Origin of the sequence: Cellulosimicrobium sp. SL-1, from assembly GCF_011033075.1 — a bacterium.
Lineage (GTDB): Bacteria > Actinomycetota > Actinomycetes > Actinomycetales > Cellulomonadaceae > Cellulosimicrobium > Cellulosimicrobium funkei.
The window spans coordinates 57,152-114,822 of the sequence record NZ_JAACJC010000007.1 but is presented as its reverse complement, the minus strand read 5'-3'; the positions used below and the strand labels follow the sequence as shown (position 1 = coordinate 114,822).

Sequence of the window (57,671 nt, the reverse complement as noted above, 5' to 3'; positions counted from 1 at the left end):
CGTGGGCGACGACGGCCACGCCCGCAGCGCGCAACGGCTCGGCCGCGTGGATCGTCGACGAGACCACGACGGGCACCCCCGCGGCGAGCATCTCGAGCACCGTGATGCTGCACGACTCCCAGCGCGACGGATGCAGGTACGCACGGCAGCCCGTGACGAGGAGCCACTTCTCCTCGCCCCGCGCGTTCCCGCGCAGCTCCACGCAGTCACCGAGCCCGAGGTCGCGGACCAGTCGAGCGGTCCGCTCACGACCGCCCCGGAAGTCGGGGCCCGCGAGCACGAGGCGCGGGCGCGGCGCGGGCAGCTCGGCCCAGCGGCGCAGGAGGTTGTCGATCCCCTTGTGGTCGGGGTCGTACCGTCCCATCCAGAAGAAGTAGTCGCCCCCGCCCACCCACCGGGGCACCTCGGCCGGGGACGGTGCGCCGTTGGGCAGCACGAGCGTGTTCCCGGACCGGCCGCCCGCCACGCCGTCCGCGAGCGGGCCCTCGGACGCGTAGAAGACGTGCAGCCAGTCGGCCCGACGCACGACGGAGGCCTCCGCGGCCCGTCGCGCGCCGGCGAGGTCGCGCAGGCGCGTCGTGACGCCCGGCTCGTAGACGCCGTGCGGCATGAGCACGACGACGGCACCGCGCGCCCGGGCGCTGCGCGCCGCCGCGACGTTGCTCAGGACCCAGCCCTCGTGGAGGTAGAGGACGTCCCCCTCGCCGACCTCGCCGGCGAGGCCGGTCGGCACCCAGCTCGTGCGTCCGCGCCCCACGTGGGAGACGGTCCGGACGCACCCCCGCAGGTCGGTGGGCAGCTCGCGCGGGTCGGGGACGCTCGCGCACAGGACCACGGCCTCCCGGCCCGCCCGGTGGGCCTGCCGTACCCAGTTCTCGATCGACTCGGTCACGCCCGACGGGTGGGCCAGGAACCTGGCGTAGTAGTGCACGACCCTCATGCCGCCTCCATCACGACCGCGTGCACCGCGCGGACGATCCGCTCGGCCGCCGCCTCCGTCGACGGCACCTCGCCGTCGGTGCGCGGGCGACGGTCCTGTGCCGTGAGACGCAGCCAGGCGTCCGCGAGGTCGGTGGGCGTCGCGGGGACCGTGAAGAGGTCGGAGCCCTCGGTGAGGTACTCGATCTCCGGTGCGTGCCGCCCGGCGTCGCTCGTGAGCACCGGCAGGCCCAGCACCAGGGCGTCGACCGCGACGAGCCCGACCCGTCCCGGGTTGAGCAGCACCCGCGACACGGCCGCCGCGCGCGCCGTCCCCCGCGCGTCGACCTGCCCCAGCAGGACGACGCGTCCGGTCTCGGCGGCCAGGCCCTCGAACAGGCCCCGGGCGGGCCCGTCGCCGGCCACGAGCAGCCAGGCTGCCGGGTCGCGCCGGAGCACGGTCCGGGCGGTCTGGACGACCAGCTCCGGCAGCTTGTGCTCGTTCAGCGCACCGAGCAGGAGCGCGGCGCGCGCGTCCGCCGGCAGACCCACGGCCGCCCGGTACGCGTCGACCGCTCCCGCGTCGAGCGCGTCCCGCTCGCGGCGGAGGGTCCGGGTGTCCGTGCTGTTCCCGAACGAGGTCACCCGGTCGGCCGGCACGCGGGCCGTCTCGACGACGTGCCGCCTGCCCGCGTCGGTGTAGGTGAGCACGTGCCGCGCCCGGCGGTTCAGCCACGCCTCCCAGCGCTCCGCGAGGCCCACCTCGTCCGCCGTGTAGGACGCGCCGTGGCCCCACGTCACATACGGCCTCCCGCGGAGCGCCGCCGAGAGCGCGTCCAGGTTGCCCGCCTGCATCTCGGTGACGAGCACGGCGTCGCGCCACTCCGGCGGGACGACACGGCGGAGCAGATGCCGGCCGCCTCTCCCGACCCGCACGGTGCGCACCGGCACCTCCGTCGCCCAGGGTGGCTCGACCAGGTCGCCGCGCTCTCGACGGCGCCGCATCTGCTCGACGTCGCCGCCGTAGAAGACGTGCGTGTCCACCCGGACCTCGGCGAGGCCCTCGACCACGAGGCCGAGCAGCCTCTCGCGGTAGGCGGGGACGTACGGCTGCGTGATGACGACCCGCCGGCTAGTAGGCGCCGTCACGACCCACCACCGCCCGCAGCGTCCGCAGCAGGATGAGCAGGTCTCCCGTCACCGTCCAGTTCTCCACGTAGTAGAGATCGAGCCGGACGCTCTCCTCCAGCGTGAGGTTGTTGCGCCCCGACACCTGCCACAGACCCGTGAGCCCCGGCTTGACCAGCAGCCGACGGCCGATCTCGTCGTCGTACTGGTCGACCTCGAGCGCGATCTGCGGGCGCGGTCCGACGAGGCTCATGGACCCGCCCAGCACGTTGAACAGCTGCGGGAGCTCGTCGATTGAGTAGCGGCGGATGAACGCGCCGACCCGGGTCACGCGCGGGTCCTGCCTGGGCTTGTAGAACACCCCGACCGTGTCGGCCCCGAGGACGTCCCCGAGGTGCTCCTCGGCGTCGACGACCATCGAGCGGAACTTGAGCACCGTGAAGGGCTCGCCGCGCAGCCCGACCCGCTCCTGGGTGAACAGCACCGGTCCGCGGCTCGTGAGCCGGACCGCGACCGCCGTGAGGAGCAGCGGCACGGAGAACAGCACGATGAGGCAGAGCGCCCCGACCACGTCGAAAGCACGCTTCAGCACGTGCTGCGGACCGGAGTATCCGGGCGCCTCGACGTGGAGCAGCGGAAGCCCCGCCACGGGGCGCGTCCGGATACGCGGGCCTGCGACGTCCGTGAGCGCGGGGGCGAGCACGAGGTCGGCACCCCAGGGCTCGAGGTCCCACGCGAGGCGCTTGACGGTCCGGGGCGTGACGAGGTCGGACCCGGTGACCATGACCGTGTCGGCACGGAGCGGCTCGACGAGACGGGCGGTGTCGGACACCTCTCCGACGACGGGCACGCCCGCCACCCTCTCGTGCGGCTCGACGGGTCCGCCGGGCACGCAGGCGCCGACGACCTCGTACCCGCTGTCCGCGGCCTCGCGCAGCCGCTCGACGAGGTGCGCGGCGCCGTCGCGGCCACCGACCACGAGGCTCCGGGAGCGGCAGCGGCCACGCCGGCGCAGGCTCACGAGCCGGCGCCGTACCGCCCAGCGGCCCAGCACGAGGAGCACCAGGCCGACGGGGAGCGCGATCGCGACGTAGCCGCGGGCGAGGTCGTAGCGCAACAAGTAGGCCGCGATCGCGACGACTCCGAACACGGCGACGGTCGTGTTGACGACGCGCGCGTACTCCGGCGCCCCCGAGCCCAGGCTGCGGCTGTCCCGGGAGAACGCCGCCCGCAGCGCGCACCACCAGCCGACCAGCAGGCCGACCGAGATGGCGAGGTACCGGAGGTCCAGCACCGTCCCGTCGATCCCGTCGAACCGGACGAGATAGGCGGTCGCGATCGCCGCCGAGATGGCGAGCGCGTCGACCGCCGCCACGCGGCGAGACAGCCGCGCCTTCCAGCCCGGGCGTCGGTACGCGCCCAGGGCGATCCGGACGAGCTGCCCGGTGTCGAACGCCGGCACGTCTGCGGGCGTGCCCGCACCCTCCCGGTCGACCGTGCCGATCTCGTGGTCCTTCTCCAACGTCATGGTGCCCCCTGCGACGTCCTGGCGGCGCACGCGAGGTCCGACGGCGCGGCTGCCCGGGGGCGCGCTCGCGCCACCGTCCAAGCGGTGGCCTGGCGAGTGTCTCCGTCGCGGACCGGGACGTCTTCGTCACGGCGACGGCCGGTCGTCGGACGACCGGGGTGGTCCGAGGGAGTGCCCGCCGGAGCGGGCACCCCCGTCAGGCCTGGGTGCCGGTGGACCGGCGGCGGTTCCGCGCGACGACGACCGCGGTCGCGCCGCCGGCGACGAGGAGCGCTGCTCCGCCGAGGAGCAGCACGTCGTCGGAACCGGTCTGCGCGAGCCCGCCGCCCCCCGAGGTGGAGCCGCTGCCCGCGGAGCCACCGGCCGCGCCGGAGCCCGAGCCGCTCCCGCTGCCCGCGCCGTCCGCCGGGACGGCGACGATCTGCTGGCTGGAGAGCACCGTGCCGTCCGCGTCGGTCGCCACGAGGGAGTAGGTGCCCGGCTGCGACAGAGTGACCTCGAAGGAGGCGAACCCGTCGGTGGTGCTCTTCGTGAGCGCCTTCGTGCCCGCGATGGTGATCGCGCCGTCCGGGACGTCGGGCGACGAGATCGTCAGCGTGATCGTCGGGTTCCCGGCCGGGCCGCCCACCGTGACGGTGAACGACTCCCCGACGGCGGGTGTGGTGGTGGAGACGCCCACCTCGTACTCGTCGGCCTCGTAGGCGTTCGCGACGGCCGGAGCCGCGGCGAGCGCGGCGGCGAGGACGAGCGTGGTCGCGGCGTATCGGATCTTCATGTCAGAGGCCCCCTGCCCTGTCGACTGGTGCGGGAGCCTGACGTGGACGTCGTCACCGCGCCGTCCGTGCGCACGGGCCCCCGCCGTGTGCCTCTCCAGAAGAACACACCTCACGGGCACCCGGTAGCGGAGACGGCCGTTGTCTCATGCCTGGCACCAGGAGTTTTCCTCAAGGAAACATCACCGCGCTGGTTCCGACCGCTCACGACCTCGTACGCGTAGGTCGCCGACCCCCCGGGGGCGAGCGCGACGGTCCGGCCTCCGACCACGAGGCCGTCGTGCACCTGGGCGAAGAGCCCGGGGTCGCCGTCGGCGCCGGACGACCCGCGGATCCCTCCGCCGGCCGGCGCGTAGACGAGGAGGTTGGTGCGGATCGTCCCGTCGCCGCCCGCGCCCAGGACGTACTCCGGGAGCTCGGCCGCCGCGTCCGCGGAGAGGGTCGACGTGAGCGTGACGCGGAGCGTGAACGCCTGGGAGCCGTCGGGCCGGCAGGTCACGTCGTCGAGCGCGACGCTCGAGTCTAGGTAGTACCCGGTCTTCGACGCCGTCGTCGCGTTGAGGTAGACGCCCACCACCGGGGAGGTCGGCTCACCGCCGGCCGCGGGGCGCCGGCCCAGCAGCTCGCCGGAGAGCACCGTCCCCGAGAGACGCTCCTGCTCCGGGCTGCGCGCGGACCAGACGAGCAGCCGACCCTCCCGGGCCGACTGCGCGAGCGTCTCGACGACCCGCGCGGGGTCTGCGGTGCCCGCGGTGAGCGCGGCGAACACCTGTCGCGCCACGAGCCCCAGCACCTGGTCCTGTTCTGCCGGGTCCTCGTAGTCCCGGTAGACGCCGTTGAGGAGGTAGCCCGCGGCGTCGTCCCCCGTGAGGCGCAGCTCCTCTCCCCCCGGCGTCGTGACGACGACGGGCCCGACCGCGCCCAGCACACCGGCGAGCGCGACGGGGTCGACGGCCAGCACGCCGTCGACGTCCTCACCGGTGTGGCGGGCCCACGCCTCGCGCGCGACGCGCGCCGCGCGGGGGTAGTCGGGCGTCGAGGTGACGTTGAGCATGTACCGGCCGAGGTCGTCGCCGAACAGGGCCGCCTCCGCGCCGCTCAGCTCGACGACGCTCTGGTCCGTACCGAGGTCGCTCCCCGCACGGACGTCCACGAGCTCGACGCCGCCCGACTCCGCACGGAGGTGGAGCACCGAGCCCGCGATCCCGCCGGTCGCGCGCGGTTCCGCGTTGTTCTGCACGAGCACGAGATAGTCGCGGGCGCCGTCGGCCCCGAGCATCGGCGGGACGAGCTCGACCGCGCGCGCGGCGGTCGCCGTCTGCGAGGCGACGTCCCCGAGCTCGTCGCGGAGGTCGTCCACGGCCGACGCGAGCGGGCCCACGAGCGTCGACGTGTCGATGCTCGCGACGCTCGCGAACGACGCCGCGACCGCCCGGTCGGCCGCCACGACGCCGTCGCGCGCCTCGACGAGCGGGGCGAGGTCGACGGCACCGCCCGACGGCGCGACGACCGCAGGCGACGCGATCGCCACGGCGTCGGCGAGCCGCGGCAGCGCGTCCTGCGCGACCCGGTCGACGGCGCTCGTCACGTCCCCCAGGGCGCGCGCGTCGTCGCCGACGAACGGCAGGGCGCGCGCCACCACCCAGGGTGGGCCGTGCGTCGCGGCGGCCGCGACGGCCGCGGACCGACGCACCTCGTCGACGGACCGGCCGGCGTCCTCCCCGGCGCGCACCTGCTCCTGGAGACCCGGGAGCCGGGCCGCGACGTCCTCGAGCGCGGCACGGGCGCGCAGCACGTCCGCGACGAGCCAGGCGAGCCAGACGAGGGCCAGCACCACCACGAGCGCCACGACCGCGGCCACCCGTCGTCGGGTCCGCCGGGACGGCCGTCGCCCGGTCGACGCCCGTCGCGCGGGTCGTCCGCGCTCGGCCACCGGGGCCTCGTCGGACGCGACCACCGTCGCCGCCCCGGACCAGCCCGGGCCCCACCCGTCGTGCACCATGCCGCCCCCCGCGACTCGCCCCCGATGACGACCCCGTCACGGGGCCGTCGCCCGCGCTACATTACCCAGACCCTCGACCGCAGGAAGGATGAACGGTGCTCTCGGTCCTCGTCGTCTGCACCGGCAACATCTGCCGGTCTCCCGCGGCCCAGCTCCTGCTTACCGCTGCGCTCGACGGCTCCGTCGACGTCGCCAGCGCCGGCACCGCCGCGGTCGTCGGTGCCCCGGTCGCCCCTCCCGTGGCGCGCCTGTTGGAGGACCGTGGCCTGGACCCCTCGGGGTTCGTGGCCCGCCCCCTCGACACCGCACTGGTGGCGTCCGCGGACCTGGTGCTCGCGATGACCCGCCGTCACCGGGCCGCCGTGCTCGAAATGGCGCCGTCGGCGTTGCGCAGGTCGCTGCTGTTCACGGAGCTCTCGGCGCTCGCGGAGCGCGTGGGCCCGTGGCCCGGCCGGGCGGACGACGCCGAGCGGCTCACCGAGGTGCTCGGCGTCGCGCCGCGCGCACGAGCGGGAGTCGACCTCACGCGAGAGGCGCCCGACGTGGAGGACCCGTACGGGCGCCCCGAGGAGGTCCACCGACGGGTCGTGGACCGCATCGGCGCGGACATCGCCCGGCTCGTCGCCGCGCTGCGGCGGTGACCGGTCCTCCTCCTTGCCCCCTGCGCACGGAGGAGGACCGTCCGTCCTCACGGTCTCCGGAGCACCGTGAGGACGACCGCCACGACCGTTCCTCGCCGACCGCGGCCGAGGCGGTCCGGGCGCTGCCGGCGAGGACACCGTCGCTGCTGCGGGGACGCCTGCGGGCCGCTGCCCGCACCGGGTCCCGCGAGCACTGTGCACCGCTGCGGGGATCGGTGCAGGCTGGACGCTCGACCAGGATCCGGCGGCTTGCGCGGTTCGGACCGGGATGCGTGCTTTTCGAGCACCCTTCGTCCGGTTTCATCCGGTGCGCGTGTGCCATGGGAACGCTCACATAGTGAGATCGGGCAGGGCTTCACCCGCCCCTCGTGTCGTCCCGCACGGGCTCGGCGGTCTCCGCGAGGTCCCGCGCCGCGGGCCCTATCCGGTACCGGCGGTCCTCACCCTGCACGAGCCACCGGTGGGCGACCAAGGTCTGGGCGATGCGGAACGCGCCCGGACGGCTCACCCCGAGAGACGCGGCCAGCTCGGCGAGGCGCAGCGCGCCCGCCGCGGCGACCAGCTCGACGGTGCGCACCGCACGCGACACGGAGGCCAGGACGTACGTTCCCCTGCTCGACATGCCTCGAACCCTAGGAGGCATCGTCCCGGCTCGCACCGGGCGAGGGACCTCGACGTCGGCGCTACCGTGCTGGCCCGCGAACGCGAACCGGTCGAGGATGGGCCCGGACCCGCACCGTGCACGCCGGAGGACGAACACCGTGGACCTCTCACCCGCGAACCGAGGACGACGCCCCACCGCGCGACGGCGCCCCGCGCCGACGCTCGCGGCCCTCGGCCTGGCGACGACGTGGCTCCTCGCCGGGTGCTCCTCCGGCCAGGACGTCTGGGCGGAGGCGATGGAGGACGTCGACGGCGTCGTGTCGGTGGAGTACCTGTCCCGGGACAACCAGCTCGTCGGACCCGACGACCACGAGATGACCGTCCGGCTCGAGGACGACCTCGACGTGGAGCAGGTGCGCCGGATCGCCGAGGCGAGCTGCGCGCGCGACGCACCTCTCACGCGCCTCACGCTCACCACCGCGGCGCCGGACACCGACGGGGCCGGGTCGGTGACCCTCCAGAACGCGGCGCCGTACGACAGCGCGTGCCTCGCCGAGGAGACGGTGGCCGGGTTCGCCGCCGCGAGCACCGCGATGGGTCGTCTGCTGCCGGGGTACGACGGCGACTTCTCCTCGCCGGGGTTCACGGCGGGAGCGGCGCCCTCCCCCGACGACCCCGACCGCGCGCTCGTCGTCGTGACGACGTCCGCCGAGCGCGCCCGCCTGCTCGACGCGCTCCGCGCGCTCCACGACGAGGGCGCGGCGCTGCCGCTCCGTTACGTGGGGTGGTGGGACGAGGACCGCGACCCGGGCACCTCGGCGACGAGACCTCTGGAGGCAGACCTCTCGCCCGACGCGGACATGGCGGTCCTGGCACCGTTGATCAGCGGGGCGTTCGAGCTCGGCGTGGACGACGTCGAGGTCACGGACCGCGCGATCACCGTCACCCCGCCGCCCGGCGCCGTCCCGGACGCCGCCGCGTGGCAGCACCTGGCCGACCAGGCCGCGGGAGCCGGCGTCGGGCTGGAGGTCGGGACGCCGAGCGAGCCGGACGCCACGACCGGCTGACTCCGGACGACCGCCGCCGGCCCGGGACCCGCGAGGGCTCAGCACGCGGCGACCCTTCCGAGGCGCTGCAGCACGGCGGGGGCGGACGGGTCCCGACGCCTCGGGCCGCCGGCGCACCCGGGACACGAAAGAGGCCGCCTCCGCGGGTGCGGGGACGGCCTTTGCTCGGTGGGCGATACTGGGTTCGAACCAGTGACCTCTTCGGTGTGAACGAAGCGCGCTACCACTGCGCCAATCGCCCGAGTGCGTGGTCGATACTAGCCTGAAACGGACCGGATCGAAAAACCGGCCGCCCTCACGGGTCGAGACGCTCGCGACGACGCCGCTCGAACAGGTCTCGCGCCGCCACGGAGAGCTCCCCTGCGGCCACGTCCGCGCCGTCGAGCCAGGTCACCGGCTGGACGTTGCGCACGGAGCCGGTGAGCAGCAGCGCCGACTCCCCCGCGGTCACCTCGTCGAGCACGGCGAACGGGAGCTCGCCGGGACGCGCCTCGCGCACGGGCAGACCGTCCTCCGCCGCCCACTCGAGCAGCAGCTCGCGCGTGATGCCCGCGAGGCAGCCCGAGGACAGGGGCGGGGTGACGAGCTCGCCCCCGCGCTCGACGAAGACGTTCGCCCCGGTGCCCTCGCACAGGTCGCCGGCCGTGTTCGCGAGGAGCGCCTCGTCGCCGCCCTTGCGCACGGCGTCGGCGAGCGCCACGACGTTCTCCGCGTACGACGTCGTCTTGAGCCCGGCGACGGCGGAGCGCTCGTTCCGCGTCCAGGGCGACCGCACCGCACGGCCGGCGGGACGGATGACCGCCGGGCCGACCGCGACGACGACGGTCTGCTCGCCGGGGGTGCGCCCGGACCCGAGCGGCCCGACGCCGGCCGTCACCGTGATGCGCAGCCGGCCCACCGGCCCCGCGCCGGCGCGCGTGCGCGCGTCGGCCTCGGCGAGCACCGCCTCGACGCCGTCGAGCACGCGGCGCTCGTCCGGCGCGTCGAGGCCGAGCCCGGCGGCGGACCGCGCGAGCCGGCGCAGGTGGCGCGTGAGCGCGAAGGCGCGCCCTTCGAACACGGCGCACGTCTCGAACACGCCGTCCCCGACGGTCACGCCGTGGTCGACCGCGCTGAGCGCGACCTCGCCGGGCGCCACGAGGCGCCCGTCGGCCCAGATCACGAGGTTCTCGGTCGTGCTCGCGGACGTCGGTGTCATGGCGGCAGGGGTGCTCATGGCTCCAGTGTGCCCGAGGCGAGGCCGACGAGGCGGCGCGCCTTGAGCTCGGTCTCCTCCCACTCGCGCGCGGGGTCGCTCCCCCAGGTGATCCCGGCGCCCGTGCCGAAGCGCAGGACGCCGTCGGACCACCAGAAGGTGCGGATCCCGACGGCGAGCACGGCCTCGTCGCCGTCGACCCAGCCGACGGCGCCGCAGTAGGGGCCGCGCGGCACGGGCTCCAGCGCGTCGATGATCCGCAGCGCGGACGACTTGGGCGCCCCGGACACCGACGCCGGCGGGAAGGTGGCCTCGAGCAGCGCGGGCCACAGCGCGGCCGACCCCGCGAGCCCGGCGCGCAGGCGTCCTGTCACCGTGCTCACGAGATGCACGAGACCCGGGTGCTGCTCGAGCGCGAGGAGGTCCGTGACCTCGACGGTCCCCGGGTCGCACACGCGCTGGAGGTCGTTGCGCACGAGGTCGGTGATCATCACGTTCTCGGCCCGGTCCTTGGCCGTGAGCCCCGCGGGGGTGGGCGCGGTGCCCTTGATGGGCCCGGACGTCACCGTGCCCCCCGCGACCCGGAGGTACAGCTCGGGCGAGGCGCTGACGACCCACACCGGGTCGACGCCGGACCCCGCCGGCACGTGCAGGACGCCCCCGTAGGGAGCGGGGTTGCCCCGGGCGAGACGACGCGCGAGGGCCCGGGCGTCGGGCTCGCCGCCACCCGGGCCGACGAGCGGGGCCGCCAGCACGCGGCAGACGTTCACCTGGTAGACCTCGCCCTCCCGGACCTCGTCGCGCACGTGCGCGACGGCGGCCTCGTAGCCGGCCCGGTCCAGGGAGCTGCGCCACGCGGTCGGTTCCGGCCCGCGCCACGGGGCGGCCCGGGCTCCCGCGGGCGTCGCCGCGTCCAGGTCCGACGGGGCGAGCCGCTCGGCGAACCGCCACGCGCGCGCCCGGCCGCCGCGGGCGGGGTCGTCGAAGTCGGCGACCACGAACCACGGCCCGTCGTCGGCCAGCCGCTCCGGCTCGCGCCGGAGGTCGACGCACTCGAGCACGCCGCTCGCGGCGCGCCCGGCGAAGCGAGCGAACCCCGGCGCGGGTGTTCTCCCAGGTCCTGGCACGGGACCACGCTACCCACGGCGCACCCTCCGCCCGGACCCCGGCCCCCGAGCACCGACCGCGGGCTCGGCGGGGCCGGTTGGACGTCGGACGCGAACGTGGACTAATGTCTGGGACGCGCCGGAACGCCGGAGGGCCGGGGGAAACGCTCCCCGAAGCTCCAGGGTCCGGCCGCGCGGATGTGGCTCAGTTGGTAGAGCATCACCTTGCCAAGGTGAGGGTCGCGGGTTCGAGTCCCGTCATCCGCTCGGAGGCCCACCCTCCTGCCGCCCTCGTGGTGGCGGAGGGCAGGTCGCGGTGGAGTGGCCGAGAGGCGAGGCAGCGGCCTGCAAAGCCGTATACGTGGGTTCGAATCCCATCTCCACCTCGCAAACAGCACCACCCCTCTGGGGCGATTGGCGCAGCGGTAGCGCGCTTCCCTGACACGGAAGAGGTCACTGGTTCGATCCCAGTATCGCCCACGAGCACGACGTGAGAGGCCGCCCCGGCACCGTCCGGAGCGGCCTCTCTCGCGCCGACCATCACCTGGACCGGATGCACGGGTCCGGCCGGAAGTCGGCTAGTATGTGCTTCGCGCCGATCACTACGGGGCTCGTGAGAGCCCCCGACGGACCGGCCGCGCGGATGTGGCTCAGTTGGTAGAGCATCACCTTGCCAAGGTGAGGGTCGCGGGTTCGAGTCCCGTCATCCGCTCGGAGGCCCACTCTCTGGCCCGCTCCCCCGGGAGCATGAGAGGACGCGTCTCAAGGTGGAGTGGCCGAGAGGCGAGGCAGCGGCCTGCAAAGCCGTATACGTGGGTTCGAATCCCATCTCCACCTCGTATGCAGCACCCGGGCGATTGGCGCAGCGGTAGCGCGCTTCCCTGACACGGAAGAGGTCACTGGTTCGATCCCAGTATCGCCCACCACTCGAAGGCCGTCCCGGCGCCGGGGCGGCCTTCGTCGTCTACTCTCGGCCCATGCCCGACCAGCGCCCCGCCCACGACGTCCTGCCGCTCGGCGCGGCCCCGCGTCCCACGACCGCCCCCGAGCTGCTCGCACGCCTGCGGCCGGCGGTCCTCGACACGCTGGGCCCCGAGGTCGAGGGCACGGCGGCCGTCCGGCTCGACGCCGATCTCGAGGGCCCGGACGTGTCTCGCCTCGACGTCGACCTCACGGGCGTCCGGGTCCGCCTCGGAGCGGACCGTCCCGCCTCCTCGTCCGGGCGCAGCACCTCCCCGACGGTCGACGTCGAGCACGTCCGCTCGCGCGAGGACGCGGTGGTGCGCCGGCTCCGGGTCGACGCGCACCCGCTCCTGGTCGACGACGTCCCCGTGGACGTCACGGCCGAGATCGAGGGGCTGCGCTTCCGCTGGGTCGAGGGCGCCGACGGGTCGCTCGCCGTCGAGGGCGTGGAGCCCGACGACGCCGCGCCCCTCGGCGGGCACGTCCGCGTCTCGGCACCGCGCGAGGCGGTCCTCGCCACCGCCCGGAGGATCGTCGCCACCGAGCTGCAGAACATCGGTCTCACGCTGGCCTCGCTCGACGTCGACCTCGTCGCGACGGGGCCGCGCACGGTGTCGCTCCAGGCGTTCGCCCGCGTGCGCAAAGGACTGCTCTCGGCGAGCGTGCGCGCGACCGGGACCGCCGAGGTCGACGCGCGCATGGTGCTCACCGTCCGCGACCTCGAGCTGTCGAGCCGCAACCCCGTCGTCGCGGCGCTGCTCGTGGTGGCCCGCGGCGAGCTGGCGAAGGTCGAGGGGCGCCACGTCGACCTCGCGGCCGACCTGCCGCCGGGGGTGCGGGTGGCGGACGTGCGGGTCGAGGCGGGCGAGCACCTCGCGGTGACGGCCCGGCTCGCCTGACCCCGGTCTCTTGTGGCGCTCCTCACACACACGTAGCGTCGAGGCATGTGCCGGAACATCACGACCCTGCGCGGCCTCGAACCGCCCGCGACCGACGAGGAGATCGAGGCGGCCGCGCGCCAGTTCGTCCGGAAGGTCACGGGCATCCAGCGCACGAGCGCCGCGACCGAGGAGCCGTTCGAGCGCGCGGTCGACGAGGTGACCGCGATCGTCGCGCGCCTGCTCGACGAGCTGCCCGAGCGCCGCAACCCGCCGACGACGGTCCCGCCCCTGCGGCGCGAGGAGGTCCGGGCGCGCATCGCCGCCCGCGAGGCCGCCGAGCGCGAGCACGAGCGGGCGCACGCGCTCGGGATCGCGCACACCCACTGAGGCGCGCCGCCACGGCGGGTGCGGCGGGGTCCCGACGGCGTCTAGGCTCGGAACCCGTGACCGACGCACCTGCCTCGCCCCCGCCCCAGGCACACCGGCCCGAGCCCGTGAGCGCGACCATGCGCCGGGCCAAGGCGGACGCGCGGTCGGAGCACGTGACGATCGGGCAGGTCCGCGAGGACGCCGCCGGGCGCGTCACCATCGACTGCTCGTGCGGCATGCCGCTCACCAACGGTCCCGACTGGACCGTCGACGAGCACATCCGCCTGCACCGGGCCGAGGCCCGCTACCTCGCCCTCAGCGCCGTCGCCCCCGCGGGGATGCCACGGCTCATCGCGGTCGACGCCGACCGCCTGCCGCGCGTCGACTGAGGGGCCGGGCGCGAACGTCCTAGAGCTCGTCCGGGTCGTCCCAGGACGTGCCCGACGACGCGCCGTCGATGGGCCGGCGCTCGTTCTCCGAGAGCGACTGCGGGGCCTTCGTCGCGTCTCCCCCGGTGAGCACGTCGCCGGACCCCTCTCCCTCGTCCTCGCGGCGCGGGGACAGCCGGGCGGACGCGATGTCGGACTGGTTGAGGTCGTCGCGGTGGTGTGCGTGGGTGCTCATGGCACGGGTCTACCAGGTCCGCCCGCGCGATGCACGACCGTCCGCCTCCGGGCGGGTCGGTGCGCCGCACGGGCGGGGCGACCACCAGGGCGATCGTCGCTTGGCACACTATTACTGCGCTGATCGCGACGGGAGACCCCGGTCGAGACCGATCGCGTCACCGAGGGGTCTCCTGCGACGACAGCGAACAGGACCCCGTGACATCCTCAGGGACATGCAGACCTGGCCAGGCCACCCCTACCCCCTCGGCGCCACGTACGACGGCACGGGGACCAACTTCGCGCTCTTCTCCGAGATCGCCGAGCGCGTCGAGCTCTGCCTCTTCGACGACGACGGGAACGAGACCCGCGTCGACGTCGAGGAGATCGACGCGCACGTCTGGCACGTCTACCTCCCGGGCAAGGGCCCCGGCACGCGCTACGGCTACCGCGTGCACGGTCCCTACGACCCCGCGAACGGCCACCGCTGCAACCCGGCGAAGCTCCTGCTCGACCCGTACGCGAAGGCGATCGAGGGGCAGATCGACGGCGACGAGTCGCTGTTCTCCTACCGTTTCGCCGACGCGGACGAGGTCGCGCAGGCGGTCGAGCCCGCCGAGGGCGAGGAGGACGACGCACCCCCGCCCGCTCCCCCGCTCAACGACGACGACTCGGCCGGGCACACGATGATGTCGGTCGTCATCAACCCGTTCTTCGACTGGGGCCACGACCGCCCGCCGAACCGGGACTACCACGACAGCGTCATCTACGAGGCGCACGTCAAGGGCATGACGATGCTCCACCCGGACGTCCCCGACGAGCTGCGCGGCACCTACGCGGGCATGGCGCACCCGGCCGTCATCGAGCACCTCGTGACGCTGGGCGTCACGGCGGTCGAGCTCATGCCGGTGCACCAGTTCGTCAACGACCCCACGCTCGTCGAGAAGGGGCTGTCGAACTACTGGGGTTACAACACCATCGGGTTCTTCGCGCCCCACAACGGGTACGCGGCCTACGGGACGCGCGGGCAGCAGGTCATGGAGTTCAAGACCATGGTCAAGGCCCTGCACGAGGCCGGCATCGAGGTCATCCTCGACGTGGTCTACAACCACACCGCGGAGGGCAACCACCTCGGCCCGACGCTGAGCTTCCGCGGCATCGACAACAAGGCCTACTACCGGCTCGTGGACGGCGACGAGGCGCACTACTTCGACACGACCGGCACGGGCAACTCGCTGCTCATGCGCTCGCCGCACGTGCTCCAGCTCATCATGGACTCGCTGCGGTACTGGGTGACCGAGATGCACGTGGACGGGTTCCGCTTCGACCTCGCGGCCACGCTGGCGCGCCAGTTCCACGAGGTCGACCGCCTCTCGGCGTTCTTCGACATCGTGCAGCAGGACCCGGTCATCTCCCAGGTCAAGCTCATCGCCGAGCCCTGGGACCTCGGCGACGGCGGCTACCAGGTGGGCGGCTTCCCGCCGCTGTGGACCGAGTGGAACGGGCGCTACCGCGACACGGTGCGCGACTTCTGGCGCGGCGAGCCCTCGACGCTGCCCGAGCTCGCGAGCCGGCTCACTGGCTCGTCCGACCTCTACGAGCACGGGGGGCGCAAGCCCATCGCCTCGATCAACTTCGTCACCGCGCACGACGGCTTCACGCTCAACGACCTCGTCTCCTACAACGAGAAGCACAACGAGGCGAACGGCGAGGACAACAACGACGGCGAGAGCCACAACCGGTCCTGGAACTGCGGGGCCGAGGGCCCGACGGACGACCCCGACGTGCGGTCGCTGCGCGCGCGCCAGCGCCGGAACTTCTTCGCCACGCTGCTGCTGTCGCAGGGCGTGCCCATGCTCGCGCACGGCGACGAGATCGCGCGCACCCAGCGCGGCAACAACAACGGCTACTGCCAGGACAACGAGATCACCTGGATGGACTGGGGCGGCGAGGAGGGCCTCGACGACGAGCGGGCCGCGCTCCTCGACTTCGCGCGCCGGGTCGTGTGGCTGCGCCGCGACCACCCCGTGCTGCACCGGCGGCGTTTCTTCGTGGGCCGGCAGGACGGCGCGGAGCCGGGCATGCCCGAGGGTCCCGACGACCTCCCGGACATCGAGTGGCTCGACATCACCGGCTCGCGCATGGACCAGCAGGACTGGGACCACGCCTACGCGCGCACCGTCATGGTGTTCCTCAACGGCGACGCGATCCCCGAGCAGGACCGGCGCGGCGAGCCGATCGTCGACGACTCGTTCCTGCTGCTGCTCAACGCCCACTCCGAGGAGCTGGACTTCACCGTGCCGCCGGCGGCGTACGGGGAGAGCTGGGACGTCGTGCTGGACACCGACGGCACGGTCGACGTCGGCGAGGTGCTGCAGCCCGGGGAGACCGTGTCCGTGACGGGCCGCAGCGTCATCGTCCTGACCCGCCCGCCGCTGCGATGACCGCCGTCTCCCCCGCCGGCACGCCGGGCGCGCCGGCCCGCGTCCCGGTGTCGACGTACCGGCTCCAGCTCGGCCCCGACCTCACGTTCGACGACGCCGCGCGCCAGGTGCCGTACCTCGCGAGCCTCGGCGTCACGCACCTCTACCTCTCGCCGGTGCTCCAGGCGGCGCCCGGGTCGACCCACGGGTACGACGTCGTCGACCACACGCGGATCAGCGACGAGCTCGGCGGGCGCGAGGGCCTCGGCCGGCTCGCCGCCGCGGCCCGCGGCGCGGGCCTGGGCATGGTGCTCGACGTCGTCCCGAACCACATGGCGGTCCCCACTCCCGCGTGGCACAACCGTGCGCTGTGGTCGGTCCTGGAGGAGGGCTCCGACTCCCCGTACGCCCGGTGGTTCGACGTCGACTGGTCGGCGGGCGAGGGCGCGGTCCTCATGCCCGTCCTCGGCGCGCGCCTCGGCGACGTGCTCGCGGCGGGCGAGCTCGTGCTGGACGAGGTCGAGGTGCCGGGCACGCCCGGGCCCCGGCGCGTCCTGCGCTACTACGACCACGTGTTCCCGGTGCGCGCCGGGACGGAGGACCTGCCGCTCGCGGAGCTCGTCGAGCGCCAGCACTACCGGCTGGCCTACTGGCGCGTGGGCGACGAGGAGCTCAACTACCGCCGGTTCTTCGACGTCGGCTCCCTCGTCGCGGTCCGGGTCGAGGACGAGGAGGTGTTCGACGCGACGCACGCGCTCGTGCTCGACCTGGTCACGTCCGGGGTCGTCGACGGCCTGCGCATCGACCACCCCGACGGCCTCGCGGACCCGGCGCAGTACCTCCAGCGCCTCGCGGACCGCACCGACGGCGCGTGGGTCGTCGTCGAGAAGATCCTCGCGGGCGAGGAGCAGGTGCCGCCCGACTGGGCGACGGTCGGGACGACCGGCTACGACGTCGCGTGGCGCCTGCAGCAGCTCTTCGTCGACCCGGGCGGCCGGTCGGGCCTCGACGCGGTGATGACGCGCCTCACGGGCGCGCCGCCCGGCGGCCTCGGCGCGCTCGTCGAGGAGGCGAAGCGCGAGGTCGTCGCCGGCCCCCTCTACGCGGAGGTGCACCGGCTCACGGACCTGGCGGCCGCCGTCTGCCACGACGACCCGCGCCTGCGCGACCACACGTGGCGCGGCCTGCACCAGTGCCTGCGCGAGCTGCTCGTCGCGTTCGACCGCTACCGGGCGTACGTGGTGCCGGGCACCCCGCCGCGGCACGAGGCGGTCCGGGCCGTCGAGGAGGCGGCCGAGCGCGCCCGCGCGCACCTCGACCCGCAGCGCGCGGAGACGCTCGCCGTCGTCGTGGACCTCGTGCTCGGCCGCGAGGTCGGCAGCGCGGGGCGACGGCGCGAGGCGCGCCGCGACGAGCTCGTCGTGCGCTTCCAGCAGGTGTGCGGCGCCGTGACGGCGAAGGGCGTCGAGGACACGGCGTTCTACCGCTGGACCGAGCTCGTGAGCCTGTGCGAGGTCGGGGGCGAGCCGGACCGGTTCAGCCTCGGCGTGCACGACTGGCACGCGTTCGCGCAGCGGTTCGCCGCGCTCACCCCGCACGCCCTCACCGCCGGGTCGACGCACGACACCAAGCGTGGCGAGGACACGCGCGCGGCGCTCGGCGTGCTGTCCGAGGACGCGGGCGCGTGGTCGCGGCTCGTCGACGAGGTGCGCGCGGCGACCGCCCCCTACCGCGGGGTCCTCGTCGACGGTCTCGCCGAGAACCTGCTGTGGCAGACCGTGGCCGGGACCTGGCTCCCCGACGCGACCACGCCGGACGACGCGCTCGACGGCACGTCCGAGGCCGCGATCTCTCCCGACCGGCTCGTCGACTACCTGCGCAAGGCGCTGCGCGAGGCGAAGGTCGCGACGTCGTGGACGAGCCCGGACGAGGCGTACGAGGAGGCCGTCGCCGAGCTCGCTCGCCGCGCGCTCGCCGACCCCGCGGTGACCGGGGCGTTCGCCCGGTGGGCGCGCGAGCACCGCGAGGAGCTGCGCGCCGCGAGCCTCGGGATCACGCTCACGCGGCTCACGGCCCCGGGCGTCGCGGACGTCTACCAGGGCGCCGAGTCGTACGCGCCCACGCTCGTCGACCCGGACAACCGCCGCCCCGTGGACGTCGACGACCTCACCGACCGCCTCGCGCGGCTCGACGGCGGGGCGCCCGCGCGGACGCTCGCGGACGAGAAGCTGCTCGTCACGGCGCGCGCCCTGCGCGTGCGCCGCGCCCTCGCCGCCGCGTTCGTCGGCGACGGAGCCGGGTACGCGCCCGTCGCGTCGTCGACGCCGTGCGCGCTCGCGTTCGCGCGCACGGCCCCGGCCGGCACCCCCACGGGCGACCCCGCGACCGCCGACGCGTCCGGTGGCGACCGCACGGACGACGCGTCCGTCGCGCACGTCGTCACGGTGGCGACCCGGCTCGCCGGGACGGTCGACCGCCTCGGCGGGTGGCGCGACCACGTCGTCGCGCTCCCCGCGGGCTCGGGCACGTGGGTCGACGTGCTCACCGGGCGCGAGCACCCGGCGGGGACCGTCCGCGTCGCGGACCTGCTCACCGAGCTGCCGGTCGCGCTGCTCGTCGCGCCGGGCTCCTCCGCGAGCGCCGCGGCGACGGGCGAGGGCGCACCATGACGGCGGGCACCCCGGTCCCGCCCCCGCGCGTCCCCGCACCCCAGGCCACGCCCCTCCTCGCCGTGCCGGGGCCGCGGCCCGTGGTGTGGGCGCCGACGGCGCGCAGCGTCGAGCTCCTGCTGCCGGAGCAGGGCTCGGGCACGTTCGAGGGCGCCGAGCGCCTCCCGCTGCGCCTCGTGGGGGCGCACGTGCCGGGCTGGTGGGGGTACGACCACGAGCTGCCGTGGGGCACGGACTACGGGTACTCCGTCGACGGCGGTCCGGGCCGTCCGGACCCGCGCAGCCCGTGGCAGCCGTACGGGGTGCACGGGCCGAGCCGCACGTTCGACCCGGCGTTCGCCTGGACGGACGCCGCGTGGCCGGGCCGCGACGTGCGCGGCGAGGTGCTCTACGAGCTGCACGTCGGGACGTTCACGCCGCAGGGCACCCTCGACGCGGCGATCGACCGGCTCGACCACCTGGTCGCGCTGGGCGTCGGCGCCGTCGAGCTCCTGCCGGTCGCGGCGTTCGGGGGCGAGCGCGGCTGGGGCTACGACGGCGTGCACCTGTACGCGGTGCACGAGGCGTACGGTGGCCCGCGAGCGCTCCAGCGGTTCGTGGACGCCGCGCACGCCCGGGGGCTCGCGGTGGTGCTCGACGTCGTCTACAACCACCTCGGCCCGTCGGGGAACTACCTGCCGGAGTTCGGCCCGTACTTCACGGACGCACACACGACCCCGTGGGGCTCGGCCGTGAACCTCGACCGCCCGGGCAGCCGGGAGGTGCGCGAGTGGGTGATCGACAACGCCGAGCGGTGGTTCGTCGAGTTCCACGTGGACGCGCTGCGGCTCGACGCGGTGCACGCCCTCGTCGACGACTCGCCGACGCACCTCCTCGCGGAGCTCGCGCGGCGCGTGGACCGCGTGGAGCAGGAGCTCGGGCGACCGCTGACGCTCGTGGCCGAGTCGGACGAGAACGACCCGGCGACCGTGACGGGCGTGGAGCAGGGCGGGCGCGGGATGCGGGCCCAGTGGGCGGACGACGTCCACCACGCCGTGCACGCGCTGCTCACCGGGGAGCGCCAGGGCTACTACGTCGACTTCGGCTCGGTCGCGGTGCTGCGCAAGGCCCTCACGGGCGTGTTCGTGCACGACGGCACGTTCTCGACGTTCCGGGGGTGCGACTGGGGTCACCCGGTCCCCGCCGGGACCGACGGCCACGCGTTCGTCGTGAGCTCGCAGAACCACGACCAGGTCGGCAACCGCGCGCACGGCGACCGGACGTCGGCGACGCTCGACGGCGGCGGCCTCGCGACGGCCGCGGCGCTCGTGCTCGTGTCGCCGTTCACACCGATGCTGTTCATGGGCGAGGAGTGGGGGGCGTCCACGCCGTGGCAGTTCTTCACGGACCACGCGGAGCCGGAGCTGGCGGAGGCGGTCCGCGCGGGCCGGGCGGCCGAGTTCGCCGACCACGGGTGGGGCGGCGGCGACCCCGTGCCCGACCCGCAGGCCCGCTCGACGCGGGACGCGAGCGTCCTCGACTGGTCCGAGCGGGAGCGCGGCGAGCACGCGCGCCTGCTCGCCTGGTACCGGGACCTGGTGGCGCTGCGGTCGCGGCCCGACGTGCGCTCGGGCGACCTCTCGCTCGTGCGCGTCCACGGCCCGGGCGGCCCGGAGGACGACGCGGCGGGCGAGGAGCCGACGACGGGCGCCGCCCCGCACGGCGGGCCCGCGTTCGTCGTCGACCGGCGCACCGTCGCGGTCGCGGTGAACCTCGGGGACGCCCCGCGGCGCCTGCGGCTCGCGCTCGGCGGCACGCCGCGCGTGCTCGCCGCCTGGGACCCGGCGACCCGGGCAGGCCGGCACCACGTCGACCTGCCCGCGCGTTCGGTCGCCGTCCTGGCGCGCGGGTGACTACGCTCGCGCCCATGGCGACGACGAAGACGAAGGCCACGCACGGCGGCGGCGCGGAGGGCGCCTGGGAGGTCCCGCCGGAGCAGGCGCTCCGGGTGCCGGAGGGCTTCGACCTCGCGGCGTTCGACCGCGCGTCGACTCCGGGGTTCACGGGCGACAAGGCCGCCGGGAAGGCCCTCGTCGCGCAGCACGCGGACGAGCTGTCCGAGCTGCAGGAGCGGCTGTTCGCCGAGGGCCGCTCGGGCGGGTCCCGGTCGGTGCTCCTCGTGCTGCAGGGCATGGACACCGCGGGCAAGGGCGGGATCGTGCGGCACGTCGTGGGGCTCGTCGACCCGCAGGGCGTCGCGCACCGGTCGTTCGGGGTGCCCACGCCCGAGGAGCGGCGGCACGACTACCTGTGGCGGATCCGCCGCGCGCTGCCCGAGCCCGGGTACATCGGCGTCTTCGACCGGTCGCACTACGAGGACGTGCTCGTCGCGCGCGTCGACGCGCTCGTGCCGCCCGAGGTCTGGGAGGCGCGCTACGACGAGATCAACCGCTTCGAGGCCGAGGTCGCCGCGGCGGGGACGACGATCGTCAAGGTCGCTCTGCTCGTCTCCTACGAGGAGCAGCGCGCGCGGCTCATGGAGCGGCTCGAGCGCCCGGACAAGTTCTGGAAGTACAACCCGAACGACGTCGACTCGCGCCAGAAGTGGCCTGCGTACCAGGAGGCGTACCAGGCCGTCCTCGACCGGACGAGCACCGACGTCGCGCCGTGGCACGTGGTCCCGGCCGACCGGAAGTGGTTCGCGCGCCTCGCGGTGAGCGAGCTCCTGCTCGACGCGCTGCGCGGCCTCGACCTCGGGTGGCCCCCGGCCGACTTCGACGTCGCGGTCGAGAAGGCGCGCCTCGCCGCGACGTGACGCTCAGGCCGCGCCGCGCGCGACCGTGCGGCCGTCCTCCGCGAGCGCGCCGAGCCGCGACAGCGCGCGGTAGTACTTCTTGCGATACCCGCCGCGCAGCATCTCCTCGGTGAACAGGCTCCGCTCCCCCGTGTACGCGCCGGTCCCGGCGAGGAGCACGGGCACGTCGCGGTCGTAGAGGCGGTCGACGAGCACGACGAGGCGCAGCGCCGCGGACTGCTCGGTGACGGGATGCACGCCCGTGAGCGCGACGACCTCGACGCCGTCGAGCAGCGCCCGGTACCGGCTGGGGTGGACCTGCGACAGGTGCGCGAGCAGGTCGTCGAACACGTCGAGGGTCGCGCCGGGCCGGCCGGTGACGGCCGCCCGCACGTCGGCCTCGGGCAGCGGCGCGGAGTCCGTGACGACCGCGCGGTGCCGGTAGTCCTCGCCGTCGACGCGCAGCACCTCGAACCGGGCCGCGAGCGCCTGGATCTCGCGCAGGAAGTCCTCGGCGGCGAAGCGGCCCTCGCCGAGCGCCTCGGGGAGCGTGTTCGACGTCGCGGCCAGCGCCACGCCGCGGTCCGCGAGCTCGCGCAGGAGCCGGGACATGAGGACGGTGTCGCCCGGGTCGTCGAGCTCGAACTCGTCGATGCACACGAGCTTCTTCGTGGCGAGCGCGTCCACCGTCGCCCGGAACCCGAGCGCGCCCACGAGGTTCGTGTACTCGACGAACGTGCCGTACGCGCTGACGTCGAGGCCCACCGCGTGCGCGAGGGACGTGAGCAGGTGCGTCTTGCCGACCCCGAACCCGCCGTCCATGTACACCGCGGGCGCCGTCTGCTTCCGGGCGCCGAACAGCCCCTTGCGCGCGGGCTTCACGACGGCGGCCGCGACCTCCTCGAGCCGCGCGACGGTGCGCGCCTGGCTGGGGTAGGCGGCGTTGGCGCGGTACGTCGAGAACCGCGCGTCGGCGAAGTGCCGCGGCGGCACGAGGTCGGCGAGGAGCCGGGCGGGAGGCACGGAGGGCCGGACGTCGGCGAGGGCGCGGACGGGCCCGCCGGGGGTCGGCGAGGAGGCCGACGCGCGGGCGGTGCCGGGGAGGGCTGCCGGGGCCGAGGGACCACCGGAGGCGGGCGCAGTCACGAGGATCCAGCCTACGCCTGCGGCTAGCCTGGCCGCTGTGACCTCGACCACCACCCCGCCCGGCGGGCGCACCGACCTCCCCGTGCTCGACGTGCTCCTGCCCGCCCCGGAGCACCTCCCGCCCGACCCGCGCGAGGACCGGCTCGCCGCGCTCTACGCCTACGGGCCCCCGGTGCGCGGGGCGAGCGTCGTGCGCGCGAACATGGTCGCGAGCGTCGACGGGGCGGCGTGGGGCCCCGACGAGCGCTCGGGGTCGATCAACGACGACGCGGACTGGCGCGTGTTCCGCGTCCTGCGGGCGCTGGCGGACGTGGTGCTCGTCGGGGCGGGCACGGCGCGCGCCGAGGGCTACACCCCGCTCGGCCGGCCGCGCGGGCTGCGGCACCTGCGCGACGCCCCGCTCGAGCTCGCCGTCGTCAGCCGCAGCGGCCGCGTGCCCCCGGCGCTCGCCGGGACGGACCGCCCGCCGTTCGTGCTGACCGGCCCGGCCGGGGCCGCCACCGCCCGGGGCGACGTGCCCGCGGACCGGGTGCTCGTCGTCGGGCAGGACGCGGCGGACGACGCGCTCGACCTCGCCACGGGGCTGGCCGCGCTCGCCGGGCGGGGCCTCACGCGCGTGCTCACCGAGGGCGGCCCGTCGCTGCTGGCGGACCTCCTCGCCGCGGACCTCGTCGACGAGCTGTGCGTGACGACCACCCCGACGCTCGTGGGGCCCGGACCGGGACGGATCGTGGGCGGCGCCCCGGCTCGGGGGACGACCACGGCCCTCCCCCGCGGGGCACGCCTCGCCCACCTGCTGCACGCCCCCGAGGACCGGCCCGAGTCGCCCGCCGGTACGACCGCCGCGCGCTGGCTCCTCCCGCTAGGCTGACCCGCGTGACCGACACGATCCTCGTCCTGACCGAAGACACGCTCAACCCGGCCGACGTGCAGCACATCCTGTCGCTGCACGAGGACGAGCAGCTCGCCTACCGGGTGCTGGTCCCGGCGGACACGGAGCGCAACGTCATCTCGGGGATCATCGACCACCTCAGCGTGGGCGAGCTCAAGGAGGCGTGGGACGAGGTGCTGGGCCGCGAGCCCTCGCCCACGACGGCGAAGGCGGAGGCGAGCGAGCAGCTCGAGCGCAGCGTGGCCGAGCTCCGCGCGGCGGGCCGCGAGGCGGACGGCGTCGTCGTCGACGACGACCCGCTGCCGGCGCTGCGCACGGCCGTCGCGTCGGGCGGGGCGCGCGAGATCGTCGTCGTGACGTACCCGCACGCGGTCGAGGACACGTTCCACACCGACTGGGCCTCCCGCGCGCGCGAGGAGCTGCACGTCCCCGTGCTGCACCTCTACTCGGGCACGAGCGAGCTGGGCTGACCCTGCGCGCGTCCGGCCGACGAGCGCGCCGGCCGGTCCGGCGGTCGGCGGACCCGCGGGGTCACGCCCCGCGGACGCGGTGCCCGGCGCGGCGGATCGTCGCGCGGGCGAGCTGGTCGGTCGAGTCCAGGTAGAGCGGGTCGGCGAGCAGGTCGTGGTCGACGGCGACCACGGACAGCTCCGTGCAGCCCAGCACGATCACCTGGGCCCCGCGCTCGACGAGCCGGCCCGCGACGGCGCGGAACGTCTCGATGTCGACCGGCCGCCCCGCCTTCACCTGCTCGTAGATGATCTGCGAGACGAGCGCCTGGTCGGCGTCGTCGGGCACGAGCGCCTCGACCCCGTGGCGTGCGAACGCGTCCTGGTACACGCCCGACGCCGCGGTCCCCGCCGTCGCGAGCAGGCCCACCGCGCGCAGGTCGTCGACCCGCGCCCGCGCCGCGTCGACCGTCGTGTCGATGATGGACACGAACGGGACGCTGATCGCGTCGAGCACCTGCTGCGTGAAGTAGTGCGCGGTGTTGCACGGCATGACGAGGAAGTCCGCGCCGAAGCGCTCGAGCCGCTCCGCGTCCCGCGCGAGCACCGGGCCCGGGTCCGCGTCCGACCGCCCGAGGATGAAGTCCGTGCGGTCGGGGATCGTCGCGTGGTTGAGCACGACGGCGTCGACGTGGTCCTGGTCGCGCTCGGCCTCCGTGAGCGCGACGAGGAGCTGGAGGAAGTAGGCCGTGGCGAGCGGCCCGACACCTCCGAGCACTCCGACGAGGGGCTGGGCGTGGTCCTGGTCCGGTCGCGACGTCACCCGTGGATCCTACGGCGCCCGCGTCCCGGGGAGCGGGCGGCGCGGACCGTAGGATGGCGGACGCCCGCCGACCCGACAGAGAAACGGACGACCCTCCGCGATGACGTACGGCAACGCCGAGTTCCTCCCCATCGTCCTGGGGACCAACCTCAACACCTACAACATCGCGAGGTCGTTGCACGAGGCGTACGGCGTCCGCACGCTGGCCCTGGGCCGCTTCCCCCTGCGCGAGACGGCGGACTCCCGCATCGTCGACGTGCGCACCTACCGCGACTTCGACGACCCGGAGCGCATCGTCGCCGTCCTGCGCGAGCTCGCCGAGGAGTTCCCGGGCCGCAAGCGCCTGCTCATCGCGAACATCGAGTTCTACACGAACGTCGTCGTCGCCCACCGGGCCGAGCTCGAGGACCTCTACGTCATCCCGCTCGTCGGCGAGGACCTGGCCGCGCGCCTCATGAACAAGACGGACTTCGCGCGCACGTGCGCGGAGCTCGGCGTGCCGCACCCGGAGACGGTGGTCGCCACGGCGGCCGACGTCGACGCCCCCGGCTTCGGCGAGGACCTGCCCTTCCCGTACCCGCTCATCCTCAAGCCGGCCGACACCGACACCTACCCGCGCCTGCGGTTCGAGGGCAAGAAGAAGGTATACCTCGTCCAGGACGCGGCCGAGCTGCGCGACGTCGGCCGCCGCATCTACGCCGCCGGCTACACGGACGACCTCATCGTCCAGGAGTACCTCGCGGGCGACGAGTCGGTCATGCGCGTGGTCAACACGTACTCCGACCGCCACGGCCGCCTGCGGTTCCTGTCCGCGGCCCAGATCGTGCTCGGCGAGTACGACCCGAAGCTCGTCGGGAACTACAACGCCGTCGTGACGATGAAGGACGACCGGCTCACGGAGTCCGTCCGGCACCTGCTCGACAGCCTCGGCTACGTCGGCGCCGCGAACCTGGACGTCATGTACGACCGCCGCACCGGCACGAGCAAGATCCTCGAGGTCAACCTGCGCCAGGGCGCGGCGAGCTTCTACACGATGGCCGCCGGCGGCAACCTCGCGCGCTGCTACGTCGAGGACCTCGTGTACGGGCGCGAGCTGCCCGAGCAGGTCACGTCGGACGCGCGCCTGTGGGTCAACGTGCCCTACCCCGTCGTCCGGGCGCTCGTCCCGGTGTCGCTGCGCCACCGCGTGAAGAAGGCCCGCAAGCACGGCGTGTGGCACACCCTGCGGTACGCGCCCGACCGCAGCCTGCGCCGCCGCCTCGACGTGTGGCGCGTGGACCTGCGCCACACGCTCGACTACGTGAAGTTCGCGCGCTCGCGCCCGTCGGCGTAACCGCGGGAGGCGCGGGGCCGACCGGGTGGTCCTGGCCCGTCCGGTGTCGCGGACGCGCCGGGATCACCTGGTCGGCCGGCACGGACCGCCTGGTCGTGGGGCTCAGGCGCCCAGGGCGGACCGGACGGCCTCGACGAGGCGGCGCGCCGTCGCGACCCCGACCGTGGTCGGCAGGTTGACGACGCGCGCGACGAGGTCCTCCGTCGTCGCGAGCGCGGGGTCGCCCGGGGTGTACCCGTAGACCGCGGGGTCGTCCGGACCGGGGAACAGCGCCGGCCGGTACCACTTGCCGACGTAGAACCCGGCGGCCGTGAGCTCGGCGACCAGGCGGTCGGCGGTCGCGGCGTCGGGCGCGAAGAACGGGAACCGCACGAGCGGCGCGCGCTCCCCGATCCCCGCCGGGACCTCGACGACGCCCGACAGCCCCCGCACGTACTCCGCGACCGTGTCGGCGCGGCGCGCCTCGGTGTCGCCGCTGGACCGCAGCGCGTCGACCATGCGGTCCACGACCCACGCGGACGGGCGCTGCGGCGGGTGCGCGAGGCCGCCCCGGTTCTCCACGGGAGCGATCGCCGGCTCGTACGCACCGACGGCCGTGAGCGCCCCACGCACCTTGCCCGCCGCCGCGCCGGGGAGGCGGTTGAGCACGCGCACCTGGGTGCGGAAGCTGCGCGCGGCGAGGTCGAGCCGCGGCCCGACGACGGGGAGCGCGTCGAGCGCCGCCACCGTCGCGGCGCGCAGCGCCGGGTCGAGCGCGGGGCTCACCCACACCGCCCCGCCGAACCGCGTGGGCAGCAGCTTCTCGACGCCGAACGAGTGGAACGAGACGTCGGCGACGGGCGTGCCGTCGGCGTCGCGCGCGAGGCGCCCCACGCAGTGCGCGCTGTCCTCGACGAGCAGCGCCCCGACGGACCGCGCGGCGTCGCGCAGGCGCCGCGCCGCCGCCTCGTCGACGATGCCGAACGTGTTCTGCAGCACGACCGCCCGCGTGCCCGGGCCGACGGCGAGCCGGTCGGGGTCGATCGCGACCGTCGCCGGGGACACCTCGGCGTAGACCGGCCGCAGCCCGGCCACGAGCACCGGGTCGACCGCCGTCGAGCACGTGAACACCTGCGTGACCACGTCGCCCGGGCCCCGGGCCTCGGCGAGCGCGCGGAACACGACCTCCATCCCGTAGCGGGCCTTGAAGACGAGGAACCAGTCGGCCGGGTCGGTGCCCGTCCGGTCGGCGAGCATCCTCGTCGCGGTCGCGTCCTGCGGGTGGCGGCTCATCGTTCTCCGTGTCGTCCGGCGTCAGGGGGTCGGGGCCGACGCAGCGGCCCGCGCGCCTAGCCTGCCACGTCGGCGGGCCGGCCGCGCCGAGCCGCTCGTCACGCGCGGGGACCGACCGCGCGCGACCGGACGTGCGGGCGACACGAGGTACGGGCCCGGGACGCGCGACGGCGGCCGCCGCGCCGGAGCGCGACGACCGCCGTCGGGACGTCGGAGAGAAACGTCAGGCGTCGGACTCGGTGCGGTCGCCCGACCACTCGGTGTGGAAGACGCCCGGCTTGTCGACGCGGCGGTAGGTGTGCGCGCCGAAGAAGTCGCGCTGCGCCTGGATGAGCGCGGCGGGCAGGCGCTCGGCCCGCACGCCGTCGTAGTAGGCGAGCGACGACGAGAACGCGGGCGTCGGCACGCCGTTGAGGGCGGCCTGCGCCACCACGCGACGCCACGCCGCGAGGCCGTTGCCGACCGCGCCGGTGAAGTACTCGTCGGCGAGGAGCAGCGGGAGCTGCGCGTCGCGCTCGTACGCCTCGGTGATGCGGTTGAGGAAGCGCGCGCGGATGATGCAGCCGCCGCGCCAGATGCGGGCCATCGCGCCGCGGTCGATGTCCCAGCCGTACTCGGCCGACGCGGCCGCGATCTGGTCGAAGCCCTGGGAGTACGCGACGACCTTCGACGCGTAGAGCGCGAGGCGCACGTCCTCGACGAACGCGTCGCGGTCCTGCACGTCCCACGCCGCGGCGTCGGCGGGCAGCGCGGCGCGACCGGCCTCGCGCTGCGGGACCGAGCCGGACAGCGCGCGCGCGAACGTCGCCTCGGCGATGCCCGTGATCGGCACGCCGAGGTCGAGGCCGTTCTGCACCGTCCAGCGGCCGGTGCCCTTCTGCTCCGCCTGGTCGAGAACGACGTCGACGAACGCCTTGCCGGTCTCCGCGTCGACGTGCTGGAGCACGTCCGCGGTGATCTCGATGAGGAACGACTCGAGGTCGCCCGTGTTCCACTGCGCGAAGATCTCGCCGATCTCCTGCGCGGACGCGCCGAGCCCCTGCTTGAGCAGGTCGTACGCCTCGGCGATGAGCTGCATGTCGGCGTACTCGATGCCGTTGTGCACCATCTTGACGAAGTGGCCGGCGCCGTCGGGCCCGACGTAGGTGCAGCACGGCACGCCGTCGACCTTCGCCGAGATGTCCTCGAGGATCGGGCCGAGGCTCTGGTACGACTCGCGCGTGCCGCCCGGCATGATCGACGGGCCGTTGAGCGCGCCCTCCTCGCCGCCCGAGACGCCCGTGCCGACGAAGTGCAGGCCCAACGCCGCGAGGGCCTTCTCCCGGCGGATCGTGTCGGGGAAGTGCGCGTTGCCGGCGTCGACGACGATGTCGCCCTCCTCCAGCAGCGGCACGAGCTCGTCGATGACGGCGTCGGTCGCCGCGCCCGCCTTGACCATGATGACGACCTTGCGCGGGCGCTCGAGCGAGGCCACGAAGTCCGCCATGGACTCCGACGGCACGAAGTCGCCCTCGGTGCCCGCCTCGGCGATCAGGGACTCGGTCTTGGCGTACGAGCGGTTGTGCACCGCGACCGTGTAGCCGTGCCGGGCGAAGTTGCGGGCCAGGTTGCGACCCATGACGGCGAGTCCGGTCACACCGATCTGTGCGCGTGCTGACATCTGCTTCCCTGCTCCTCGAGGGTCGGTCCCGGCGCACGACGGCTGCGCGCGGGAGGGCGCGGAACCGGGCCGGGCGCGGGCGCGCGGCCGGGTGCACCGGGGATGGATACGCTGCCAGCCTAGTCCTCGGGCGCCGTCGAGCCCCGGGGGTGCCACGATCCGGTCACCCGCAGGGATCGTGACGAAGTCGGGATCACGATTCGATGACACCCGCGCGGCGTGCGTCCGTCCCGCCCCTCGCGCTCGTACTGTGCCGGGGTGACCACCCCTCACGGGACCGACGCTCCCCCGGAGTTCCGTGCCGTCCTCGACGCCCTGGGCGCGCGCCGGCTGCGGCCCGAGGTGACGCTGCGCGAAGTCCCCGCCCCGCGCCGGATCGCGCCGTGGTCGGTCGCGCTCACGGGCGAGGTCGAGGCGGCACGCTCCGACGACCCCGAGCTCGCGTCGGGGCGCTTCATCGTCCTCTACGACCCGGCGGGCCAGGAGGCGTGGGAGGGCCGGTTCCGCGTCGTCACGCTCGTGCGCGCGACTTTGGAGCCGGAGATGGCGGCGGAGGACGTGCTCGCCGAGGTCGCGTGGACGTGGCTCGAGGACGCCCTGCACGACACGGGCGCCGTCGTGCGCGCGGAGGGCGGCACGGTCACGCGCGTGCTGTCCCAGAGCTTCGGGGCGCTGGCCGGCAAGCACAACGACGTCGAGCTCGAGATGCGCGCGTCGTGGACGCCCGTCGCGCCGGGCCCGGGCACGGCCGACCTCGGGGACCACCTCGCCGCGTGGGCGCAGCTCCTGTGCACCGCCGCCGGGCTGCCGCCGCTGCCCGAGGGCGTGACCCCCCTCGGTGCTCGACCCCCCGCGCGACGCAATACCGTGGGCTCATGAGCTCGACCGCAGCACCCGCTCCCCCTCCGCTCGACCCCGCACCCGGGGCGGAGCGCGCCCCGACCGTCGTCACCCCGCTGACGGAGCCGTCCGACGGCGTCGGCCCCGTCGTCGACACGCCCGCCGCGTTCGCGCGCGTCGTCGAGGCGTTCGCCGCCGCGAGCGGCCCCGTGGCCGCCGACGCCGAGCGCGCGTCCGGCTACCGGTACGGCCAGCGCACCTACCTCGTGCAGGTGCGCCGCGAGGGCGCGGGCACCGCGCTCGTCGACCCCGTCGCCGTGCCCGACCTGTCGCCGCTGCGCGAGGCGGTCGGGGACGCCGAATGGGTCCTGCACGCGGCGTCCCAGGACCTGCCCGGGCTCGCGGAGCACGGGATCGTCCCGGCCCGCGTGTTCGACACCGAGCTCGCCGCCCGCCTGCTGGGGATGGAGCGCGTCGGCCTCGCGGCGGTGGTCGCCGAGGTCCTCGGGCTCGGCCTCGCCAAGGAGCACTCGGCGGTGGACTGGTCGACGCGGCCCCTGCCCGAGGACTGGCTGCGGTACGCGGCGCTCGACGTCGAGGTGCTCGTCCCGCTGCGCCGCGCGCTCGGGGAGCGGCTCGACGAGGCGGGCAAGGCGGACTGGGCGGCGCAGGAGTTCGAGGCCGTGCGCACCGCGGGACCGCCCGCCCCGCGGCCCGAGCCGTGGCGCCGGACGTCCGGCACGCACACGCTGCGCGACCCGCGGCGGCTGGCCGTGGTCCGCAGCCTGTGGGAGGCCCGCGACGCGACCGCCCGGGCGCGGGACATCGCTCCCGGGCGCGTCCTGCCCGACCGCGCGATCGTCGCCGCGGCGGAGGCGCTGCCGCGCACGGCCGGCCAGCTCGTGGAGCTGCCGCCGTTCGCGGGCAAGGGCACGCGCCGTCGCGCGGCGTACTGGCAGCGGGCCGTCGACGCGGCGCTCGCGCTGCCCGCGAGCGCGCTGCCGACCACGCGCGGGCCGCGCACGGACGCCCCGCCCCCGCCGCGCGCGTGGGCGGACCGCGACCCGGGCGCCGCGGCACGGCTCGACGCGGCGCGCGGCGTCGTGCAGGAGCTCGCCGAGCGGTACGCGCTGCCCGTCGAGAACGTGCTCCAGCCCGACGCCCTGCGGCGCCTGTGCTGGACGCCGCCGGAGCCCGCCGACGCGGCGGGGATCGCCGCGTTCCTGCGCGGACGCGGGGCGCGCGAGTGGCAGGTGGGGCTCGTCGCGGAGCCGCTCGCGGACGCGTTCGAGCGCTCCGGCGAGCGGTAGCGGGAGGGTAGGGTCGTCCGCGTGCACGACGCGAACCTGACGATCCGGACAGTCACCGACCGAGCCTCCTGGGACGCCCGGGTGAACGAGCTCGGCGGCCACCCCCTGCAGCTGTGGGGCTGGGGCGAGGTCAAGGCCACGGGCGCCTGGACCCCGCACCGCGTGGAGGCGGTGGACGGCGACGGCCGCGTCCGCGGCCTGGCGCAGGTTCTCGTGCGGTCCCTCCCGGCGCAGTTCAAGGCGCTGTGCCACGTGCCCCGTGGGCCCGTGATCGCGCCGGCGGGAGACGGCTGGGGCGCCGGCCCGGGCGTGGGCGACGACGCGACGCGCGACGCCGTGACCCGTGCGGTCGTCGCGTGGTGCAAGACGACGGTGGGCGGCGTGGGGGTCACGATCGAGCCCGACTGGCCGGTCGGGACGCACCTCGCGCTGCCCGACGCCCGCCCCGCGGCGAACCCGATCCTCTACCCGGTGACGCTGATCCTCGATCTCACGAAGTCCGAGGACGAGCTGACGAAGGCCATGGGCAAGTCGACGCGGTACGACATCCGCAAGGCGGCGCGCACCGGCCTCGAGGTGCGGCGCGTGACGGACGAGGCCGAGGTGCGCCAGGTGCTCGACGTCTACCACGAGACCGCCGAGCGAGCGGGCTTCGCGCTGCACGACGACGAGTACTACCTCGCGATCCACCGCGAGCTCGGCGAGCACTCGGTGCTCGTCGCCGCGTTCTCCGAGGGCGCCCCGGTGTCGTTCGTGTGGTGCGTGTCGTCGGCGACGACGTCGTTCGAGCTCTACGGCGGCATCAACGACGCGGGTCGCAAGCTGCGCGCGAACGCGCCGGTGAAGTGGCACGCGATCACGCTCGCGCAGCAGGCCGGCCTGGTCCGGTACGACATGAACGGTCTGCTCAACGACGGGATCAGCGAGTTCAAGCGCAGCTTCGCCCAGCACGACGACGAGCTCGTGCACAGCGTCGACGTGCCGTTCTCGATGTGGTACTCCGCGTGGAACAAGGGCCTGCCGACCGCGAAGAAGGTCGTGCGCAAGCTCCGCGGGAGCCGCTGACGCGGGCTCCCGAGCGCCCCGAACCCCGAAGAGACCCGGTATCGCGCGATGCGATACCGGGTCTCTTCATGTCGTAGCATCGGTCTCGTGCTTTCCCGATACCCGCGGTAGCGTGTATCGCACGTACGACCCCCGAGCGGTGCCGCTCCGGACACCGCCGTCCCGACCATCTGCATCGGATGGAGATGCCATGACCGTGGCCAACGAGGCCCCCTCTCCCACCTCGGCACCCACCCAGGCGGCTACCCAGCGCTCGCGCCGACGCCCCGTGCGCGACGTCGTCTTCGTCGAGGGCGTCCGCAGCCCGTTCGGCAAGGCACGCCCCGACGGGATCTACGCCGAGACCCGCGCGGACGACCTCGCCGTGAAGACGGTCCGCGAGCTGCTGCGCCGCCGCCCCGAGCTGCCCGTGGAGCGGATCGACGAGCTCGCGCTCGCCGCGACGACGCAGACCGGCGACCAGGGCCTCACCCTCGGCCGCAGCGTCGCCGTGCTGGCCGGGCTGCCCAAGTCGGTGCCCGGCTTCGCGATCGACCGCATGTGCGCGGGCGCGATGACCGCGGTCACGACCACCGCGGCGAACGTCGCCGTGGGCGCGCAGGACGTCGTCGTCGCGGGCGGCGTCGAGCACATGGGCCACCACCCCATGGGCGAGGGGTCGGACCCGAACCCGCGGTTCGTCGCCGAGCGCCTCGTCGACTCCTCCGCGCTCGTCATGGGCGCGACGGCCGAGAACCTGCACGACCGGTACCCGCACCTCACCAAGGAGCGTGCCGACGCGTACGCCGTCGCGAGCCAGGCCAAGTACGCCAAGGCCCTCGCGAACGGCGACATCTCCCCCGACCTCGTGCCGGTGGCGACCCGGTCGACCGAGCTCGGGTGGGGTCTGGCCACGGCCGACGAGCTCCCCCGCCCCGGCACCACGGTCGACTCGATCCGCGACCTCAAGACCCCGTTCCGCCCCGGCGGGAAGGTCACCGCGGGCAACGCCTCGCCGCTGACCGACGGCGCGACGGCGTGCCTGCTCGCCGCGGGCGACGTCGCCGACGAGCTCGGGCTCCCGGCGCGCATGCGCCTCGTCGCGTACGCGTACGCGGGCGTCGACCCGGAGGTCATGGGCATCGGGCCGGTCCCCGCGACCGAGCGCGCGCTCGCGTCCGCGGGCCTGACGATCGACGATATCGGCCTGTTCGAGATCAACGAGGCGTTCGCGGTCCAGGTGCTCGCGTTCCTCGACCACTTCGGCATCGCGGACGACGACGAGCGCGTCAACCAGTACGGCGGCGCCATCGCCATGGGCCACCCGCTCGCGTCGTCGGGCGTGCGCCTCATGACGCAGCTCGCGCGCCAGTTCGAGCAGCACCCCGAGGTGCGCTACGGCCTGACGACCATGTGCGTCGGCCTCGGCATGGGCGGGACCGTCATCTGGGAGAACCCGCACCACGCCGACTACTCCGGCCACACCTTCGAGACCGCGGAGAACTGACGATGAGCGCACCGACCGACACCACGCCCACCACCTCCGCGGACGCGACGAAGGACGCCGCGCGCGGGGAGCGCGTCACGCACTCGCTCGTGCGCGACGTCGCGCTCCCCGGCGGGACGGGCACGCTCGCCCTCGTCACGCTCGACAACGGGCTCGACCACACCAAGCCGACGACGCTCGGCCCCGAGGGCCTCGCGGAGCTGCACGCGGCCCTCGAGACGCTGCGGCGCCGGGCCGCGGACGGCGAGATCGTCGCCGTCGCGATCACGGGCAAGCCGTACTTCCTCGCCGCCGGCGCGGACCTCACGCAGGCCGCGGCCGTCCAGGTGCGCGACGACGCGCTCGCCCTCGGGCGCGCCGGCCACGCCGCGTACACGCTGCTCCAGGACATGGGCGTGCCGACGTTCGCGTTCGTCAACGGCGTCGCGCTCGGCGGCGGCCTCGAGGTCGCGCTGAACTGCACGTACCGCACCGTCGCGTCCGACGCCGGCGCGCTCGCACTGCCCGAGGTCGGCCTGGGCCTGGTCCCCGGCTGGGGCGGCGCCTACCTCGTGCCGCGCCTGCTCGGCGTCGAGAAGGCGATGGACGTCATCCTCGCCCGCCCGGCCGTGAACAAGCCGTTCAAGGCGAAGGAGGCGTACGAGATCGGGCTCGTCGACGCGCTCTTCGAGGCGCCCGACTTCCTCGAGTCGTCGCTGCGCTGGGCCGAGGCCGTGCTGCGCGGCGAGATCGTCGTCGAGCGGCGCGAGCTCGACCCGCAGCCCGTGTGGGACGCCGTCGTCGCCGGGACGCGTCAGCGCCTCGACGCCGTGGTCGCGGGCTCGCGCCCCGCCCCGTACCGCGCGCTCGACCTCGTGGCCGCCGCCCGCACCGCGTCGCGCGAGGAGGCGTTCGCCGCCGAGGACGAAGCCCTCGCGGACCTCATCATGAGCGACGAGATGCGCGCGAGCGTCTACGCGTTCCAGCTCGTCTCGAAGGGCAAGCGGCCCCAGGGCGCGCCGGACGCGAAGCTCGCCCGCCCCGTCACCCGCGTGGGGATCGTGGGCGCTGGGCTCATGGCCGCGCAGATCGCGCTGCTGTTCGCGCAGCGCCTCCAGGTGCCGGTCGTCATGCGCGACCTCGACCAGGAGCGCGTCGACAAGGGCCTCGGCTACGTCCGCTCCACCGTCGAGAAGCTCGTACGCTCGGGCCGCATGTCCGCGGACACCGGCGCGCGCATCGTCGGCTCCGTGCACGGCACGACCGAGCTCGGCGACTTCGCGGGCTGCGACGTCGTGATCGAGGCGGTCACGGAGATCCTCGGGCTCAAGAAGAAGGTCTTCGCCGAGCTCGAGGGCGTCCTGTCGCCCGAGGCCGTGCTGCTCACCAACACGTCCGCGCTGTCGATCACCGAGATGGCGGCCGACCTGCAGCACCCCGAGCGCGTCGTCGGGATGCACTTCTTCAACCCCGTCGCCCAGATGCCGCTCGTCGAGATCATCCAGGCGGCGAAGACCGACGACGCCGCCCTCGCGACGGCGTTCGCCATGACGAAGAAGCTCCGCAAGACGGCCGTGCTCGTGGCCGACCGCCCCGGGTTCGTCGTCAACCGCCTGCTCATCCTGCTCATGGGCAAGATCGTCGAGGCGGTCGAGAACGGCACGTCGGTCGAGGTCGCGGACCGCGCCGTCGCGCCGCTCGGCCTGCCGATGCCGCCGTTCGCGCTGTTCGACCTCGTCGGCCCGGCCGTCGGCCTGCACGTCCTCACGTCGCTGCGCGAGGACCTGGGCGACCGGTTCCCCGAGTCCCCCGGCCTGCAGCGCATCGTGGACGAGCAGATCCCCGTCGTCCTCGACGCGCCGAAGGGCCTGCCCAAGCCCGTCGACCCCGCGATCCAGCGGGTCTTCGGCACGGGCGAGGCGGGCGGCGACGGGGCGCTGGACGAGGCCGGCGTCCTCGACTCCGTGCTCACGGCGCTCACGCAGGAGATCGGGCTCATGCTCGACGAAGGCGTGGTCGCGAGCCCGTCGCAGATCGACCTGTGCATGATCCTCGGCGCGGGGTGGGGCTTCCACCTGGGCGGCATCACGCCGTACCTCGACCGCACGGGCTACAGCGAGAAGGTCCTGGGCCGCCGCTTCCTGCCCGACGGCGTCGCGAACGTCCCGGCGACATCGCGCGTCTGACCAAACCCCTCCTCCTCCGCCGAGCAGGTGGTTGTGGCCCGTCCCGAGTACAGGACGAGCCACGACCGCCTGCTCGGCGGCCGTCGGAGGGGGTGAGTCAGTCCTCTCCGTTCATGAGCAGGAGCTCGAACGCCACGGCGTGCTCCACGCCCATCCGCTCGCCCGTCGGGGCGCTCATCGACGCGAGGAACGCCGCCGGGTCGAAGTCCTCCCAGCCGAGGCCGTCGAGGTAGGCGGCGTGCGCGCGCAGGGACGCCACGCCCGCGTCGAAGGTCGCGCTGACGTCCACGCCGTGCCGGGCGTCGGGCGACGCGGCGACCCACACCTGGCGCACGCCGCCCCACGGCTCGGTCCCGTCCGACTCGACCTGCTCGCGGAACACCCACCGGTTCCCCGCGTCGCGCACGGCGTCCACGACGGCCCGCCCCGTCGCGACGTGGTCCGCCTGGTTGAGCATCCCGCCCGGGAACGTCTCGCGGTAGTTCCCGGTGATCACGACGTCGGGCCGGTGGCGCCGGATCGCCCCCGCGATCGCGCGCCGCAGCGGCAGGCCGTACTCGAGGACGCCGTCGGGCAGCCCGAGGAACTCGACCTCGTCGACGCCGACGATCCGTGCCGACTCGACCTCCTCCGCCTCCCGCACGCGGCGCGCCTCGTCCGGGTCCATGCCGTCGATCCCCGCCTCGCCGCTCGTGACCATGCAGTACACGACCCGCTTGCCCTGCGCGGTCCACCGCGCGACGGCGGCGGCCGCGCCGAACTCCATGTCGTCGGGGTGCGCGACGACCGCGAGCGCCGTCGACCAGTCCTCTCGCAGCGGGGTGAGCGGGGGCACGGTGTCGGTCTCGGTCATGGCGCCACGCTATGCCGCGTCCCGGCGCCGAGCGCGACGACGGCGCAGGCCCGGGTCCCGTCAGTGCTCGGCGGGCGCGTCCTCGGTCGCGTGACCGAGCGCCGCGGCGGGAGGGAACCCGTCGGCGGGCGCGTCCTCGGCGGGCGCGTCCTCGACCGACGTCACGGCCGGGTCGACGAACAGGCGGGCGCGCTCGGCGTCGACCACCGCGCGCGCGAGCGACGCCTCGGACACGTCGACCGCGCCCGCGACCTCCTCGGCGAGCGCGCTGCGGCGCGCATAGGCGTCGAACAGCCGGGCCTTGGTGCCGAGAAGGCGCACGAGGTGCTCGTCGACGCTGTCGACGGTGAGCAGGCGGTGCACCTGGACGGTCTCGACCTGCCCCATGCGGTGGGCGCGCGCGACGGCCTGCGCCTCGGTCGTCGGCTTGGTCTGCGGCTCGCACAGGACCACGACGGACGCCGCCTGGAGGTTGAGACCCACTCCCCCGACGTCGATCTGGCTGACGAGCACGCGCGGGTCCTCGGCCGCGGTGAAGTCGTCGACGATCGTCTGGCGCGTGCGGGCGGGCACGGAGCCGGTGAGGGGCGGGAGGGCGAGGTCGTCGAGCGCGCGCACGACCACGTCCACGACGTCCCGGAAATACGAGAACACCACGACCTTGCGCCCGTTCTCGGCCGCCTCGCGCGCGATCTCGACGAGCCGGCGCAGCTTCGCCGAGTCCTCGGGGTGCTCGACGGCGAACGCCGCCCGCCGCATGGACATGAACGACCCCGCCGCGACCGCCTCCCGGTACGCGGCGCCGTCGACCGTGCCGAGCCGCTCCCACTCGTCGACCTGCACGAGCTCGGGCAGCTCCTCGAGCACGTCCTCGGCGTTGCGGCGCAGATAGGCGGGCGCGACGGCGTGCCGGAACGCGTCGGGGCCGGCGGCGCCGTGCGCGGCGTCCAGCCGTGCCGCGAGCTCGGGCTGGAGGTAGCCCAGCAGGGTGCGGAACTCCTCGACCCGGTTCTCCATGGGTGTGCCGGTGAGCAGGAGCACGTGCTCGGTCGTCCGCGCGAGGGCCGCGACGGCCACGGACCGCTTCGCGAGCGGGTTCTTCACGTAGTGCGCCTCGTCCACGACGAGCACCGCCGGCGCCGCCGCGGCGAACGCCTCGGTCCCCGTGCGCCGCAGGCCCGCGAAGGTCACGACGGCGACGCCGCCCGCAGCGCGCCACGCCGCGGCCGCCTCCTCCCGGTCCTCGCCGTGGACGGCGTGCACCGGGAGGCTCGCGTGCGCGCGCAGCTCGCGCACCCAGTTCTCCAGCACGCTCGCCGGGCACACGACGAGCGCGTGGGTCGCGCCGCCGGCGACCAGGTGCGCGACGACGGCGACGGCCTGCACCGTCTTGCCCAGGCCCATCTCGTCGCCCAGGACGACGCGGCGCTGGGCGAGCGCGAAGCGGGCCCCGAACGCCTGGTACCCGCGCAGCGAGACGGTCAGCAGCGACTCGTCGAGCGCCTGCGTCTGCACGCGGTCCACGAGCTCGGTGGGCAGGTGCCCGGCCGCGGCGGCGACGTCGCGGCCCGTGGGGGCGACGCCGTCGAGCAGCGCGTAGTACGCCGCGGACCGCCGCCGGAAGTCCTCCCAGACGTCGTACGGGCGCGCGGGCTCGGCGAGCAGCCCGACGACGCGCCGCGCCTCCTCGGCGAGCCCCGTCGCATGAGCTCGCTCGACGACCGCGGCGAGCACCGTGACCGCCGCGGAGGCCCGACGCCGCCGCTCGCCCCACGCGAGCAGGCGGCGCGCCCCGCTCGCGGCGACCAGCGCGTCGGCGCGCACGCGCTCGTGCTCCGCGAGCGCGGCCCGCACCTGGTCGCCGTAGCGCGCGACGGCGGCGTCGGCCTGGTCGAGCGTGTGCAGCGCCTGGACGAGCGCGGTCGCGACCGGGTCCGTCGGCGTGAGGTCGATCCGGAAGCGCAGGCTCTCGCGCACGGCGCGCGCCACCTGCTCGGCGGCGGCGAGCAGGTGCGTCGCCGTCTGCGGGCCGATCTCGGGGAGCTTCTCCAGCCCGTCGCGCCCGAGCCGCGCGACCTCGCCGACCGTCCGCACGCCCGCGTCCGCGAGCGCCCCGAGCCGCAGGCGCTCGCGCGTGACGTCGCGCAGCGACGCGACGTCGACGGTGTCGAGGCGCGCCAGGACCTTCTCCTCGCGGCTGTCGCCGAACGCGGCGCGCACCTGCTCGCGGGCCGTCCCGGGCGCGGCGGAGAGGGTCGCGAGCAGCGCGGCGAGGGCGTCCGCGTCCGCGACGACCGCCCGAGCGGTGGCGACGTCGGGCAGCGCGCCGCTCGCGGCGGTCACGACTCGCGGCGCACGACGTGCTCCGCGAGCCTCCGCGCCACGGTCTCGACGTCGTCGATCTCGCCGGCTGCGACACCGACGACGAGGGCGTACGCGGTGTCCTGCGGCATGACGAGCCGCACCCCGTTGAGCGCGTAGAAGAGTCTGACTGCGACCCAGCCCAGTCGCTTGTTCCCGTCGATCAGCGCGTGGTTCTTCGTGACGGAGAGAAGCAGCGCCGCTGCCTTCTCGTCGAGGGCGGGGTAGGCCTCGACGCCGTACATCGACGCGGCCGGACGCGCCAGTGCGGACGACAGGAGCCCGAAGTCGCGGACGGCGGGCGGGTGCCCGAGGAACGCCGTGGCGGCGGCGACGAGGTCGTCCTCGTCGAGGTACACGACCACGGCTACTGCGCGAGCCGGTCGAGCAGCTCCTGGTCCTCCGCCACGATGTCGGCGAGCAGCCGGTCACGCATCTCGCGCCGCTTCGCGTCGTACTCCACGACGGCGCGTGCGACGGCTGTGTTCGCGGAGACGCCCTCGCGGCGGGCGATACGCTCCAGCGCCGCCTGCGCGTCGTCGTCGAGCCGCAAGGTCATAGCCACGTGAGCTCCTCTCGTTTGGTACCACCACGGTATCAGTGCTCGGGCGGCACCGTGCAGGGATCAGGCAGGACCGTTCGCGCGCTCGGCGAGCCAGCGCTCCATCCGTGACTGCGCCGCGTCGAGGAACGCCGTCTTGTCGCGCGTGTAGTCGTCGTAGTCGTCGGCGACCGCGTGGCGCGCGGCGAGGTCGCGCTTCGTCGCCTCGTACGCCGCGGCCTCGGCGGGGACGGCGCGCAGCCAGTCGCGGAACGCGACGACGTACGCCGCGAACGGCGAGTCGAGGCGCCGGACGTGCAGGATCACGGGCGGCTCGTCCTCGTCGCCGGGGCGGGTGAGCAGTCGCTTGGCGTAGAGCTCGGGGGCGGGGTCGGCGCCCGGACGCGGGACGTCCCGGTACACGCCGGGCGAGTCCGGGCGCGCGCCGCGCTCGATCGAGAACCCGAGCGGCCCGAGCGCGGCGTCGAGCTCCGCCTCGGAGGGCAGCGGCGCGACGCGCACCTGGAGGTCGATGATCGGCTTCGCCGCGAGCCCGGGGACCGCCGTCGACCCGATGTGCTCGACCACGACCGGGCTCGTGCCGTCGGGGCTCGCGAGGTCGGCGAGCGCGGCGGCGACGCGTTCCGTCCACCGCCTCCCGGCGTCGGTCCATCGGGGGTCGTGGGCGTCGACGGTCGCTGCAGGCACCCGCGCACCCTACGACCTGACCCCGCCCCGGGGAGCGCACACCCGCCGAGACGGGAGAAGTGGCCCCTGGAGCACGGCGGTCCGGGGCCACTTCTCACGTCTCGGCGAGCGGGCGCTCGTCGGCGGGTCGGGTCAGTACGTCGTCAGGCCGTGGGCGCGGAACTGGCCGCGCACGCGCTCGGTGAGCTCGGCCGACGGCGCAGGCGTGTCGTCGAGCTCGTAGGTGCGCCCGAGCGCGTCCCACTTGTCGCGGCCCATCTGGTGGAAGGGCAGCACCTCGACGCGCGTCACCGTGCCGGGGCGGATCGCGTTGAGCGAGGCCGCGTAGCCGGCGACCTTCTCGACGTTGTCCGGGTCGTCGGTGAGGCCCGGGACGAGGACGAAGCGCACCCACACCTCGGGCGCGTGGCCGGTCAGCCCGCGCTCGGCGACCCGCCGCCCGAACCGCAGGGTCGGCTCGAGGTCGCGGCTCGTGACCTTCGTGTAGGTCTCCGGGTCGCCGGACTTCACGTCGAGCAGCACGAGGTCCGTGTCGTCGAGCATCGCGTCGGTCGCGTTCGCCCCGAGGAAGCCCGACGTGTCGAGCGCGGTGTGGACGCCCATCGCCTTCGCGCCGCGCAGGACGCGCGCCGCGAACGCGGGCTGCATGAGCACCTCACCGCCCGAGAGCGTGAGCCCCCCGTGCGTCGCCCGGAACACGGGCAGGTAGCGCCGGACGCGCCCGAGCAGCTCGTCCGCCGTGACGGGCCTGCCGTCCTTCATCGCGAACGTGTCGGGGTTGTGGCAGTACAGGCACCGCAGCGGGCACCCGTTGAGGAACACGGTGAGCCGGGTCCCCGGCCCGTCCACGGCGGTGACGAGCTCCCAGGAGTGGACCGAGCCGAGCTCGCCCGCGCGCATCGCCGCGAGCTTGTCGGCCCGGTCCACGTCCGCGACCGTCAGCCCGTCCAGGCCCGCGCCGGCCCGGCGCGCGTGGCCCACGGGCGTGCCCGACGCCGCGGGCTCGGCCGCGGAGGTCGGGACGCCCGGGACGTCGAGGCGCGTGGCGTCGTCGGGCAGGGTGCCCCCGGCGACGCCGCACCCGCGCGACGGGCGGACGGCGGGGCCGGGAAGGGTGACGGTCATGGCTGGCTCCTCAGGGCTCGTCAGGGCTCGTCAGAGCGCGCCGTGGAAGGTGCGCGAGAGCACGTCCAGCTGCTGCTCGCGCGTGAGGCGGACGAAGTTCACCGCGTACCCGGACACGCGGATCGTCAGCTGCGGGTAGTTCTCCGGGTGGTCCATGGCGTCCAGGAGCGTCTCGCGGTTCAGCACGTTGACGTTCATGTGGTACCCCTCGGACCCGATGTAGGCGTCCAGGAGGCCGGCGAGGTTGGTGACCTGCTCCTCCTTGGTGCGCCCGAGGCCGCTCGGCACGACCGTGTTGGTCAGCGAGATGCCGTCCTGCGCCTCGTCGTACGGCAGCTTGGCCACCGACAGCGCCGAGGCGAGCATGCCGTGCGTGTCGCGCCCGTTCATCGGGTTGGCACCCGGGGCGAACGGCTCGCCGGCGCGGCGGCCGTCCGGCGTGTTGCCCGTCGCCTTCCCGTACACGACGTTCGACGTGATCGTCAGGACCGACTGCGTGGGCACCGCGTCACGGTACGTCGGGTGCGTGCGGACCTTCGCCATGAACCGCTCGACGAGGTCGACGGCGATCGCGTCGGCCCGGTCGTCGTCGTTGCCGAACGTCGGGTACTCGCCCTCGGTGACGTAGTCGACGACGAGGCCGCGCTCGTCGCGGACGACGGAGACCTTCGCGTGCTTGATCGCCGACAGCGAGTCCGCCGCGACGGACAGGCCCGCGATGCCGCACGCCATGGTCCGCAGCACGTCCTTGTCGTGCAGCGCCATCTCGATGCGCTCGTACGCGTACTTGTCGTGCGACCAGTGGATGCAGTTGAGCGCCTCGACGTACGTCGCGGCCAGCCAGTCCATCGTCGAGTCGAACTTCGCCATGACGTCGTCGAAGTCGAGCACGTCGCCCTCGACGGGCGCCGCCACGGGCGAGACCTGCTTGCCGGAGATCTCGTCGCGGCCGCCGTTGATCGCGTAGAGCAGCGTCTTGGCGAGGTTCACGCGAGCGCCGAAGAACTGCATCTGCTTGCCGACCCGCATCGGGGACACGCAGCACGCGATCGCCGCGTCGTCGCCCCAGTGCTGGCGGATGAGCTCGTCCGACTCGTACTGCACGGCCGAGGTGTCGATCGAGACCTGCGCGCAGTAGTCCTTGAAGCCCTGCGGCAGCTCCGGGCTCCAGAAGACGGTCATGTTCGGCTCCGGGGCCGGGCCGAGGTTGTAGAGCGTCTGGAGGAACCGGAACGAGTTCTTCGTGACGAGCGGGCGCCCGTCCTCGCCCATGCCGCCGATCGTCTCGGTGACCCACGTCGGGTCGCCGGAGAACAGGGCGTCGTACTCGGGTGTGCGCAGGAACCGCACGATGCGGAGCTTGATGACGAAGTCGTCGATGATCTCCTGCGCCTCGGACTCCGTGATGCGGCCGGCCTCGAGGTCGCGGTCGATGAACACGTCGAGGAACGTCGACGTGCGGCCGAGCGACATCGCGGCGCCGTTCTGCTCCTTCACCGCGGCGAGGTAGGCGAAGTAGAGCCACTGCACGGCCTCGCGGGCCGTCGTCGCCGGGCCGGAGATGTCGTAGCCGTACGAGGCCGCCATCTCCTTGAGCTCGCCCAGCGCGCGGATCTGCTCCGCGTGCTCCTCGCGCTCGCGCACGACCTTCTCGCTGAAGGGCTGCGTGTCGAGACCGAGCTTGTCGAGCTTCTTCGCGGCGATCAGCGCGTCGACGCCGTAGAGCGCGACGCGGCGGTAGTCGCCGATGATCCGGCCGCGGCCGTAGGCGTCGGGCAGGCCCGTGATGATGTGCGAGCTGCGGGCCGCGCGCACGTTCGGCGGGTAGACGTCGAACACGCCCTGGTTGTGCGTCTTGCGGTACTCGGTGAAGACCTTCCGCAGGGTCTCGTCGACCTCGTAGCCGTACGTCTCCAGCGCGCCCTCGACCATGCGCCAGCCGCCGTTCGGCATGATCGCGCGCTTGAGCGGGGCGTCGGTCTGCAGACCGACGATCACCTCGTGCGCCTTGTCGATGTAGCCCGGCGCGTGCGCCGTGATGCCGGCGGGCGTGCGGGTGTCCACGTCGTAGATCCCCATCTCCCGCTCCTCCGGGAACATGGCGGACAGCGTGCTCCAGATGCCCGTCGTGCGTTCCGTGGGGCCGGCGAGGAACGACGCGTCGCCCGTGTACGGGCGGTAGTTGCGCTGGATGAAGTCGCGCACGTCGACCGTGTCGCGCCACGGGCCGTCGGTGAAGCCCTCCCACGCAGGGACGTGCGCGGTGTCGCGCTGCGGGTCGACGGCGCCCGCCCCCGTCGCGCGGCCGCCGCTCGTCGTGCCGGTTGCCTCGGAAACGCTGGTCATCTGGACCTCCCTCGTGCCTGACGCGCGGGTCCGCGCGCCGGCCGGACCCGCCGGCCTCGCGAGGTCCCGGGTGGGGCCCTCGGCCGAGGTTCCGACGGGCTCCTTCGCCACCTCCAGGCTAGGTTCCCGGAGGCCGCCGCGGAGGCGTTCGGGACCGCCTGGGGACCTAGGTCCCGAGGCGGGCGGGACCCGGCAGGAACGGCAGGATTCCGCGGTTTCTCGTCCCCGTAACACCCCTGCCGAGGAGGTCTTGTGATGACCTTCACAAGCCCTCGGGCCCTCCCCCTGGGGACCCCGCGCCGCCGTCGTGACGCACGACACGGGCGCGCGTCACACGCTCGCCGGACGTGCCGCGCGCATCCGTGTGAGACTGCCCGGGTGAAACGCACCGTAGGGGTCGAGGAAGAGTTCCTGCTCGTCGGCGACGACGGGCAGCCCGTCGCCCGCGCGGCCGAGGCCCTCGAGGCCTCCGGCACCGACGACAAGGGCGGAGGCACCGGCTCGCTGGAGTCGGAGTTCATGGAGGAGCAGCTCGAGACCGCGACGCACCCGCGCCGCGAGATCGACGAGCTCGCGACCGAGATCCGCGAGGGCCGGCGTCGCGCCCAGGAGGCCGCGGACCGCGTCGGGGCACGGGTCGCCGCGCTCTCGACGTCTCCCCTGCCGTTCGAGGGCACGACCGTGTCGCGCCTGCGCTACCTCGAGGCGCGCGCCGCGTTCGGCCTCACCGCGCGCGAGCAGCTCACGAGCGGCTGCCACGTGCACGTCGCCGTCGCGGACGACACCGAGGGCGTCGCGGTGCTCGACCGCATCGGGCCGTGGCTCGCGACGCTCCTCGCGCTGAGCACGAACTCGCCCTTCTGGCAGGGCCAGGACAGCGGGTACGCGAGCTTCCGGTCGCAGGTCTGGTCGCGCTGGCCCACCTCGGGCCCGACGCGCGCGTTCGGCTCGCCCGAGGCGTACCGCGCGGCGGTCGACGGCCTCGTCGCGACCGGCACGATCCTCGACGAGAACATGGTCTACTTCGACGCCCGCCTGTCGTCGCGCTACCCCACGGTCGAGATCCGCGTCGCGGACGTGTGCCTCGACCCGGACACCGCGACGCTGCTCGCGGCGCTCGCCCGCGGTCTCGTCGAGACGGCGGCCCGCGAGTCCGCCGACGGCGCGCCCGCGCCCGAGCTGCGGCCCGAGATCCTGCGCACCGCGTCCTGGCGCGCCGGCCGCTCGGGCCTCGAGGAGGACCTCGTCTCGCCCCTCACCTGGCGCCCGGCCCCCGCGCACGACGTCGTGGGCCAGCTCGTCGCGCACGTGCGCGACGCGCTCGTCGACGCCGGAGACCTGGACGCGGTGACCGAGCTGCTCGGGCGCCTGTGGTCCGGGGGCAACGGTGCCGCCCGGCAGCGCGCGTGGCACGCGGCGTCCGGCGGCGACCTGCGCGCCGTCGTCGAGCACGCGGTCGAGGTCACCCACTCCTGACCGACGCGACGGCCCGCGGCGCACCTGCGCCGCGGGCCGTCCTCGTGTCTGGGGCCGCATACCCGGGGCCGGGTGCGCGGCAGGGGTCGTCAGCCGCGTGCGAGCGCCGCGAGCGCGTCCAGCACGTCGCGCGCGACGTCCGCCCCGGTGAGGCGGTACGCGGACACGACCTGGTCGCGCGTGGCGTGGTCGAGGAACTGCGCCGGGAGACCGATCGGGTGCACGGGCGTGCGCACGCCCGACTCCAGCGCCCGCTGGGCCAGCAGCGCACCGACCCCGCCGTCCACGACGCCGTCCTCCACCGTCACCACGAGGTCGTGCTCCCCGGCGAGCTTGACGAGCGCGCTCGGCAGCGGGAGCACCCACGTGGGCGACGCGACCGTGACGTCGACGCCGTGCGCGGTGAGCGACTCCCCGGCGTCGAGCGCGACGCGGGCCATCGAGCCCAGGCCGACGAGCAGGACGCGGCGCGGACCACCCGGCGCCGCGGCGGGGGCGGCCTCGTCGCCCGCGTCCGCGGGCACCGCGAGCAGGTCCACGCCGTCGACGGACTCGACGGCGGGCAGCGCGTCCGAGAGCGCGCCCTTCGGGTACCGCACGACCGTCGGGGCGTCGTCGACGTCCACGGCCTCGCGCAGCGCGGTCCGCAGGGTCTCCTCGTCGCGCGGCGCGGCCAGGCGCAGGCCCGGCACGATGCGCAGCATCGCCATGTCCCACATGCCGTTGTGGCTCGCGCCGTCGTCGCCCGTGATGCCCGCGCGGTCGAGCACGAACGTCACGCCGGCCTTGTGCAGCGCGACGTCCATGAGCACCTGGTCGAACGCGCGGTTGAGGAACGTCGCGTACACCGCGACCACCGGGTGCAGCCCGGCGAACGCCATGCCGGCCGCCGATGTCGCGGCGTGCTGCTCCGCGATCCCGACGTCGAACGTGCGCTCGGGGAACGCCTGCGAGAACGGCTTGAGACCGACCGGCTCGAGCATCGCCGCGGTGATCGCGACGACGTCGGACCGCCGGCGCCCGATCTGGACGATCTCGTCGGCGAAGACGCTCGTCCAGCCGAAGCGCGACGGCGCGACCGGGAGCCCGGTCTCCGGGTGGATCTTGCCCACGGCGTGGAAGCGGTCGGCGACGTCCTGCTCGGCGGGCGTGTAGCCGCGGCCCTTCTCGGTGAGCGCGTGCACGATCACGGGCGCGCCGTACGCCTTCGCGCGGCGCAGCGCGTGCTCCATGGCCTCGACGTCGTGGCCGTCGACCGGCCCGACGTACTTGATGCCGAGGTCCTCGAACATGCCCTGGGGCGCGACGACGTCCTTGAGGCCCTTCTTCAGGCCGTGCAGCCACTCGTAGGCGAACCGCCCGGGCGCGCCGGACCGGTTGAGGGTGCGCTTGCCCCACTGCAGGAAGCTCTCGTAGCCGTGCGTGGTGCGCAGCGTCGACAGGTGGTGCGCGAGGCCGCCGATCGTGGGCGAGTACGAGCGCCCGTTGTCGTTGACGACGACCACGAGCCGCCGGTCCTGGCTCTCCGCGATGTTGTTGAGCGCCTCCCAGGCCATGCCGCCGGTGAGCGCGCCGTCGCCGATGACCGCCACGACGTGCCGGTCGGTGAGACCGCGCACGACGTTCGCCTTGGCGATGCCGTCGCCCCACGAGAGCGCGGTGGACGCGTGCGAGTTCTCGACGACGTCGTGCTCGGACTCGGCGCGCGACGGGTACCCGGACAGCCCGCCCTGCTTGCGCAGCGCGGAGAAGTCCTGGCGCCCCGTGAGGAGCTTGTGCACGTAGGACTGGTGGCCCGTGTCGAACACGAAGGTGTCCGTGGGCGAGGAGAACACGCGGTGCATCGCGATGGTCAGCTCCACGACCCCGAGGTTCGGGCCGAGGTGGCCGCCCGTGCGGGAGACGGAGTCGACGAGGAACGCCCGGATCTCCGCGGCGAGCTCGCGCGCCTGCCCCGGGGTCAGCCGTTGCACGTCCTCGGGCGAGGTGATCGTGCCAAGCAGGCTCATGCAGATGCTCCGTTCCGTTCCCGTGCGACCAGCCCGACAACTCTAGGCCGTCCGGGCCGATGACCTGCGCCGCGGTGCGCCGGGCGACGGGACCTTCACGTCATTGACGCACACTCGCGCCGCGGACGCACGGACGCGACGTTCGTGGAATTCTCCTTCCGCAGTGCGGACAACGGCGGGGTGCGACCTCGTAGGATGGAGCCATGCGCTTCCTGCCCGGACAGTCCCCCGCGACCGACCTCACCTACGGCGACGTCTTCCTCGTCCCGTCGCGCTCCGAGGTCGCGTCGCGCTTCGACGTCGACCTCTCCTCCGCCGACGGCACGGGCACGACGATCCCCGTCGTCGTCGCCAACATGACGGCCGTCGCGGGGCGCCGCATGGCGGAGACCGTGTCGCGGCGCGGCGGCATCGCGATCATCCCGCAGGACGTCCCGACCGACGTCGTGGCGGACGTCGTCGCGGACGTCAAGTCCAAGGACCCCGTCATCGAGACGCCCGTCGTCGTCGGCCCGCACGACACCGTCCACACCGCCCTCACGCTCATCGGCAAGCGCGCGCACGGCGCCGCGGTCGTCGTGGACGGCGGGCGCCCGGTCGGCGTGGTCACGGAGGCCGACTGCGCCGACGTCGACCGCTTCACCCAGGTCCACCAGGTGATGACCGACCACCCCCTCGTCCTCGACGCCTCCGTGCTCGACGGCGGTCGGGCCGGGCTCGAGGCGGCCTACGAGCAGCTCCACACCGCGCGCCTCAAGGTCGCGCCCGTGACGCGCGACGGCGCGCTCGTCGGCGTCCTCACGCGCAAGGGCGCGCTGCGCTCGTCGGTCTACGCGCCCGCGCTCGACGACGCCGGGCGCCTGCGCGTCGGCGCCGCCGTCGGGATCAACGGCGACGTCGCGGCGAAGGCGAAGGAGCTCCTCGCGGCCGGGGTGGACGTGCTCGTCGTGGACACGGCGCACGGCCACCAGGCCAAGATGCTCCAGGCGCTCGACGCGGTGCGCTCGGTGGGCCCGGACGTCCCCGTCGTGGCGGGCAACGTCGTCACGGCCGACGGCGTGCGCGACCTCGTCGCGGGGGGCGCGGACATCGTCAAGGTGGGCGTGGGGCCGGGCGCCATGTGCACCACGCGCATGATGACGGCCGTCGGCCGCCCGCAGTTCTCCGCGGTGCTGGAGTGCGCCGCCGCGGCGCGCGAGCTCGGCAAGCACGTCTGGGCCGACGGCGGCGTGCGCCACCCGCGCGACGTCGCCCTCGCGCTCGCCGCGGGCGCCTCGCAGGTGATGATCGGGTCGTGGTTCGCGGGCACCTACGAGTCCCCGGGCGACCTGCACGACGACGGCACGGGCCGCCTCTACAAGGAGAGCTTCGGCATGGCGTCGGCGCGCGCCGTCGCCGCCCGCACCGCGGGGGGCTCGCCGTTCGACCGCGCGCGCAAGGCGCTGTACGAGGAGGGCATCAGCTCGAGCCGCATGTTCCTCGACCCGCAGCGGCCCGGCGTCGAGGACCTGCTCGACCAGATCACGTCCGGGCTGCGCAGCTCCGCGACCTACGCCGGGGCGTCGAGCCTCGCCGAGTTCGCGGACCGCGCCGTCGTGGGCGTGCAGTCGGCCGCGGGCTACGAGGAGGGCCGCCCGCTCCCGGTGAGCTGGTGACGACCCCGCCCGAGGCTGCGCGCGCGCAGCTCGCGACCCTCGCCCGGGACGGCGGTGCCTGGCCCGAGCCGTGGCGCCACGCCGTCGGCACGCTGCGCCCGGACGCGCGCGACGCCGCCGTGCTGCTGCTCTTCGGCGTCCTCGACGGGGTGCCCGCGGAGCACCCGGGTGCGGCCGTCCCCGCCGACCTCGACGTGCTCCTGCTCGCGCGCGCGACGACGCTCGGCCACCACCCGGGCCAGGTCGCGTTCCCGGGCGGCCGGCTCGAGCCCGACGACGACGGCCCGGTGGGCGGCGCGCTGCGCGAGGCCGAGGAGGAGACGGGTCTCGACCCGGGCGGCGTCGAGGTGCTCGGCACGCTCGGCCGGCTGCCCGTGCCGGTGAGCAACCACGTCGTCACGCCCGTGCTCGGGTGGTGGGCCCGGCCCACCCCGGTCCGCGCCGTCGACGCCGCCGAGTCGGCCCACGTGTTCCGGGTCCCCGTGGCCGACCTCCTCGACCCCGGCCGGCGCCGCACGGTGACGGTCCGCCGCGACCGCCGGGTGCACAAGAGCCCCGGCTTCCTCGTGGAGGCCGACGGGCGCGCGCACCTCGTCTGGGGCTTCACCGGCGGCATCCTCGACGCGCTGTTCGACCGGCTCGGCTGGACCGAGCCGTGGGACCGGACGCGCACGCTCGACGCCCCGCTCTGACGGCCCGCCCGCCCCTCGGTGGCCGTACCCCGCGTCAGCCGGGCGCGAGCGCGCGGGCGAGCAGGTCGACCAGCGCGCGGGCCGTCGCCGACCCGCCGTGGTCCGGGTTGAACTCGACCAGCGTGACCGCGACGAGGTCCGGGTCGGAGACGACCTCGCGCACGACGCGCTCCAGCTCCGCGGGGACGAGCCCGCGCCCGAAGACGGGCACGTCGGCCGCGGGCAGCGCGAAGAAGTCGAGGACGTCCACGTCCACGTGAAGCACGAACGGCCCGCTGCCCACGCCGTCCACGGCACGACGCGCCGCCGCCTCGGGGCCCGCGGACACCTCGGCGGCGGGGACCCGGGTCGCCGCGACGCGGCCGTCCTCGTCCTCCTCGGCGTCGGAGAAGCCGAGGAACGCGAGCCGTCGCGCGTCCAGGAGCGGTCGTCGCGCCCCGACGGCGCTCAGCTCCGGGCTCGCGCCCGGGAGGCCGAGGAGGTGCGCGACGCCCGTCGCGTCGGCGATGGGCTCCTCGGGGTGCGACGCGACCGTGAAGAGGTCCTGACCGCCGTCGACGTAGACCAGGCCGCAGTCGTCGTGCACGTCCACGGCTGCGGCGACGACCCCGAGCGTCACGGTGCACTCGCCGCCGAGCACGAGCGGCACACGACCCGCTCGGAGCTCGCGCCCCACCGCCTCGCGGACGCGACCGACGCCCACGGCGACGCGCTCGACGTCGTTCAGGCGCCCGGGCTCGTGGCGCGCGCGCCAGCGGGCCATCTCGACGTCGCCCTGGTCGACGACCGCGAGCCCGCGCCCCCGCAGCGCGTCCGCGAGACCGGCCGCGCGCAGCGCCGACGGCGCCTTCTCGAGACCGGGGCCGTGGGCCGCCGCGCTCGACGGGACGCCCAGGACCGACCACGACCGCTGTGTCATGCGACCGACGCTACGCCGGACTCCCGACACCCGCGCAGGGCCTGGTGGAGAACGGCGACGGCGCGCCCACCCCGGCCGGGGTGGACGCGCCGTCGGGACGCGCGTGCGTGTCAGGCGACGAGCGAGCGCAGCACGTACTGCAGGATGCCGCCGTTGCGGTAGTAGTCCGCCTCGCCCGGGGTGTCGATGCGCACGACGGCGTCGAACTCGACGCTCGTGCCGTCGGGCTTCGTGGCGGTGACCTTGACCGTCGACGGCGTGGTGCCGTCGTTGAGCGCGGTGATGCCCTCGATGTCGAAGGTCTCCGTGCCCGCGAGGCCGAGCGACTCGGCGTTCTCGCCCGCCGGGAACTGCAGCGGGAGGACACCCATGCCGATGAGGTTCGAGCGGTGGATGCGCTCGAAGCTCTCCGTGATGACGGCCTTGACGCCCAGGAGCGCGGTGCCCTTGGCCGCCCAGTCGCGCGACGAGCCGGAGCCGTACTCCTTGCCGCCGAGGATGACGAGCGGGGTGCCCTGCGCGGCGTAGTCCTGCGCGGCGTCGTAGATCGTGTCCTGCGCGTCCTTCACGAAGTTGAAGGTGTAGCCGCCCTCGACGTTGTCGAGGAGCTGGTTGCGCAGGCGGATGTTCGCGAACGTGCCACGGATCATGACCTCGTGGTTCCCGCGGCGCGAGCCGTAGGAGTTGAAGTCGCGGCGAGCGACGCCGTGCTCCGCGAGGTACTTGCCGGCCGGCGAGTCCACCTTGATGGCGCCCGCAGGGCTGATGTGGTCGGTCGTCACGGAGTCGCCGAGCTTCGCGAGCACGCGCGCGCCGGAGATGTCCGTGACGGGCGCCGGCTCCATGCCCATGCCCTCGAAGTACGGGGGCTTGCGCACGTAGGTCGACTCGGTGTCCCACGCGAACGTGTCGCCCTCGGGCGTCTCGAGCGCGCGCCAGCGGTCGTCACCCGTGAAGACGTCCGCGTAGTCCTTCGTGAACATGTCGCGGTCGATCGACGCGTCGATCGTCGCCTGGACCTCCTCCGGGGAGGGCCAGATGTCCTTGAGGAAGACCGGCTCGCCGTGCGGGTCGGTGCCCAGGGGCTCTCCGTCGAAGTCGAAGTCCATCGTGCCGGCCAGCGCGTAGGCGATGACGAGGGGCGGCGACGCGAGGTAGTTCATCTTCACGTCGGGGTTGATGCGGCCCTCGAAGTTGCGGTTGCCCGAGAGGACCGAGACGACCGAGAGGTCGTGCTCGTTGACCGTCGCCGAGATCTCGTCGGCGAGCGGGCCCGAGTTGCCGATGCACGTGGCGCAGCCGTAGCCGACCAGGTGGAAGCCGAGCTTCTCGAGGTACGGCCACAGGCCGGCCTTCTCGTAGTAGTTCGTCACGACCTGCGAGCCGGGCGCCATGGACGTCTTGACCCACGGCTTCGACGCGAGACCGCGGTCGACCGCCTTCTTCGCGAGCAGGGCCGCCGCGAGCATGACCGACGGGTTCGACGTGTTGGTGCACGACGTGATCGACGCGATGACGACGTGCCCATGGTCGAGCTCGGTCGTCGTGCCGTCCTCGAGCGTGACCGGGACGACCTTGTGCGGGCGCTTCGCGCTGTCGGCGTGGCCCGGCGCGACCGGCTGGTCGGACGGGTCGTCGTGCGCGGCGGCGGCGATCGGGTCGGACGCCGGGAACGTCTCCTCGACGGACTCGTCGAGACCCGTGAACGGCGCCGCCTCCTGGGCGTCGACGTAGTCGAGGATCGCGGACGCGAACGACTCCTTCGCCTCGCCGAGCTCGATGCGGTCCTGCGGGCGCTTCGGGCCGGCGATCGACGGGACGACCGTCGAGAGGTCCAGCTCGAGGTACTCCGAGAAGACGGGCTCGACGTAGCCGTCGGCCTCGGGGTCGAGCCACAGGCCCTGCTCCTTGGCGTACGCCTCGACGAGCGCGAGCTGCTCGTCGCTGCGGCCCGTGAGGCGCAGGTAGTCGATCGTCACGCCGTCGATCGGGAAGATCGCGGCGGTCGAGCCGAACTCGGGGCTCATGTTGCCGATGGTCGCGCGGTTCGCGAGCGGCACCTGGGCCACGCCCGCGCCGTAGAACTCGACGAACTTCCCGACGACGCCGTGCTGGCGCAGCATCTGCGTGATGGTGAGCACGACGTCCGTCGCGGTCACGCCCGCCGGGATGGAGCCGTTGAGCTTGAAGCCCACGACGCGCGGGATGAGCATCGAGACGGGCTGGCCGAGCATGGCCGCCTCGGCCTCGATGCCGCCGACGCCCCAGCCGAGCACGCCGAGGCCGTTGACCATCGTCGTGTGCGAGTCAGTGCCGACGCACGTGTCCGGGTAGGCGCGGAGCACGCCGCCGACCTCACGGGTCATGATGGTGCGCGCGAGGTACTCGATGTTGACCTGGTGCACGATGCCGGTGCCCGGGGGGACGACCTTGAAGTCGTCGAAGGCCGTCTGGCCCCAGCGCAGGAACTGGTAGCGCTCGTGGTTGCGCTGGTACTCGAACTCGACGTTGCGCTCGAACGCGTCCGAGCGGCCCGCGACGTCGATCTGGACCGAGTGGTCGATGACCATCTCGGCCGGCGCCAGCGGGTTGATGCGCGACGGGTCGCCGCCGAGCTCCGCGACGGCCTCGCGCATCGTCGCGAGGTCCACGACGCACGGCACACCGGTGAAGTCCTGCATGATCACGCGCGCCGGCGTGAACTGGATCTCGGTGTCCGGCTGCGCGTCCGGGTCCCAGGACGCGAGCGCGCGGACGTGGTCCGCGGTGATGTTGGCGCCGTCCTCCGTGCGCAGGAGGTTCTCGGCGAGGATCTTCAGGCTGTACGGGAGGCGCTCGACACCCTCGACGGCGGAGAGGCGGAAGATCTCGTACGAGTTCTCACCGACCTCCAGCGTTCCCTTCGACCCGAACGTGTCGACGCTGCTCACTCGTAGCTCCTTCGTGGCGAGACGGTGGCACGGATGCCATGGTTCAGGGGGCTTCGCCCAGACTACGCCGGGCCGGTGCGCCGCTCCGGCCGCGTCCCGGAGGACGGGCGGGGCGGTGGTCGGCGGCTCGTCCACGACCCGCTGCGACCTGCACCGCGACCAGCATACCCCATATATCTTGACGTCAAGATATATGGGGTAGGCGACGGCTCAGAGGTCGCAGTCGCACAGGACGTTGAGCTCGACGACCTGCTCCCCCTCCTCGGGCCGCGCCCACGCCTCCGCCTCGGCGCGCGACGCGAAGCTCCGGCCCGCGAGCCGCCCGTTCGGCATCAGGACGCCCACGCCGACGACGTCCCGGACGTCGTCCGGACCGTCGCCGGGCCCGTCCTGGTTCGCCGCCCGGACGTCCGTCCGGGTACCCGTCGCCGCCGTGCTCGTCATGCGCGCCTCACCGTCCGTCCTCGCAGGGGTCTCCCCCTCATCATGCGCCCGGGGCAGCACGCCCGCGTCGCCACGCGGTCAACGCGTGAGGACCGCCACCGCCTCCAGGTGGTGGGTCATGGGAAAGAGGTCGAACGCGCGCAGCGAGGTGAGCCCGTAGCCGTGCTCCGCGAGGTACGACACGTCGCGCGCGAGCGCGGCCGGGTCGCACGCGACGTAGACGACGCGCGACGGCTCGCGGCCCGCGACGGCCTCGACGACGGCGCGCCCGGCACCGACGCGGGGCGGGTCGAGCACGACGACGTCCGCGCCGCTCCCGTCCTGGGCGAGCACCTGCTCGACCGGCCCGTGCCGCAGCTCGACCCGGTCGAGCCCGTGCGCGTTGCGCCGGGCGTCGCGCACGGCCCGCTCGTCGCCCTCGACCGCGAGCACGGTGCCCGCGTTCCCGACGGCGGCCGCGAGCGGCGACGTGAACAGCCCGGCCCCCGAGTAGAGGTCGAGCACGCGCGCGCCGTCGACGTCGCCGACGCCGTCGAGCACCGCGCGCGTCAGGGCGGCGGGCGCCTCGCGGTGGACCTGCCAGAACCCGTCCGCGGCGACCCGGTACGTGTGCTCGCGGTCGCCGAGCACCACGCGCTCGGTGACGCTGCGCCGCGCGTTGGGCCGGTGGTCGGGCGACCCCCCGCGCCAGGGCTCGCCGTCGACGAGCAGGACCGGCGCGGACCCGACGGGCGCGACGAGCTCGATCCGGGTGCCCGGGCGCCACGAGCGGGTGAAGACCTTCTCGTGGGCCGCGAGGTCGGCGACGTCCTCGCTCGCGAGCGGCATCGCGTCGAGCGGGACGACGGTGTGCGAGCGGAAGCGGTGCATCCCGGCGCGGCCGCCGCCGTCGGCCACGAGGTCCACGCGCGTGCGGTAGGCGAGGCCGCCGCGCTCGTCGTCCCCCGGCAGACCCTCGACCTCTACCTGAGGGTGAAGATCGTCCAGGTCCACGTGCGCGAGGCGGCGCAGCTGCTCGGCCAGGACGTCGCGCTTCCACCGCCGCTGCGCGCCGAGGGCGACGTGCGCGAGCTCCCCGCCGCCCACGCCGCCCGGTCCCGCCTCGGGCCACGCGGACGTCACGCGGTCGGGCGACGCCTCGAGGACCTCGATCGCGTCGGCGCGCCAGAACTTCGCCGCGTCGCCGCCCTCGGTGACGCGGGCGCGCACGCGCTCGCCCGGCAGGGCGTGCCGCACGAAGACGACCCGGCCCTCGTGCCGTGCCACGCAGTGACCGCCGTGCGCCACCGGGCCGACCTCGAGCTCGACCTCGACCTCAGGTCGAGGGAGCACGCGCGGCGACTGCCGGGTCTGCCGGCCGGGTCGGCGGCCGGACCGGCGGGGCGCGCGCTCGGGACGACCCGCGCCGGGGTCGGACGGTCGGTCGGAGGGCACGGCAGGACCACGCGAGGAGGACGGCATGCCCCCAGTATCCCGGACTCTCCCGCGCGCTCACCCCGCACTCTCCCCCGGGCTGCCGCCGGCCCCCCGCCGCGGACGCGCGAAGGCCCGGCCCCGACGTCGGGACCGGGCCTCCTCCGGGAGTCGCGCCGGCGCGATCAGTACCCCGTGAAGCGCTGGCGGAAGCCCTCGCCCTCGAGCCCGGTCTGCCCCTCCGTCGACGAGAGCTGCCACGGCACCGACGCCACCACGACGCCCGGCGTGAAGAGGAGCCGGCCCTTGAGGCGCAGCGCGCTCTGGTTGTGCAACAGCTGCTCCCACCAGTGCCCGACGACGTACTCCGGGATGTAGACGACCACGAGGTCGCGCGGGGACTCGCGGCGGACCGACCGCACGTACGACAGCACGGGGCGCGTGATCTCGCGGAACGGCGAGTCCAGCACGCGCAGCGGCACCGGGAGGTCGAGGGCCTCCCACTGCCGCATGAGGTCCTCGACGTCCTCGGCGTCGACGCCGACGGTGACGGCCTCGAGCACCGACGGCCGCGACGCCCGCGCGTACGCGAGCGCCCGCATCGTCGGGCGGTGGATCTTCGAGACGAGCACGATCGCGTGCACGCGGCTCGGCAGCGCGCGGGCGGCCGCGGCGTCGTCGCCGAGCGCGAGCTCGTCGCGCACCGTGTCGTAGTGCTTGCGGATCGACTTCATGAGCACGAAGACGATCGCCATCGCGAGGATCGCGATCCACGCGCCATGCGTGAACTTGGTGAGGAGCACGATCACGAGCACCGTGCCCGTCATGCCGAGGCCCACGGTGTTCACGACGCGCGAGCGGCGCATGCGGGACCGCTCGCGCGGCTGGTGCTCGGTGCGCAGCGCGCGCGTCCAGTGCCGCACCATGCCCAGCTGGGACAGCGTGAAGGACACGAACACGCCCACGATGTAGAGCTGGATCAGGCGCGTCACCTCGGCGTCGAAGGCCCAGATGAGCACGATCGCCGCGACCGCGAGCGTGATGATCCCGTTCGAGAACGCGAGACGGTCGCCGCGCGTGTGGAGCTGGCGCGGGAGGTAGCCGTCCTTGGCGAGGATCGAGCCGAGCACCGGGAACCCGTTGAACGCGGTGTTCGCCGCGAGCACGAGGATGAGCCCCGTCACGGCGGACACGACGTAGAACAGGATCGGGGCGCCGCTGAACACCGTCTCCGCGAGCTGCCCGATCACGGGGTGCTGCACGTAGTCGACCGGGAGCGGCTCGCCGTTGAGCGAGAGCTGCGCGTGCGGGTCCTCCGCGTAGTGCACGCCCGTCGCCCGGGCGAGGAAGAGGATGGAGAGCATCATCGCCGCCGAGATGCCGCCCAGCAGGGCGAGCGTCGTGGCGGCGTTGCGCGACTTGGGCTTGCGGAACGCCGGCACGCCGTTGCTGATGGCCTCGACGCCCGTGAGGGCGGCGCAGCCGGACGCGAACGCGCGCGCCACGAGGAACGCGCCCGCGATGCCCATGAGCCCCTGGTCGAACCCACTCTCCGCCGTGAGCTCGAACTCCGCGCTCTCCGCCGGGCCGAGGTTGCCGGTGACGTACTGGAAGAAGCCGACGACCGCCGTCGTGCCGATCGCGAGCATGAAGAGGTAGACGGGGATCGCGAAGAAGGTGCCCGACTCCTTCACCCCGCGCAGGTTGACGAGCGTGAGCAGCACGACGAGCCCGATCGCGAACGGCGCCTCGTGGTCGCGCAGCGCGGGGATCGCGCTCGCGGCGTACTGGGCGCCCGAGGAGATCGACACCGCGACCGTGAGCACGTAGTCGACCATGAGGGCCGAGGCGACGCCGACGCCCGCCGTCGGGCCGAGGTTGACCGTCGCGACCTCGTAGTCGCCGCCGCCCGACGGGTACGCCCGCACGTTCTGGCGGTACGACGCGACGACCGTGAGCAGCACGACCACGACCGCGAGACCGACCCACGGCGAGATCATCGTCGCGCTGAGGCCCGCGAGCGCGAGCGTCAGGAGGATCTCGTCCGGGGCGTACGCGACGGACGAGAGCGCGTCGGACGCGAACACGGGCAGCGCGACGCGCTTGGGGAGCAGCGT

At 74.5% G+C, this 57,671-nt stretch carries 46 protein-coding genes and 7 tRNA genes (2 of these 53 running past the window's edge); 26 read left to right on the top strand and 27 right to left on the bottom strand.

Annotated features, from left to right (window positions below; translation table 11 throughout):
* From GWJ10_RS12525 to GWJ10_RS12505, 5 genes are all read right to left on the bottom strand, one after another.
* Positions 1-940: the 5' portion of a glycosyltransferase gene (locus GWJ10_RS12525; protein WP_163187808.1), read on the bottom strand. It extends 164 nt beyond the left edge of the window; only the first 940 of its 1,104 coding nucleotides appear in the window; the start codon lies at positions 938-940; its stop codon lies off the left edge, out of view.
* Positions 937-2,067 carry a glycosyltransferase gene (locus tag GWJ10_RS12520; protein WP_163187806.1) on the bottom strand — a complete coding sequence of 377 codons (1,131 nt, stop codon included), beginning with the start codon at positions 2,065-2,067 and terminating at the stop codon, positions 937-939. Before GWJ10_RS12520 ends, GWJ10_RS12525 begins: the two co-directional genes overlap by 4 nt.
* A complete protein-coding gene (locus tag GWJ10_RS12515) occupies positions 2,051-3,574 on the bottom strand; it encodes a sugar transferase (RefSeq protein ID WP_163187804.1) in 1,524 nt (507 codons plus the stop codon). The genes GWJ10_RS12520 and GWJ10_RS12515 overlap by 17 nt, the downstream gene beginning before the upstream one ends.
* Positions 3,575-3,770: 196 nt before the next feature.
* Positions 3,771-4,349 (bottom strand): hypothetical protein, encoded by a 579-nt coding sequence (locus GWJ10_RS12510; protein ID WP_061267232.1) that lies wholly within the window; start codon positions 4,347-4,349, stop codon positions 3,771-3,773.
* Between the two features lie 110 nt (positions 4,350-4,459).
* On the bottom strand, positions 4,460-6,208 hold the full coding sequence (locus tag GWJ10_RS12505) for a DUF4012 domain-containing protein (protein ID WP_163187802.1): 1,749 nt from the start codon (positions 6,206-6,208) through the stop codon (positions 4,460-4,462).
* A gap of 236 nt (positions 6,209-6,444) precedes the next feature.
* Here GWJ10_RS12505 and GWJ10_RS12500 point away from each other — a divergent pair, with 236 nt between their 5' ends.
* A complete protein-coding gene (locus tag GWJ10_RS12500; RefSeq protein WP_076404934.1) occupies positions 6,445-6,990 on the top strand; it encodes a hypothetical protein in 546 nt (181 codons plus the stop codon).
* 355 nt (positions 6,991-7,345) lie between these two features.
* Here the strand turns inward: GWJ10_RS12500 and GWJ10_RS12495 are convergent, their stop codons facing one another.
* Positions 7,346-7,612, bottom strand: a complete 267-nt coding sequence (locus tag GWJ10_RS12495) for a helix-turn-helix domain-containing protein (RefSeq protein WP_163187800.1) — start codon at positions 7,610-7,612, stop codon at positions 7,346-7,348.
* A gap of 139 nt (positions 7,613-7,751) precedes the next feature.
* On the opposite strand from GWJ10_RS12495, the gene GWJ10_RS12490 reads away from it, so the two are divergent.
* Positions 7,752-8,660 (top strand): hypothetical protein, encoded by a 909-nt coding sequence (locus GWJ10_RS12490; protein WP_163187798.1) that lies wholly within the window; start codon positions 7,752-7,754, stop codon positions 8,658-8,660.
* Positions 8,661-8,829: 169 nt separating this feature from the next.
* Here GWJ10_RS12490 and GWJ10_RS12485 read toward each other — a convergent pair.
* The 3 genes from GWJ10_RS12485 to GWJ10_RS12475 all read right to left on the bottom strand — a co-directional run bounded on the left by GWJ10_RS12485 (position 8,830) and on the right by GWJ10_RS12475 (position 10,982).
* Positions 8,830-8,901, bottom strand: a tRNA-Val gene (locus GWJ10_RS12485).
* Between the two features lie 54 nt (positions 8,902-8,955).
* Positions 8,956-9,876 (bottom strand): aminotransferase class IV, encoded by a 921-nt coding sequence (locus tag GWJ10_RS12480; RefSeq protein ID WP_240949322.1) that lies wholly within the window; start codon positions 9,874-9,876, stop codon positions 8,956-8,958.
* Entirely contained in the window at positions 9,873-10,982 is a 1,110-nt protein-coding gene (locus GWJ10_RS12475; protein ID WP_163187796.1) for an anthranilate synthase component I family protein, read from the bottom strand. The genes GWJ10_RS12480 and GWJ10_RS12475 overlap by 4 nt, the downstream gene beginning before the upstream one ends.
* A 173-nt stretch (positions 10,983-11,155) precedes the next feature.
* Between GWJ10_RS12475 and GWJ10_RS12470 the strand changes: the two genes are divergently transcribed.
* The 9 genes from GWJ10_RS12470 (at position 11,156) to GWJ10_RS12430 (ending at position 13,563) form a co-directional block, all read left to right on the top strand.
* Positions 11,156-11,228: transfer RNA gene (locus GWJ10_RS12470), tRNA-Gly, on the top strand.
* A gap of 48 nt (positions 11,229-11,276) precedes the next feature.
* A tRNA-Cys gene (locus GWJ10_RS12465) sits at positions 11,277-11,347 on the top strand.
* A gap of 22 nt (positions 11,348-11,369) precedes the next feature.
* Positions 11,370-11,441, top strand: a tRNA-Val gene (locus GWJ10_RS12460).
* Positions 11,442-11,600: 159 nt separating this feature from the next.
* Positions 11,601-11,673 (top strand) — tRNA-Gly (locus GWJ10_RS12455).
* Between the two features lie 54 nt (positions 11,674-11,727).
* Positions 11,728-11,798: transfer RNA gene (locus tag GWJ10_RS12450), tRNA-Cys, on the top strand.
* A 14-nt stretch (positions 11,799-11,812) separates the two neighbouring features.
* Positions 11,813-11,887 (top strand) — tRNA-Val (locus tag GWJ10_RS12445).
* 51 nt (positions 11,888-11,938) lie between these two features.
* The gene (locus GWJ10_RS12440) at positions 11,939-12,823 is read left to right on the top strand and encodes a hypothetical protein (protein WP_163187794.1); all 885 of its coding nucleotides are present in this window, start codon (positions 11,939-11,941) and stop codon (positions 12,821-12,823) included.
* A 45-nt stretch (positions 12,824-12,868) separates the two neighbouring features.
* Positions 12,869-13,192, top strand: a complete 324-nt coding sequence (locus GWJ10_RS12435; protein ID WP_034653086.1) for a DUF2277 domain-containing protein — start codon at positions 12,869-12,871, stop codon at positions 13,190-13,192.
* Between the two features lie 56 nt (positions 13,193-13,248).
* Positions 13,249-13,563 (top strand): hypothetical protein, encoded by a 315-nt coding sequence (locus tag GWJ10_RS12430; protein ID WP_306303318.1) that lies wholly within the window; start codon positions 13,249-13,251, stop codon positions 13,561-13,563.
* 19 nt (positions 13,564-13,582) lie between these two features.
* Here GWJ10_RS12430 and GWJ10_RS12425 read toward each other — a convergent pair whose 3' ends face one another.
* Positions 13,583-13,798, bottom strand: coding sequence for a hypothetical protein (locus tag GWJ10_RS12425; protein WP_021482368.1), 216 nt, complete (start codon positions 13,796-13,798; stop codon positions 13,583-13,585).
* 214 nt (positions 13,799-14,012) lie between these two features.
* Here GWJ10_RS12425 and glgX point away from each other — a divergent pair, with 214 nt between their 5' ends.
* The 4 genes from glgX to GWJ10_RS12405 are packed head-to-tail and all read left to right on the top strand — an operon-like array spanning position 14,013 to position 21,662.
* Positions 14,013-16,220, top strand: coding sequence for a glycogen debranching protein GlgX (gene glgX / locus GWJ10_RS12420; protein WP_163187792.1), 2,208 nt, complete (start codon positions 14,013-14,015; stop codon positions 16,218-16,220).
* Positions 16,217-18,868, top strand: coding sequence for a malto-oligosyltrehalose synthase (gene treY / locus GWJ10_RS12415; RefSeq protein ID WP_163187789.1), 2,652 nt, complete (start codon positions 16,217-16,219; stop codon positions 18,866-18,868). Before glgX ends, treY begins: the two co-directional genes overlap by 4 nt.
* Positions 18,865-20,760, top strand: a complete 1,896-nt coding sequence (treZ, locus tag GWJ10_RS12410) for a malto-oligosyltrehalose trehalohydrolase (protein ID WP_163187787.1) — start codon at positions 18,865-18,867, stop codon at positions 20,758-20,760. The genes treY and treZ overlap by 4 nt, the downstream gene beginning before the upstream one ends.
* A 14-nt stretch (positions 20,761-20,774) precedes the next feature.
* Positions 20,775-21,662 (top strand): polyphosphate kinase 2 family protein, encoded by an 888-nt coding sequence (locus GWJ10_RS12405; protein WP_163187785.1) that lies wholly within the window; start codon positions 20,775-20,777, stop codon positions 21,660-21,662.
* 3 nt (positions 21,663-21,665) lie between these two features.
* Here GWJ10_RS12405 and zapE read toward each other — a convergent pair whose 3' ends face one another.
* Positions 21,666-22,664 carry a cell division protein ZapE gene (zapE, locus tag GWJ10_RS12400; protein WP_240696618.1) on the bottom strand — a complete coding sequence of 333 codons (999 nt, stop codon included), beginning with the start codon at positions 22,662-22,664 and terminating at the stop codon, positions 21,666-21,668.
* A 160-nt stretch (positions 22,665-22,824) separates the two neighbouring features.
* Here zapE and GWJ10_RS12395 point away from each other — a divergent pair, with 160 nt between their 5' ends.
* Positions 22,825-23,658, top strand: coding sequence for a dihydrofolate reductase family protein (locus tag GWJ10_RS12395; RefSeq protein ID WP_163187783.1), 834 nt, complete (start codon positions 22,825-22,827; stop codon positions 23,656-23,658).
* Between the two features lie 5 nt (positions 23,659-23,663).
* Positions 23,664-24,149: a hypothetical protein gene (locus tag GWJ10_RS12390; protein ID WP_061268189.1), complete on the top strand. Its 486-nt coding sequence runs from the start codon at positions 23,664-23,666 to the stop codon at positions 24,147-24,149.
* A gap of 61 nt (positions 24,150-24,210) precedes the next feature.
* Here the strand turns inward: GWJ10_RS12390 and GWJ10_RS12385 are convergent, their stop codons facing one another.
* Entirely contained in the window at positions 24,211-24,951 is a 741-nt protein-coding gene (locus tag GWJ10_RS12385; RefSeq protein WP_074806127.1) for an amino acid racemase, read from the bottom strand.
* Between the two features lie 100 nt (positions 24,952-25,051).
* Between GWJ10_RS12385 and GWJ10_RS12380 the strand changes: the two genes are divergently transcribed.
* Positions 25,052-26,284, top strand: a complete 1,233-nt coding sequence (locus tag GWJ10_RS12380) for an ATP-grasp domain-containing protein (protein ID WP_021482717.1) — start codon at positions 25,052-25,054, stop codon at positions 26,282-26,284.
* A gap of 102 nt (positions 26,285-26,386) precedes the next feature.
* Here the strand turns inward: GWJ10_RS12380 and GWJ10_RS12375 are convergent, their stop codons facing one another.
* Both GWJ10_RS12375 and gndA read right to left on the bottom strand, forming a co-directional pair.
* Positions 26,387-27,556 carry a DegT/DnrJ/EryC1/StrS family aminotransferase gene (locus GWJ10_RS12375; RefSeq protein WP_061268191.1) on the bottom strand — a complete coding sequence of 390 codons (1,170 nt, stop codon included), beginning with the start codon at positions 27,554-27,556 and terminating at the stop codon, positions 26,387-26,389.
* A gap of 223 nt (positions 27,557-27,779) precedes the next feature.
* On the bottom strand, positions 27,780-29,216 hold the full coding sequence (gene gndA / locus GWJ10_RS12370) for an NADP-dependent phosphogluconate dehydrogenase (protein ID WP_061268192.1): 1,437 nt from the start codon (positions 29,214-29,216) through the stop codon (positions 27,780-27,782).
* A gap of 258 nt (positions 29,217-29,474) precedes the next feature.
* Between gndA and GWJ10_RS12365 the strand changes: the two genes are divergently transcribed.
* The 5 genes from GWJ10_RS12365 to GWJ10_RS12345 all read left to right on the top strand — a co-directional run bounded on the left by GWJ10_RS12365 (position 29,475) and on the right by GWJ10_RS12345 (position 36,082).
* Positions 29,475-30,095, top strand: a complete 621-nt coding sequence (locus GWJ10_RS12365; RefSeq protein ID WP_034655857.1) for a DUF3000 domain-containing protein — start codon at positions 29,475-29,477, stop codon at positions 30,093-30,095.
* On the top strand, positions 30,092-31,366 hold the full coding sequence (locus GWJ10_RS12360) for a ribonuclease D (protein WP_163187781.1): 1,275 nt from the start codon (positions 30,092-30,094) through the stop codon (positions 31,364-31,366). The genes GWJ10_RS12365 and GWJ10_RS12360 overlap by 4 nt, the downstream gene beginning before the upstream one ends.
* Before the next feature lie 21 nt (positions 31,367-31,387).
* Positions 31,388-32,431 (top strand): peptidoglycan bridge formation glycyltransferase FemA/FemB family protein, encoded by a 1,044-nt coding sequence (locus tag GWJ10_RS12355; RefSeq protein WP_228485323.1) that lies wholly within the window; start codon positions 31,388-31,390, stop codon positions 32,429-32,431.
* Positions 32,432-32,621: 190 nt separating this feature from the next.
* A complete protein-coding gene (locus GWJ10_RS12350) occupies positions 32,622-33,917 on the top strand; it encodes a thiolase family protein (RefSeq protein ID WP_051028501.1) in 1,296 nt (431 codons plus the stop codon).
* Positions 33,918-33,919: 2 nt separating this feature from the next.
* Positions 33,920-36,082: a 3-hydroxyacyl-CoA dehydrogenase NAD-binding domain-containing protein gene (locus GWJ10_RS12345; RefSeq protein WP_163187779.1), complete on the top strand. Its 2,163-nt coding sequence runs from the start codon at positions 33,920-33,922 to the stop codon at positions 36,080-36,082.
* 97 nt (positions 36,083-36,179) lie between these two features.
* Here the strand turns inward: GWJ10_RS12345 and GWJ10_RS12340 are convergent, their stop codons facing one another.
* The 7 genes from GWJ10_RS12340 to pflB all read right to left on the bottom strand — a co-directional run bounded on the left by GWJ10_RS12340 (position 36,180) and on the right by pflB (position 44,016).
* Positions 36,180-36,935, bottom strand: a complete 756-nt coding sequence (locus GWJ10_RS12340; RefSeq protein ID WP_163187777.1) for a PIG-L deacetylase family protein — start codon at positions 36,933-36,935, stop codon at positions 36,180-36,182.
* A gap of 60 nt (positions 36,936-36,995) precedes the next feature.
* The gene (locus tag GWJ10_RS12335; protein WP_163187775.1) at positions 36,996-39,278 is read right to left on the bottom strand and encodes a DEAD/DEAH box helicase; all 2,283 of its coding nucleotides are present in this window, start codon (positions 39,276-39,278) and stop codon (positions 36,996-36,998) included.
* On the bottom strand, positions 39,275-39,661 hold the full coding sequence (locus GWJ10_RS12330; RefSeq protein ID WP_061268196.1) for a type II toxin-antitoxin system death-on-curing family toxin: 387 nt from the start codon (positions 39,659-39,661) through the stop codon (positions 39,275-39,277). Before GWJ10_RS12330 ends, GWJ10_RS12335 begins: the two co-directional genes overlap by 4 nt.
* Before the next feature lie 2 nt (positions 39,662-39,663).
* On the bottom strand, positions 39,664-39,861 hold the full coding sequence (locus tag GWJ10_RS12325) for a CopG family transcriptional regulator (RefSeq protein ID WP_108047630.1): 198 nt from the start codon (positions 39,859-39,861) through the stop codon (positions 39,664-39,666).
* 60 nt (positions 39,862-39,921) lie between these two features.
* Positions 39,922-40,545, bottom strand: a complete 624-nt coding sequence (locus GWJ10_RS12320) for a GrpB family protein (protein WP_163187773.1) — start codon at positions 40,543-40,545, stop codon at positions 39,922-39,924.
* A gap of 132 nt (positions 40,546-40,677) precedes the next feature.
* Positions 40,678-41,670: a pyruvate formate-lyase-activating protein gene (gene pflA, locus GWJ10_RS12315; protein ID WP_163187771.1), complete on the bottom strand. Its 993-nt coding sequence runs from the start codon at positions 41,668-41,670 to the stop codon at positions 40,678-40,680.
* Positions 41,671-41,700: 30 nt separating this feature from the next.
* Positions 41,701-44,016: a formate C-acetyltransferase gene (gene pflB, locus GWJ10_RS12310; RefSeq protein WP_163187769.1), complete on the bottom strand. Its 2,316-nt coding sequence runs from the start codon at positions 44,014-44,016 to the stop codon at positions 41,701-41,703.
* Between the two features lie 378 nt (positions 44,017-44,394).
* Here pflB and GWJ10_RS12305 point away from each other — a divergent pair, with 378 nt between their 5' ends.
* On the top strand, positions 44,395-45,492 hold the full coding sequence (locus GWJ10_RS12305; RefSeq protein WP_228485322.1) for a glutamate--cysteine ligase: 1,098 nt from the start codon (positions 44,395-44,397) through the stop codon (positions 45,490-45,492).
* Between the two features lie 89 nt (positions 45,493-45,581).
* On the opposite strand, the gene dxs is transcribed toward GWJ10_RS12305, so the two are convergent.
* Entirely contained in the window at positions 45,582-47,501 is a 1,920-nt protein-coding gene (gene dxs, locus GWJ10_RS12300; RefSeq protein ID WP_163187765.1) for a 1-deoxy-D-xylulose-5-phosphate synthase, read from the bottom strand.
* Positions 47,502-47,704: 203 nt separating this feature from the next.
* On the opposite strand from dxs, the gene GWJ10_RS12295 reads away from it, so the two are divergent.
* Both GWJ10_RS12295 and GWJ10_RS12290 read left to right on the top strand, forming a co-directional pair.
* Entirely contained in the window at positions 47,705-49,156 is a 1,452-nt protein-coding gene (locus GWJ10_RS12295) for a GuaB1 family IMP dehydrogenase-related protein (RefSeq protein WP_163187763.1), read from the top strand.
* Positions 49,153-49,848, top strand: a complete 696-nt coding sequence (locus GWJ10_RS12290) for a CoA pyrophosphatase (RefSeq protein ID WP_241005786.1) — start codon at positions 49,153-49,155, stop codon at positions 49,846-49,848. The genes GWJ10_RS12295 and GWJ10_RS12290 overlap by 4 nt, the downstream gene beginning before the upstream one ends.
* A gap of 34 nt (positions 49,849-49,882) precedes the next feature.
* On the opposite strand, the gene GWJ10_RS12285 is transcribed toward GWJ10_RS12290, so the two are convergent.
* The 5 genes from GWJ10_RS12285 to GWJ10_RS12265 all read right to left on the bottom strand — a co-directional run.
* Entirely contained in the window at positions 49,883-50,767 is an 885-nt protein-coding gene (locus GWJ10_RS12285) for an arginase family protein (protein WP_163187761.1), read from the bottom strand.
* A 110-nt stretch (positions 50,768-50,877) separates the two neighbouring features.
* Complete coding sequence (locus GWJ10_RS12280; protein WP_163187759.1) at positions 50,878-53,697, bottom strand: aconitate hydratase; 2,820 nt, start codon at positions 53,695-53,697, stop codon at positions 50,878-50,880.
* Between the two features lie 210 nt (positions 53,698-53,907).
* Positions 53,908-54,141, bottom strand: coding sequence for a hypothetical protein (locus GWJ10_RS12275; RefSeq protein WP_163187706.1), 234 nt, complete (start codon positions 54,139-54,141; stop codon positions 53,908-53,910).
* A gap of 78 nt (positions 54,142-54,219) precedes the next feature.
* Entirely contained in the window at positions 54,220-55,473 is a 1,254-nt protein-coding gene (locus GWJ10_RS12270) for a TRAM domain-containing protein (RefSeq protein ID WP_241005785.1), read from the bottom strand.
* Positions 55,474-55,739: 266 nt separating this feature from the next.
* A protein-coding gene (locus GWJ10_RS12265; protein WP_043654622.1) for an APC family permease crosses the window boundary here: on the bottom strand, positions 55,740-57,671 show its 3' portion. It continues 72 nt past the right edge of the window; the window shows 1,932 of its 2,004 coding nt (coding positions 73-2,004); its start codon lies off the right edge, out of view — the gene reads right to left on this strand; the stop codon is at positions 55,740-55,742.

Excerpts from the sequence above, each read along its gene's own strand:
- GWJ10_RS12375 (WP_061268191.1), bottom strand. The coding sequence starts at position 27,556 with ATGAGCCGCCACCCGCAGGACGCGACCGCGACGAGGATGCTCGCCGAC.
- GWJ10_RS12285 (WP_163187761.1), bottom strand. The coding sequence starts at position 50,767 with ATGACACAGCGGTCGTGGTCGGTCCTGGGCGTCCCGTCGAGCGCGGCG.
- GWJ10_RS12340 (WP_163187777.1), bottom strand. The coding sequence starts at position 36,935 with ATGACCGAGACCGACACCGTGCCCCCGCTCACCCCGCTGCGAGAGGAC.
- gndA (WP_061268192.1), bottom strand. The coding sequence starts at position 29,216 with ATGTCAGCACGCGCACAGATCGGTGTGACCGGACTCGCCGTCATGGGT.
- GWJ10_RS12350 (WP_051028501.1), top strand. The coding sequence starts at position 32,622 with ATGACCGTGGCCAACGAGGCCCCCTCTCCCACCTCGGCACCCACCCAG.
- GWJ10_RS12515 (WP_163187804.1), bottom strand. The coding sequence starts at position 3,574 with ATGACGTTGGAGAAGGACCACGAGATCGGCACGGTCGACCGGGAGGGT.
- treZ (WP_163187787.1), top strand. The coding sequence starts at position 18,865 with ATGACGGCGGGCACCCCGGTCCCGCCCCCGCGCGTCCCCGCACCCCAG.
- dxs (WP_163187765.1), bottom strand. The coding sequence starts at position 47,501 with ATGAGCCTGCTTGGCACGATCACCTCGCCCGAGGACGTGCAACGGCTG.
- GWJ10_RS12295 (WP_163187763.1), top strand. The coding sequence starts at position 47,705 with ATGCGCTTCCTGCCCGGACAGTCCCCCGCGACCGACCTCACCTACGGC.
- pflA (WP_163187771.1), bottom strand. The coding sequence starts at position 41,670 with ATGACCGTCACCCTTCCCGGCCCCGCCGTCCGCCCGTCGCGCGGGTGC.
- GWJ10_RS12510 (WP_061267232.1), bottom strand. The coding sequence starts at position 4,349 with ATGAAGATCCGATACGCCGCGACCACGCTCGTCCTCGCCGCCGCGCTC.
- GWJ10_RS12275 (WP_163187706.1), bottom strand. The coding sequence starts at position 54,141 with ATGACGAGCACGGCGGCGACGGGTACCCGGACGGACGTCCGGGCGGCG.
- GWJ10_RS12425 (WP_021482368.1), bottom strand. The coding sequence starts at position 13,798 with ATGAGCACCCACGCACACCACCGCGACGACCTCAACCAGTCCGACATC.
- GWJ10_RS12495 (WP_163187800.1), bottom strand. The coding sequence starts at position 7,612 with ATGTCGAGCAGGGGAACGTACGTCCTGGCCTCCGTGTCGCGTGCGGTG.
- glgX (WP_163187792.1), top strand. The coding sequence starts at position 14,013 with ATGCAGACCTGGCCAGGCCACCCCTACCCCCTCGGCGCCACGTACGAC.
- GWJ10_RS12345 (WP_163187779.1), top strand. The coding sequence starts at position 33,920 with ATGAGCGCACCGACCGACACCACGCCCACCACCTCCGCGGACGCGACG.
- GWJ10_RS12360 (WP_163187781.1), top strand. The coding sequence starts at position 30,092 with ATGAGCTCGACCGCAGCACCCGCTCCCCCTCCGCTCGACCCCGCACCC.
- treY (WP_163187789.1), top strand. The coding sequence starts at position 16,217 with ATGACCGCCGTCTCCCCCGCCGGCACGCCGGGCGCGCCGGCCCGCGTC.
- pflB (WP_163187769.1), bottom strand. The coding sequence starts at position 44,016 with ATGACCAGCGTTTCCGAGGCAACCGGCACGACGAGCGGCGGCCGCGCG.
- GWJ10_RS12440 (WP_163187794.1), top strand. The coding sequence starts at position 11,939 with ATGCCCGACCAGCGCCCCGCCCACGACGTCCTGCCGCTCGGCGCGGCC.
- GWJ10_RS12405 (WP_163187785.1), top strand. The coding sequence starts at position 20,775 with ATGGCGACGACGAAGACGAAGGCCACGCACGGCGGCGGCGCGGAGGGC.
- GWJ10_RS12480 (WP_240949322.1), bottom strand. The coding sequence starts at position 9,876 with ATGAGCACCCCTGCCGCCATGACACCGACGTCCGCGAGCACGACCGAG.
- GWJ10_RS12380 (WP_021482717.1), top strand. The coding sequence starts at position 25,052 with ATGACGTACGGCAACGCCGAGTTCCTCCCCATCGTCCTGGGGACCAAC.
- GWJ10_RS12435 (WP_034653086.1), top strand. The coding sequence starts at position 12,869 with ATGTGCCGGAACATCACGACCCTGCGCGGCCTCGAACCGCCCGCGACC.